The organism is Flavobacterium sp. FlaQc-48 (assembly GCF_044007335.1).
Classification (GTDB): domain Bacteria; phylum Bacteroidota; class Bacteroidia; order Flavobacteriales; family Flavobacteriaceae; genus Flavobacterium.
The window spans coordinates 1-57,671 of sequence record NZ_JBIPCR010000027.1 but is presented as its reverse complement, the minus strand read 5'-3'; the positions used below and the strand labels follow the sequence as shown (position 1 = coordinate 57,671).

Below are 57,671 nucleotides of genomic sequence, written 5' to 3'. Positions count from 1 at the left end.
CAATGCTAGTATGGCTATTATTATTTGTTTAAATTTCATAATTTCTTTTTTTAGAATGCAACTTTAATATTAAAACCATACGATCTTCTAAATGGTAATGAACCATATTCGAATCCTTGCCCGTTTCCGGAAGTATACATCGACTCCGGATCAACATTAGGAAGATCTTTATTAAAAGTCAATAGATTTCTGGCAAATGCCGAAACATAAATTGAATTTATTTTTGCGCCGCCAAAAACACTTTTGGGTATTGTATACCCTAAACTAACCTCTCTTAATTTTACGTAAGAAGCATCATAAATAAATGGTGCCGGTGAGTTATTGAATACCGTATTCCAATAATCCTGAGGATTAACAGGAGTTGTATTTTTTACATAAACCGGATTAGCAGTTGTTCCGGTATTTACAACACCTTCTGCGATGTAACCCGCTGTAGGTACCCAGGTAGCCTGGCTAAAATTAGGATCGTTGGCAACAGCCTGAGCCCTTGCATGGTTATAAGCATCTCTGCCTTCTGTGGTCACATCTAAAAGTCCTTTTGTTGCAGCAACTGAATTGGTCATAGAATAGACATCCATACCAAATTTCATATCAATTAAAAACTGAAGTGTAATACCTTTATAAGTAAATCTGTTTGTTAAACCTGCAGCCCAATCCGGAAGTCCTTTTCCTAATGCTACTTTTTCATCTGTAAACAAAGGCAGACCATTTGCAGCGACTACCTTTTCTCCTGCTTCATTTCTTAAGAAATCCCTGCCCATAATAGTTCCGTACTGACCGCCTACCTGTGCTACAATAGCGGCTCCGGCCCAACGTGCTTCAGAGATCGTATAAGTACTGATATCCGGATGCAATGAAATTATTGAGTTTTTGTTTTTTGAAAAGTTTAAATCAATTCCCCATTCAAAATTTTTGTTTTTGATAGGCGAACCGGATAAAAACACCTCAATACCTTCGTTTCTCAGTTCTCCTGCATTTACTGAAATATACTCGTATCCCGATGTTGCAGATGAAGGTAAATCAAGGGTCTGATCCGATGTGTCTTCGCGATAAACTGTAATATCTGCTTTTAATCTGTTTTTAAAGAAAGCTGTTTCAAAACCAAATTCTAATCCTGTTTTTGACTGGTAGGTCAAATTAGGGTTTGGTGCAGCACTATTTTTGATATTAACAACACTCTGACCATTATAAGAAGCAAAAGTGGTATAATTCAATGAATTTTTATAAGCTCCCGGCGCATTGGAAACTCGTGCCAGCGAGGCTCTGAATTTACCATAAGAAAATGCATCGCTTTGTAAACCAAATGCATCCGAAAATACAAAACCTAACGATGCTGCAGGATAAAAAGCATCTTTGTTGATCACACTAAACCAGTCATTTCTTCCTGTAAACTCTGCATATAAATAGCCTTTATAGTCGAACTTTGCAGAACCGTAAACTGAATTTGTTCTTGTTTTTGTTTCAATTGGAGCATTTTCTGTCTGATTTACAAAATTACTGATGTATTCTGTTCCCGGTTCAATAATTTTAGTCCCAAATCTTGAGTTTTGTTCTCTTCTAAAGTCTCTTCTGCTTGCTCCCAGAATTCCTGAAAAAGTAAAATCTGTTGCTAATTTTATTTCACTAAAAGTCGCTATTAAATCTGTGTTCATTTCTGACACGTTTATATTGTTTAAGCCCAGATATCCTTCATCTCTGCCTGGCCATGTACTTCCGGCTGCCATGAAATCTTTTGCACTAAAAGCATACGTATCTATACCTGTTCTAAAAGTTAAGGCTACCCATTTTTCTAATTGATAAGTTCCGGCAACATTTCCAATAAAACGATTTTTCTTAGATGAGTTATGATTGTCATTAACTACGAAATAAGGGTTTAGCTGATAAACATTATTATTCCACGGATAAATGGCACCGGTATCTGCATTTTTATAATTTTTTAACCACGCCTGATCTATATTTGGCGCTAAATTGCTTAATGAATATCCTATGTTATTTGGAGAATCTCCCAGTCCCGGTCTGTTGTTTGTAGTTTCTGCAATATAATTTACATTAGCATCCAAAGTAAATTTATCCGATTTTAAAGTCGCGTTTAAGCTGGCATCATTTCTTTCAAGACCTGTATTAGGAATTACATCATCATTTTTCAGGTTATTAAAACCAAAACGTACAAAAGCATTTTCTGCTCCTCCCGATACAGCTACTCCATTTGTAGTCGTAAATCCTGTTCTGAAAAAATCCTGAATATTATTTTCGACTCTGGCATAGGGTTTCGTTGATCCGTCAAATATCTTTATTTGTTGCCCTACCGTTTCAGAAAACTTAGGCCCCCAGGCATTTGTAGTATTGCTATAAATTTCTGTAGGTGATTTTGAAGGATCCGGTAACAAACCGTTTGATCCGGTTCCGTACTCCGTTTGAAAATCTTTGTATTTAGCATTCACACGATCAAAACTCACGCCGCTGGTTAATTCGACCTGAAGTTTTCCTTTGCTTCCTTTTTTAGTTGTAATTAAAATCACCCCATTTAATGCTCTTGAACCATATAGGGCTGCTGCTGCTGCTCCTTTTAGCACTGTTAAGCTTTCGATGTTATTGGGATTGATCCCGGAAATTCCGTCTCCGTTATCGCGTCCGTCAAACCATTTGCTTGTTGCAGCATTATCATTAGACAAACCACCGTTATCAATAGGAATACCATCTACAATATATAGCGGCTGGTTACTCTCGCCAATACTTGAAATACCTCTAATAACAACCCTTGTACTTCCTGCAACTCCTGTAGCTGGTATCGAAACATCTACTCCGGCCACTCTACCGGAAAGTGCAGTAGTAACATTGGTTGTGATTACTTTGTTTAACTGATCTCCTTTAACATCCTGAACCGCATAACCCAGTTCTTTCTTTTGTCTCTTAATCCCTAATGCCGTAACAACAACTTCATTCAGATTTTGAGCATCTTCTGTCAGCACAACATTTATAGTTGGCGAAGATCCCACAGTTACCGCTTTAGTTTTAATTCCGATATACGAAAAAACAAGTACATCCCCTGTCGATGCTTGTATCGTATAAATTCCGTCATAATCAGATTGAGTTGCAGTCTTTCCGCCTTGAATAATAACAGTTACTCCTGGCAACGGCAATCCGTTTTGATCGCTTACTAAACCTTTGACTGTTTTTACCTGGGCAAGCGAGACTTGCGCCGTAAAAACAATCATAAAGATTAACATAATTTGTTTCATTTTTATCATGGTTTTGTTGGTTAAGCGGTAAATTTATTGTTAAAATTAACATAAATAAAACTATTTATACAAACAACACAAAACCTTAAACGAACGACATAAAACATTCAATAATACGTTTTACGAAAACGATATACACCTTAAAAAATATAAAAATTATCTTTTTTTGTAAAATTTTATGCAAAAGAATTGTGTTTTAACAACTAATTGTTTAAAGTTGCACAATATTTAAAACCAACCCAAAACCCCCTTAAAACCCCTAAATTTAAGTTGAACGAAATTCAAAAATTAAAATTTGACATCAGGCTTCAAAATCATATTTGGTTCTGGGGAAGTTATTTTACCCTTAACTTTTTAAGATGGGGAGCGTACTTTAATGATTATCCGTATTCCTTTAAATCGAACTTAATTGAGTTCTCCTTACACATCCCTTTGGTCTATTTTAATCTTTTTGTGTTGGTACCCCGTTATGTGCTTAAGCAAAAATACATCACGTATACCATTTCGTTAATAATCAGTCTTTTTTGCATCTATTTGCTAAAAACTGCACTTACCTATTATATTATATCCGAGAACATTTGGCCGGAAGCCAATAGAGAATATCATCCTTTCGATATCAATCATATTGTAGCAGTCTGTATTGGTGAATTGTATGTTCTGGCCATGGCATCATCAGTTTATCTTACCTTAACCTGGCTGAGAGAACGGGAAAGAAACAGATCGCTAAGAGAAAACCAGTTCAAAATCAAATTAAAGTATCTTGAAAATCAAATCCAGCCCCATTTCTTTTTCAATACTTTAAACAATTTATATGCGTTGTCATTAGAATCTTCAGATAAGGTTCCGGATGTTATTATAAAACTGTCGAATTTGATGGAATATGTTTTATATGATGTAAAAGGAACCAAATTTGTTCCCTTAATAAAAGAAATTGATTACATTCAAAATTATATCGAAATTGAAAAATTACGCTTTGACAATGTAGAAGTTACGATCAATTTAGAATCAAATATAGAAGACATTGTTGTACCTCCGCTAATATTCATTTCTTTGGTTGAAAATGCTTTTAAACATGGTGGTTTAAACAATAATAACCTAAAAATTAAAATCAATTGTAAAGTTATTGACAATAAAATGTTAGACTTTGAAATCTTAAATAATTTTGTAATTTCACAAAATCTTAATGCAAAAGGCGGAATTGGTTTAGTCAATACCAAAAAAAGATTAAAATTAATTTACAAAAATAATTTCAGTCTAAAAGACACAACTAAATTAAATTACTATATAATCCGTTTGCAAATACCTATTGATAATGAAAATTAAATGCGTGTTGATTGACGATGAGCCATTAGCGATCAAAGTCCTGCAAAATTATTTTAACAATTTTTCAGACTTTGAAGTCATTGGCACATTCAATAATTCCTTAGAAGCACTTGATTTTATAAACAGTATAACAGTCGACGCCGTATTCTTAGACATCAATATGCCTATGATGACGGGCTTTGAGTTAATTAGCTTAATTGAGAACAAAACCAAAGTTATTATTACAACTGCTTTTAGGGAGTTTGCAGCAGAAAGCTATGATCTTGATGTTTTGGATTATCTGGTAAAACCTATCCCGTTACCCCGTTTTATAAAATGTATTAATAAAATCACTACCGAATACAATTTAAAAAACAATATTAAGGTTGAAACCACAAAAGGAGACTCTCATATTTTTATCAAAGTAGATAAAAAAATGATGAAAATTAATATTGAAGAAATATTATTTGTCGAAGGAATGAAAGAATATATTAAGGTTGTTACTCCTGACAAAACCTATATTACCCATAAATCGTTAACCTCATTATCTGAAGAGTTACCCGCAGACCGATTCCTGCGAATCCATAAATCGTATGTAATCGCACTGAATAAGGTAAAATCTATTGAAGGAAACCGTATTCAGATACAATCCTACACCATTCCTATTGGCCGAAATTACAGTAAAGACGTCAAAAATAAAATTCTGGAATAAAATCTTATCTGTAATTACATTTTATAAGTCGGTAAAAATTAACACTTTGTTGAAAAAATGACGTCGTTTGTCGAAATTTAACATTATTTGTGCCTTTTTATTTTTTTTTGATACGCTTAACAAATATATTTACGGTCTTCAAAAAACAATATAATAAAAAATTAACCTCTTAAATTATGAGTTCAGAAAATGTTCAAACCAAATGGGGACAGTTTATCTCGTTGATAATTGTTTTCTTCTTTTGGGGTTTTGTTGGTTCTGCCAATGACATCCTGATTCCAGTATTCAAAAAAGTATTTACTTTATCTCAGGTACAATCACAATTAGTTGCATGGGCATTTTACGCCGCGTACTTCGTAGGATCTGTGATTTTCTTTTTAGTATCCTTAAAAGTAGATGTTTTACAAAAATTCGGATATAAAAAAACCCTTTCTGCCGGTTTACTTCTTTCAGCAGTTGGATCATTCTTATTTATTCCTGCTGCAACAATGGAAAGCTTTCCATTTTTCTTAACAGCTTTATTTACTGTAGGTTTAGGATTTTCGATCCAGCAAATTGTAGCAAACCCACTGGCCATTAAAATGGGAAGCCCTGCAACAGGCGCTCACCGTCTGACTTTAGCCGGAGGTATCAACTCTTTCGGAACAACAATTGGAGCTATTTTATTAGGAATTGCTTTGTTTGGAATGGGAGACAACAAAAACACATCACTTTCATTAGAAGATATCAAACTACCTTTCATCATCCTTGGACTTGCTTTTATCGTAGTTGCCATTTTCATGAACTTCTCTAAAATCGAAGATCCTGCAAAAGAAGAGGAAGAAGTAGTTAAAGTAGCACATGAAAAATTCAACATACTGGATTATCCACAGCTCTACTTAGGAATGTTAGGAATCTTCATCTATGTAGGAACCGAGGTTACCATTATTAGTAATTTACCCGCCTTATTACATACTGCTGAATTTGGAAATGTTCTGGAAGATGCTATTGCCCCATTTATTGCCCTTTATTGGGGAAGTTTAATGATTGGTCGCTGGAATGGTGGTGTAAACGTTTTTAACACTTCAAACTTAGTAAACACAGCATTAAAATTCATTGTACCGGCTGTAGCATTTGGAGTAATTATTGGAGCAAATATTTTTGCTGCACATGATGTTTCTGCATTTTATATCTACCCAATCTGGATCTTATTATTTATCGCTGTAAGTTTTGTAGGAGGTAAAAATGCCGGAAAAACTTTAATGCTTTTCGGAATATCAGGTTTACTAATGATGCTGGCAGGATTAGTTTGTCCAAGCCCGGAAATTGCTAAATTCTTCTTTATCTCAGGAGGTTTATTCTTATCTATCATGTGGCCATCTATCTTCGATTTAGCGATTGCAGGTTTAGGCAAAAATACAGGAAAAGCATCTTCATTCTTGATTATGATGATTCTTGGAGGAGGAGTTATTCCTTTAGTTCAGGGAAGTATTTGCGATATTGATATTACAAGCCCGGGAGGAATCTTTGGAATCACATGGACGCACTTTTCTTATATCGTTCCTTTACTTGGTTTCGCATATTTAGGATTTTATGGTTTCTATTGTCCTAAAATCTTAAAAAGACAAGGTATCAATCACGTTGAAGGTGGTGGCGGAGGTCACTAATCACCAATAATAATTCATAAAAACTCCCGTTTTACAAGATAAAACGGGAGTTTTTTTTGAGCTCTAAACAATAAAAAAGTTTATTTAGCATTGATAATGTTACTCAGATTCTTTTTAAAAACCTCTTTGTTTTTCGCAGATAATGTATAAACAACATCTTTATCGGCATGAACAATCACTTTATCAATATTTGCCTCTAAAAGTGCTTTTGGATCTTTAATCTTTAATGTGCAGGCTCCATCAAAAAAACCGTCATCTTCTATTATTTTTTTAGCCTCTATAATAGTTCCGTCACTTAAAACTGCCGAAATAGTCATCGTCTTATTTAGTGTTTTCGAATAAAAACCATCCATTACCAACAATAAGCGATACGAATTTTTCAATTCCGGACCTTTAAATTCATGACGCGTAACATTATAACGCAGCCCTTTAGCCAAAGTCTGAAACTGTACAGAACAATCTAATTCAAAACTAGCCACATCGCCCGTTTCATTTACCTCTTTTACTATATTGGCAACCTGCGCATTTGCAGTTATGCTAATGACTGAAAACACTAAACCCAGGATAACTTTTTTCATATCTATTTTTTTTGAGACATCTAAAAGTAAAAAAAAATCGCCATCTTTTGATTCAAAGATGACGATTTTAAACTATAAAGATCTGATTCTTATTTATTTCCCTTTTCAAAATCAGCTACAAACTGCGCCAATCCAATGTCAGTCAATGGGTGTTTCAATAATCCGTAAATTGCAGAAAGAGGTCCTGTCATAACATCTGCACCAATTTTAGCACAGTTTACAATATGCATGGTATGACGTACAGAAGCCGCCAAAATTTGAGTTTCGTAACCATAGTTATCATAAATCAATCTAATTTCTTCGATCAAATTCAAACCATCAGTAGAAACATCATCTAAGCGACCAATAAAAGGCGAAACATAAGTTGCTCCGGCTTTTGCAGCTAATAAAGCCTGACCGGCAGAAAAAACAAGCGTTACGTTTGTTTTAATCCCTTTATCCGAAAAATATTTAGCAGCCATTACTCCTTCTTTTGTCATAGGTAATTTAACTACGATTTGCTCATGCAATTCAGCTAATTCCTCACCTTCTTTGATCATTCCGTCATAATCCAGCGCATTTACTTCAGCACTAACATCGCCTTCAACAAGATTACAAATGTCAACATAATGCTTTAAAATATTATTTTTTCCGGTAATGCCTTCTTTTGCCATCAAAGACGGATTAGTAGTTACACCATCCAAAACACCTAAAGCCTGTGCTTCTTTAATCTGAGCTAAATTAGCTGTGTCAATAAAAAATTTCATAATTATATCAATTTAATTGTGTTCATTCATTTGGGCGTGTTCGGTATCATCCTTCTTTGGTTTCACTCACAAAAGAATATGATCTTAAACCAAATTTAGTAAGCTTTGGTTCAATCCGGTAAATGAATCCGTCACGCAAATTTCCGTGCAAAATTACAATTTATAATTCCCATAAAATAAAAAACTAAAAAAATAATTACAAATACTTAGAATTAATCGCTATAAAAACTAGCGATCAAAAGCTGGTTTTATTTTTGTATTTTTAAAAAATTAAAATACTCCCATAAAAAGTGCTAGAAGATCATTTCAAACAAGATATCCTTAATATCGAAAAAATTTCCATTGTACCTACCCTGCTCAACGTAATTTGCCAGACTACAGGAATGGGTTTTGCAGCAGTGGCAAGGGTTACAGATGATCGATGGATTACATGCAGCGTTCAGGACAACGTTCTTTTCGGGCTAAAACCCGGAGATGAATTACAGATAAAAACAACCATTTGCGACGACATCAGAAAAAATTTAAGACCCGTCATTATCGATAATGTAAGCGAAGATCCGGATTATCATGATCATCATACTCCCGCAATGTACAAACTTCAGAGCTACATCTCGGTACCCATTATACGTAAGGACGGAACTTTTTTTGGTACATTATGTGCTATTGACCCAAAACCAAATAGCCTGAAGGAATTCAAAGTCCGTGAAATGTTTCATTTATTTGCTGATCTTATTTCATTTCATTTAGCGGTGATTGAGCAGGAAGCTAAAAACCAAATAGCTTTAGAAGAAAAAAACAACCTGTTAGAAAAAACAGTAGGCGAAAAAAAACAGATCGAGAAATTAAACTCAGACATTGAAAAAAAACTCCTGCAGAAGAACATTTCACTGGAAAGAATGAATAGCGAGTTAGAAGCTTTCAATTATATCTCAAGTCATGACCTTCAGGAACCTTTACGCAAGATTCAGCTTTTTACAGATACCATTGAACGTGAAGAAGTCCAGAACTTATCTGAAAAAGGAAAAGCCGCATTTCACAAAATTCGTACCTCAGCATTCCGAATGCAGAATTTAATAAATGATCTCCTTCTCTACTCCAAAACCAAATTTGACGAGCGAAAATTTGAAATAAAAGACTTAAACAATATCGTAAAAGACGTTATTGACGATGTAACAGGAGAATTAGAAATTAAGAATGTAACCTTTGACATACAAGTATTAGGCAAACTCTCTGTGATAGAATTTCAATTCCGACAATTGCTGTATAATCTTATCAGCAATTCATTGAAATTCGCAAGTCCTGAACGAAACTTAATCATATCAGTATCAGCAACAATCACAAATGGGGAGTTCGAAAAACTTTCTCCGCTTACCAAATATTACAAATTAACCATTGCCGACAATGGCATCGGATTCGACCCTTTATATAGCGAAAAAATATTTGGACTTTTTCAGGCTTTACATACCAAACATTCAAAAAGCACCGGAATCGGGCTTACAATAGTGAAACGAATTGTAGAAAACCACAAAGGATTTATTAGAGCGGAAGGGGCATTAAATCAAGGAGCAAAATTTGAAATTTTTATTCCTGTCGAATAATTTCAAATTTTGCTCTGTTTCATTTTTTTACAATTTGTAATGGTTCATTAGCATTTTTTCGTAGACTTTATCCGGAAGTGCACGTTTTAAAACAATCGAAAACTTCTGCATAAACACCCCAACTTTATAATGAACTTTTGGCTTTTTCTGTTGCATAATTTTATAAACTGCTTCTGCCATTTCATTCGGATTACTACCTGCATCAACATGCTCATTCATTGTTGATAATGTTTCTCCGTATACTTTTTCATAAGCAGAACCTTGTATCACAGGAGCATGATAACGACCGGAAGCAATATTAGTAGCAAAATCGCCCGGAGCAACATTTGTAATTTCAATTCCAAATGACTTCACTTCCATTCTCAATGCTTCCGTAATCAGCTCTAAAGCTCCTTTTGATGCTGAATAAACACTTCTGTAAGGCAATCCCATATAACCGGCAATTGAAGTAATATTAATGATCAAACCTGATTTTTGTTCACGCATTTGTGGCAAAACAGCTTTCATAACTTCAATTGGACCAAAAAAATTGGTTTCGAAATTATTTTTGATTTCCTCCATCGGAATCTCTTCTAAAGGTCCCGTGATTCCAACTCCGGCATTATTAATCACCACATCTAATCGTCCTGAATTGGCAATAATTTTTGCTACAGCCAACTTTATTGATTCGGCATTGCGAACATCCAAAGCGACCAACGGAAAAGCTGAATTTAAAACTTTTTCAGGATTTCTGCTTGTTCCGTACACTACGAAACCTTTTTTCTGCAAAAATTCTCCAATTGATTTTCCAATCCCTGAGGATCCTCCGGTAATTAAAACGACTTTATTCATTGTGAAGGTTATGAGTTATGAGTTTTAAGTTATAAGTTCGTTCATTAAGGAAAATTTCTAACCTCTAACAAATAACTTTTAACTTTACGAAGTTCCAAAAATAAAAAAATCCCCCCGAAGGAAGACTACTTTTATATAAATTCTAAAAAAATAAAAAATGGCAAGCGACCTACATCGCACCGCTCAACCACGTACCCTTGCTATGTTCCCATCCTGGGGGAGTCTGCAGGAGCTGGTCGTGTAGGACTTGCCGGTGCAAATATACAATCTTTTTATATTTTTGCAAGAGCTTTGTTGCTATAAAAATATCGTCGTATATTGGCTTATTCAAATTTTAAACTATGAAAAAATATAACTTCCTAACTGTCATTTTATTAGGAATCACATTAATTGGATGTGGAGATACAAAAAAAGGTGAAAATTCTTTATTTAATATCGATGATTCGGCTTTTCCTGCTCATTTTTTACCACAAGAGTCTATTTCGATCGCTATTTTGAACCCAAATTCGAAAGAAATCGACAGCGTTGCTTACTTCATAAACGATAAAAAAGTGGGAAGCACCAAAGGTACCGAAAAATTCAAATTTGAGTTAAAAGACCAAAAATTAGGATACCAGTATTTAAAAGCTACCGTTTATTTTGGATCTGATTCCTCTGATGCGACCAAAAGAGTTGAATTAGTTTCGAACATCGAACCAAAATTATTAAAATACAAAGTGGTTAATACCTATCCACACGATAAAAAATCTTTTACAGAAGGTTTAGAATTTCATAATGATACTTTATATGAAAGCACAGGACAAGAAGGTGCTTCGTATTTAAGAAAATACGATTATAAAACCGGTAAGATTTTCAAACAAATTGATCTTGATAAAAAATATTTCGGAGAAGGAATTACTTTTATCAATGGAAAATTATTTCAGTTAACCTGGCAAAATAAAACCGGATTTATCTACGATGCCAAAACATTAAAACTAGAAAAAACTTTTGCTTACGATAAAGATATTGAAGGATGGGGAATGACAAATGATGGAAAATACATTTACCAAACAGATAAAACAGAGAAAATATGGAAAATGGATCCTGCAACTCAAAAAATGGTAGATTACATCAACGTTTATTCCGGAACTTCAAAAATCAAAGCAATAAACGAATTAGAATGGATTAATGGTAAAATCTATACAAATGTCTGGTTTAAGGATGCTATCGCAGTGGTAAACCCAACATCAGGAGCAGTTGAAGGAATTTTGAACATGTCAGATTTACGCAAATCAATGACAGATGTTACTACTGAAGATGTTTTAAACGGAATAGCTTACAACCCTAAAACCAAAACTATTTTTGTTACCGGTAAAAACTGGACTAAAATGTTTGAGATAACAGTTTCAGAATAAAAAAACAGATTTAAACACGAATTTCACAGATTTCACGGATTGTAGTTCGTGAAATTTGTGTTTTTACAATACACTAAACATAAATGATTACATTAATTACAAACATACAAGAACTGCTTCAGGTTCGCAAAACCTCTGTGTCTAAAGTTTCAGGGAAAGAAATGGCAATTCTTCCCACTATTAAAAATGCCTTTTTGCTGATAACGGACGATCTCATCAGTGATTTTGGTTCGATGGAAAATCTTCCTGAAATTGATGCAGATCATATTATAGATGCAACCGGAAAGGTAGTGCTTCCGTCTTGGTGTGACAGTCATACGCATATTGTTTACGCAGGCAATCGGGAACAGGAATTTGTAGACAGAATCAATGGATTCTCGTACGAAGAAATTGCAAATCGCGGGGGCGGAATTTTAAATTCGGCTAAAAAACTCAATGAAACTTCTGAAGATGAAATTTACGAACAATCCAGAATACGTTTGGAAGAAGTAATGCATTTGGGAACCGGAGCTGTTGAAATCAAATCAGGTTACGGACTTACAGTTGAAGGTGAACTAAAAATGCTGCGGGTTATTAAAAAACTGGCAAATAATTACCCTGTTGCTATAAAAGCTACATTTCTGGGTGCGCATGCATTTCCGTTACATTACAAAGAAAACAAAGCAGGATATATCGAAGAAATCATAACCAAAATGATCCCTGAAATTACCCAAAATAAACTAGCTGATTATATTGATGTATTTTGCGAAACCGGCTATTTTTCTGTTGAAGAAACCGGGCAAATAATGGAAGCAGGAATTAAATTGGGTTTAAAACCGAAAATTCACGTGAATCAGTTTAATTCTATTGGAGGTTTGCAGGCTGCAGTTAAATTTAAAGCCCTTTCTGTTGATCATCTTGAAATTATGAATCCGGAAGACATCGAAGCTTTAAAAGATACAGAAACAATGCCTGTTGCATTACCCTCGTGTTCTTATTTTTTGAGTATCCCCTACACTCCTGCCCGCGAAATGATAAAAGCAGGCTTACCCCTGGCATTGGCTACCGATTTCAATCCCGGTTCTACTCCATCCGGAAATATGAATTTCGTAGTTGCAACCGCTTGTATCAAAATGAAAATGACTCCTGAAGAAGCGATCAATGCTGCAACCATAAATGGTGCTTACGCCATGGGAATTTCTGAAACGCACGGAAGTATTACTAAAGGTAAAAAGGCTAATCTAATCATCACAAAGCCAATTTCATCGTATTACCAAATTCCATATGCTTTTGGCAGTAACCTAATTGAAAGTGTTTTTATAAATGGTAAAATTTTATAGAAATTAATTATCAAATTACCATTAGACCCAAAAGTTAAAATAAATATAAAAATCTTACAAAACGAATAATTAGCCAAAAAAGATGTTATATTTACTACCACGATTTTTTAGAGATGGAAATTTTAAAACACATACAGGATTTTGATAAATTTGGCTTGAAATATACCATTTTCAATACCAATTTAATCTCGTATGCGGATAAAAACATTTCTCTATTCTCTTCTTCAATAATAAAATTAAAAATCTTCCCGACTTGTTAAGCACCAGCGAGTGTGCTTAATAAATCCTATAAAAACTTTTTCTAAATATGCCGTTCCAATCTTCATTGGATGTTGCTACTCGCTTTAAAGTTTTTTTTATTATCCAATAAATTATAGGATCCGTTTAATCTATTTTTTTAATAATTAAATAACAAGATCATGGCAAAAGGAAATAACTTAAAAGCTTCAAAAACTGATTTAAAAGCAAAAAAGCAGGAGAAAATTTTAAAGAAGCTGGAAGAACAACAAACCAGAAAAAGAAAATAATTCTAATCTGATTTCAATTTAAAAAAAGGTCTGTGATTTCATTCACAGACCTTTTAAATTAAGAGAGCATAAAAAAAGGCCTGTGAATGAAATCACAGACCTTTAATGTTTTAGTGGTATTTGTTTCCTAAACGACCAATATTATCTCAAGTTGAAACTTGTTTTAGAAACCAATTCGTCATTATCAAAAACATTGATAAAATAAGCTCCTTTAACAAAATCTTTACCTGGTAAATCTTCTGTAACGTTCACCGTTTTATTTTCGTACTTAACAGTAGTTTTAAAACTATAAGTTAAAGAATTATCTCCAAAACTTTCTGTTTTTTTGTCTCCTAAAACATTGTTTTTAGAGTCAATTACCTGCACATAATACGTTTTGTCACCAGATTTAGCAATTTGGTTTTCTGCAATTGTAAAACTAATTTTTAAAATATCGGCACGGCTTGCTTTATCAGTTTCAATTTGTTTTCCTGAACTTCTTAATTTATAAGCTGCAGTTTTTGTATTCAAAATTGATAGTTTAGCACCTTTTTCAACCGTTTTAGCCAATTCTTCGTTTTGACCAACTAATACCTCATTATATTTTTTTGATTCTCCTAAAACTACAATGGTACTGTCTCTCTGAACAGTTAAAGCACCATTTTGTTTTTTCAATTCATCATTTTCAGCAACTAAAGTTTTCATTTTACCTTGCATTGCCTGAACTTGTGATCTGTATTTAGATACATCACCTTTAGACTTGTTCAAATCGTCCATCAATGCTACTACTTTATCTCTTTCCTGAATTAATTCATCAGACATAGAAGTGTTTTCTGCGATTGCAGCATCATAAGTGGCTTTCAATTCCTGCAAATCTTTCATAACAGATTCTTTCTCTGTCATTGTTGTTGTAAGTTCAGTTTTAGTAACATCTGAATCAGACGACAATTTAAAAATATACACTAAGCTACCAATCAGTAGGACTGCTAAAACTGCGATTACCGCTTTTAGACTCGAGTTGTTGTTCTTTGGGTTTTCCATATTTAAAATAATTTTCTTTAAAACAAATTTAAGAATTAATATATGGTAATAACGTAAGTTGTTACAATTATATTATTTTTGGAAAATAAATTTTTTCAATGGAGAAACTAATTCCGTTTACTGTTAACGATCTGGCAAAAGTAACCAATCACCGTAGTGGTGAAATAAAGTTTGGAGAAAAGATGATTGTGATTCCCAAAGGAAGTAACATAATCGATTTTCTAAAAGAGAGTGAAGCCAAGTATGTACTTCTGGGAATCCCGGAGGATATTGGCGTGCGTGCTAATTACGGCAGACCCGGAGCAGCGTCAGCATGGGAAAGTGCTATAAAAAGTATTGCCAACATTCAGCACAATCGTTTTTCTAAGGGAAGCCAGATTATTGTATTAGGGCAGCTTAATGTTTCTGAAGAAATGCGCGATGTTGAAAACCTTGATTTCAACGATATTGATGACCGGTCAAAACTAAGTCAGTTGGTCGAAAGAATAGACAAAGAAGTTTCACATATTATTTTTACCATTATAAAAGCAGGAAAAACCCCAATAATAATTGGTGGCGGACATAACAATGCTTACGGAAATATAAAAGGTTCGGCTTTGGCCAAAGGAAAACCAATAAATGCCATTAATTTTGATGCTCATTCAGATTTTAGAATTCTGGAAGGCCGTCATAGCGGAAATGGCTTTTCATACGCTTACGAAGAAGGTTTTTTAAAAAAATACTTCATTTTTGGCTTACACGAAAACTACACATCAAAAAGCGTTCTGGATATTATCAAAAAATTAGAAGACAGGGTTCGTTACAATACTTATGATAGCGTAAATATTCGCAAAGAAAAAGATTTTGACCGCGAAATGGCTTTGGCTTTAGAATTTATAAAAACAGATTCTTTTGGTATCGAAATTGATCTGGACGCTATTCCTAACATTGCCAGTAGTGCTATGACAATAAGTGGCTTTTCTGTAGAAGAATTACGTCAGTTTATCTCATTTTTCGGACAACATAAAAATGCTGCTTATTTGCATATTTGTGAAGGAGCACCGGATTTGGCCGATTCACCAAACAACAATTTAATTGGAAAACTAATTGGTTATCTCATCACTGATTTTATAAAAGCAAACAACGAAAAAGAAAAGTTAAACTGAAGGTCAGCCGGCTTAAAACCACACATTTTCCAAATAATACAAGAATCAAATAAACGGTTGACCGAATAAACCTATCTTTGCACTGAATTTTAGTACTTAAAACTAGAATCTTAATACCTAAGATATGTTATTCGAAGATTTATCACTTTCAAAAAGTATACAAAAAGCCGTTTTTGAAGAAGGCTACCTAAACCCTACTCCTATTCAGGAGCAATCTATTCCAATTGTTTTGGCAGGAAGAGATTTAATTGGTTGTGCGCAAACCGGTACAGGAAAAACTGCAGCATTTGCCATTCCCATCATACATCAATTACACCGAATTGTAGGTTCATCAAAAAAAGCCAAAGTAATTCGTGCCCTTATAGTTACGCCAACTCGTGAATTAGCGGTTCAAATTGGACAAAGTTTTGATACTTATGCCAAATATACCAACCTCACTCAATTGACAATTTTTGGCGGAGTTTCGCAAAATCCACAAGTAGATGCCCTAAAAAACGGAGTTGATATTTTGGTAGCTACACCGGGAAGATTATTGGATTTGCAAAAACAGGGCTTTCTTGACCTGGATCATTTACACACCTTGGTTTTAGATGAAGCAGATCAAATGCTGGATATGGGATTTATAAACGATGTAAAAAAGATCGTAAAACTGACTCCTAAAAACAGACAAACTTTATTGTTTTCTGCTACTATGCCAATCGCCATTCGTGAATTGGCCGAAATGTTTTTGCAGGATCCTGCCAAAGTAGAAGTTTCTCCTGTTTCATCAACTGCAGAAAATGTAGAGCAACGTGTTTATTTTGTCGAGAAAACAGAAAAGAGAAATTTATTATACCATTTAATAAAAAACGAAAATTTATCAAACGTACTGGTTTTTTCAAGAACCAAACACGGAGCAGATAATGTGGTAAAAGCGTTACGCAAAAAAGATATTCCGGCTGAAGCAATTCATGGAGATAAATCGCAAAATGCAAGACAGCGTGTTCTGGATGCTTTTAAAAACAAAGAAGTTGGCGTTCTTGTAGCGACAGATATTGCAGCCAGAGGAATTGACATTGACCAATTACCGTTTGTAATTAATTTTGATTTACCTAATATCCCGGAAACGTATGTTCATAGAATTGGACGTACAGGTCGCGCAGGAAACGGCGGAATTGCCATTTCATTTTGCAGTAAAGACGAACAACCTTACTGGAAAGATATTCAGAAGCTAATTAAGGTTGACGTTACAACAGTAACAGATCATCCCTATCAATGGCATTCCGGAAGCCCGGAAGCAACGGAAGAGAAACCTAAAAACTCAAACCGAAGTGGCGGCGCTCACAAATCAAGAAAGTCAAATGCTTCTAAACAAAATAAAAAACGCTGGTATTAACCAGCGTTTTTTGCTTCTTGTATTAAGTAGTTTATAATTTTAAAAAGTTTCACAGGTTCAAAAGGCTTGATGATAATATCATTTATTCCTGAAGAAATTGCTTCATCTGTGATCTCATCTTTATCAAAAGCTGTTAAGGCAACTATGGGGGTCTTTATGTCTTTTAAACGAATTCTTTTAGTAGTTTCAAATCCATTCATCAAAGGCATATTGATATCCATTAAAATAAGATCAAAATCTTCTTTTTCTAAAATCGCCAAAGCCGCAAAACCATCATCGACTACTTTACAAACATAATTATGCTTTTCGATAATTTTCCTGGTAACCAGTTGGTTAATGAGATTGTCTTCGACAATTAAAATTTTATACGTTTCGTTTGAAGTTAAATCTACCTCAATTTCATCTATTATACTCTTAGTTCTTTTTGGATCATGCTCAAAAGGTATTGTAAAGGCAAATGAAGTTCCTTCGCCAATATTACTTTCTAAAGTAATGGTACTTCCAAAAAGCCCCAATAATTTTTTTACAATACTCAATCCTAAACCTGTTCCCTGATAATCTTCATCTTTCCTTCCAACCTGAACAAATTTTTCAAAAATTTTACTTTGGTCGACAATTGCAATTCCAACTCCATTATCCTTTATAAGAAAATCCAGAAAAAACATTTTATCTTCAACCTTAGTTAATTTAACAATGATTTCAACTTCACCGTCTTTTGTGAATTTTAAGGCATTACTAACTAAATTCATCAGGATCTGAGCCAGTCTTAACTTATCACCAATTAAATATTCCGGAATACACGGATCGATCGAAACCGAAATCTTGTTATTGTTTTTTTGTGATAAAAAAGACAGCGAATTTTTAATCATTGTAATTTCATCGGAAATATTGAAGGTCAAATTTTCCAGAACAACTTTATTTTCTTCAATTTTATTAATCTGCAGAATATCATTGACAAGAGAGAGCAAATATCTGGCTGAAAACTTCAAAGCACTTAAATGCTGGCTTCGGGATAATTCTTTATGCTCTTCAAGTAACATATTCGTTATTCCTACCACGCCATATAACGGAGTACGCAATTCGTGGCTTATAGTCGAAATAAATTGAGTTTTGAGTAATGAGGCTTCTTCAGCAACTTCTTTTGCTTTTAAAAGCTCTAAATTATGCTTTTTCTTGAATCTGATGTTTTTAACTAAAGTTATTATCAAGACCAAAAGAATTAAAGAAATCAGAACAAATAAGATTACAATAATTCTCGATTTTTTCAGACTCTGATATTGTGAATCTTTTTCACTCTCAATTTTATCAATTTGTCTTTTATATTCATCGAGTTCAAGATTAAAACCGGCTATCGATGCTTTTTTGAGTTTTTCCTGATTGTATAATTCTTGTGTAATTTTATTGTATAAAGTAAGCTCCTGATACGCTTCTTTGTATTTTTCATTCTTAGTTAAAAACTTCGAATATTCTAAATGGGCATAGGACAGATCTGATTTTTCTTCGCTGTTTTTTCCTGAATTAATAGCTTTTATAAAATACGCATTTGCTACTTCGTATTCATTTCGGTAACTTAAATACATACCGTTAAGCATATTTACAACCACTTCTGTTGATTGATCTCCGTATTTACCTTTATTATTGTTGACAAATTTTAAAAAGGGGTAACCATCATTAAACTTTTTAATATCAAAATAGGCCCATGCTATATTTACATTCGTAAAATAGATTTGGCTCATATCATTAATCTTTAAGCCATATGCAATTGATTTTTTATAATAGCGAATTCCTTTATTGAATTGTTTTTTTTCAAAACAATACACATTCCCCAGATTGTTATAGAGATTATACTTTATGGAGTCATTATCAGTCCTGTTTGCATAATACAAACTTTTATTATAAAAAAACAAGGCTTTATCGATCTCGGCCAACTCATTATAATTGGCTGCAATAATATTATAAGAGCGCGAAATTAAGCAATCATTTTTAGCGCTTGTAGCGGCGTTTAATGCAATTCTGGAGATTATGAGTGATTTCTCGAAGTTTGATTCCCTAAAATTAACTAAAGCATCTTTTACAAGGTTATTTATCTTTACATCTGATGAAGATTCAGATTGCGCAACTGCTGAACTGGCAAAACAATTCAGAAATAGGAAGAACAGTAAAACAATCCGTATTTGGGGCATAAATCGGCTAATTTTATCAAATATACACTTAAAAATAAAAAAAAGCTGTATTTCCTATAAAAATACAGCTTTTCTTCATCTATTTAAATGTCATTTAATTTCTGATTTTAATTCTTACAAAAAAACCAGATAAATATTAGTCCTCAGCAACAATTTCTGCCTCTTTATCATCTTCCCATTGTCCTACAACCGAAGTTGCCAATGCATTTCCTAAAACATTTGTAGCACTTCTGAACATATCACAAAAGTGATCAATTGGTAAAATTAAAGCAATTCCCTCAACAGGAATTTTAAACATACCACAGGTAGCTGCCACCACGACCAAACTTGCTCTTGGCACACCTGCAATACCTTTACTGGTCAGCATTAAAACCAAAAGCATTGCCATTTGTGTCCCCAGATCTAAATGTACACCGTAAAACTGAGCAATAAAGATACTGGCAAAAGTCATGTACATCATACTTCCGTCAAGATTAAATGAATAACCCAGCGGTAACATAAAGGCTACAATTTTGTTCTTAACTCCAAATTCTTCCAGTTCTTCTGTTAATTTTGGAAAAACGGCTTCACTACTAGTAGTTCCAAAAGCAATAGCTACAGGTCCAATAATTCGTCTTAACAATTCGGTCATTCTTCCTTTTAAGAAAATATAGCCTACAGCAACCAGAACAACCCATAATGTACTAATTCCGACTAAGAAGGACCCGAAAAATTTAAAGTATGTGATGATTAATTCTTCTGCATCTCTTATAGCAAAAACTCCTGCAATAGCCCCAAAAACTCCAATTGGAGCAAAGTTCATTACGTAATTCACCATTTTCAGAACAATGTGAGAAGCTTTATCAAACGCATTTATAACCGGTTTTACCGTACTTCCAAGCGAAGCAGCTGCTAATCCAAAAAAGATAGAAAATATTACAATTTGCAAGATCTCATTGGTTGCCATTGCCTCAAAAATACTTTTAGGAACGATATGCTCTACAAAATTCTCTACAGATAATATTTTAGTTTTTGCCGTAACCTCACCGGCTGCAGCCATATCAACATGATCTAATTTCAAACCTACTCCGGGCTCAAGTATATTAACATAAAACAAACCTATTAATAAGGATATAAAAGAAGCCGTAAAAAACCAGCCAAGTGCCTTTCCTCCAACTCTTCCAACTGTTTTTATATCTCCCAATTTTGCAATTCCAACTACCAGCGTAGTAAAAACTAAAGGAGCAATAATCATTTGCACCAATCTGATAAAGATCGTGGCCAGCATTTTTATTTTATTACTGAATGATAGCGCTGCCTCTTGTGAAACCGAGTTGTGCAATATAATTCCTAAAGTTGCTCCAAGGACCATGGCAATTATAATTTGCCCTGTTAATCCTGAAAGAAATGATTTTTTTTTAGTTTCTTTAACTTGTTGCATTAATTTGTTGTTTTAGATTAAAATATTAAGACCCTCACTGCCTTAACTTTAATTAATATGTTTTGTTGATTAAATAAAAATCAGCCAAAACAATCGCAGCCATTGCTTCAACAATGGGTACTGCTCGAGGTACTACACACGGATCATGACGTCCTTTTCCGGTCATCGGTGTAATATTTCCTTTATTATCTAATGAATCCTGTGTTTGCATAATCGTAGCAACAGGTTTAAATGCTACTCTAAAATAGATGTCCATTCCGTTGCTGATCCCTCCCTGGATTCCTCCTGAAAGATTTGTTTTCGTAGTTCCGTCTGCATTGTACAAATCGTTATGTTCACTTCCCTTCATTTCAGAACCTGAAAATCCGCTTCCATATTCAAAACCTTTTACAGCATTTATAGAAAGCATTGCTTTTCCTAATTCGGCATGTAATTTATCAAAAACAGGTTCGCCTAAACCAACCGGAACATTTTGAATCACACATGAAACAACTCCGCCAACAGTATCTCCCTGTTTGCGGATATCACGAATGTATTCTTCCATAATTGCTGCTGATTTTTCATCGGGACAACGAACAGGGTTACTTTCTATTTTCGAAAAATCTAAATCCTGATAAGGTGTATCTAAATGAATTGGACCCACCGATGAAACGTAAGCATTAATTTTAATTTGTGGTAACATTTGTTTTGCAATTGCACCGGCCACCACTCTGCTGGCTGTTTCTCTTGCAGAACTTCTTCCGCCACCGCGATAGTCACGAAAACCATATTTTTGGTCGTATACATAATCAGCGTGGCTGGGTCTGTAATTATCTTTTATATGAGAGTAATCATCTGATTTTTGATTGGTATTTGGAATAATAAAACCTATTGGGGTTCCGGTAGTTTTACCTTCAAAAATTCCCGATAAAAACTGAACCGCATCCGGTTCTTTACGTTGTGTTACGATTGCCGATTGCCCGGGTTTTCTTCGGGACATTTCAACTTCAATTGCATCAAGATCAAGTTCTATTCCTGATGGACAACCATCTATAATTCCGCCTAAAGCTTCACCATGAGATTCTCCAAATGTTGTAACTTTATATAGGGTGCCGTAGCTATTTCCTGCCATTGTAATTTGTTTTGAGCAAATGTAAGTTTTATGAATTAAATTAAAAAATTTAAAATTAGTATTATTAAGTAAAGGTTGCAGCCATTAAAAATCACAATTTATTAAAATTGTGGTCAAATTGATAACCTTTTGATAAAATAAATCCCACTAAAGATTCTTTTATTTGTTAAACTTCAAAAAAAGAAAAATTGAAAAAAAGAAATGTCGAACTGGTCATTCTTTCAGATGTCCATTTGGGAACTTACGGAAGTCATGCAAAAGAACTAAATAATTATTTATCAAGCATTAAACCCAAAACACTTGTTTTAAACGGGGATATTATTGATGCCTGGCAATTTAGAAAATCTTACTTTCCAAAAGCCCATTTAAGAGTCATTCAAAGAATAATAGGAATGGCTTCTAAAGGCACAAAGGTGTATTATATCACTGGAAATCACGATGAAATTCTGAGAAAGTTTAGTGATATGAACATGGGGAATTTTTCTTTGGTAGATAAATTGGTCCTGGAATTAGACGATAAAAAAGCATGGATTTTTCACGGAGATGTTTTTGACGCTTCTGTTCAACACTCAAAATGGATTGCAAAACTGGGAGGGCTAGGTTACGATTACCTAATTTTAAGCAATCGGTTTGCTAACTGGTGTCTGGCAAAATTAGGACGTGAGCCCTACTCTTTTTCCAAAAAAATAAAAGCAAGCGTTAAAAAAGCTGTCAAATTCATATCTGATTTTGAAACTACAGCTACAGATTTAGCCATCGAAAAAAAATATGATTATGTTATTTGTGGTCATATTCACGAACCTAAAATCATTACCAAAGAAAACAAACACGGATCGACTTTATATCTAAATTCCGGTGATTGGGTAGAGAACTTAACAGCATTGGAATACCATAAAAAACGCTGGAAATTATATTCTTATGCCGAAAGTAATTTCACAGAAGAAGAAAATCTTTTTGAAATGGAAGACATTCTAAGCTCTCAGTTAATTTCTTCCATCATTCTGAAAAAATAAACGTTTACTAAAACTAAAGAACTTTATCGGATAAAATTTTACTCAAAATTGGGCCTTAAATATTTTTAAAATGTGAATTATATAACAATTTTCAAAAATAATATACGTTTGAAGATTATACGCAACAGTACATTTGAAAAAAATTAATAACCTTTTTTATGAAAAAAATCATTTTATCTGCCATTATGCTATTAGGATTAGTATTTACGGCTCAATCACAAGACATTGCTAAAAATGCACTAGGTATACGCTTAGGTGACAATAACGGTTTTGGTGGAGAAGTATCTTACCAAAGAGGATTAAGTCAAAAAAACAGACTTGAATTTGATTTAGGATGGAGAAACAGCAGTGATGTAGATGCCATAAAAGCAGTTGGACTTTATCAATGGGTTTGGAACATTGATGGTGGTTTTAACTGGTATGCCGGTGTTGGTGCTGGTATTGCTGCCTGGGATCACGATTATTATGCAAACAACAACAAATTTAATGATAGCGGAACTTACGTTTTTGCAGCAGGAGATATTGGTATAGAATACACTTTTGACAAAGCACCTATTACACTTTCATTAGATGCAAGACCAGAAATTGGTTCCGGATATTATGACGATGACAATTTTGGATTTGATGTAGGATTGGGAGTGAAATTTAGATTCTAAATAAAAATTAAAATAATTGTAAAAAGAAATCCTGCCGTTTAAAAGCGACAGGATTTTTTTTATTATTAGACACCCCTTTTAACCGCAAAGTACGCAAGGTTTTTTTTATACATGACGGGCTTTTATAAAAACACAAAGTTCGCAAAGCTTTGTGATGATTTAGCTTTGCGAACTTTGCATTTTCTAAGCATAACCCTTGCGTACTTTGCGGTTAAATTCAGCCTGATAGCCAACTTAGACTCCGCTCAACCAGACAAAATATTTATTTAATGATAATCTCTTTTTTCGAATGCACCTTTACCACTGTATACGGATAAGTAATAACCTGCATTACCATGGCATCCGCAGCAGGATTATTTTCTTTTACCGTAATGATGATATTTTTATCCGTTTCTTCCACTTTTTCAACTCCGATAGAATAACCACCAGTGTTTTTCTCGCCCATATTCAAAATGACATAATTTGAATTATTAATATCATCATGTTTCATTTTATTGGCTAAAAGCGGGTCATTTTCCAGCATTTTGATTTCATTTGGTTCTGTCAGAATTTCAAAAAATTTAATATTGCCTCCACCATCCGATTGTTCGGTTAAAACTTCGTATAAAACTTTCGAACCAGAATCTGCTGTTTTTTTTGCTCCACATGAAATCAAAACAAACACTATTAAAACCGAAATTACTTTTTTCATTTACGCTTATCTTTAAAAATTGCTGTTTTTTAATCTTTGTAATCGTCTATTGCTCTTTGATATAAAGCTTCATATTTAGGCAGGATATTTTTAATATCAAATTTTTTCGCTACTTCCAACGCATTGGCTTTAAATTCATTTAAAGTTTTATCATCTTTCAGAATTTTAATAGCATTGGCAGCCATTTCATCTACATTTCCAACATTACTCAAATATCCGGAAACCCCATCAAAATTAACCTCTGGCAAACCACCTGAATTACTTGAAATTACCGGAACCCCACAGGCCATTGCTTCTAAAGCTGCTAAACCAAAACTCTCCGTTTCCGACGGAAGTAAAAACAAATCGGTCATACATAAAATCTTGTCGATCTCATTACTGTTTCCAAAGAAAATTACTTTATCATAAATCCCCAGCTCCATGCATAAAGCTTCGGCTTTTTCTTTTTCAGGACCATCACCTACCATCATTAATTTGGCCGGAATTTCTTTCTGGATAATATAAAAAATCTTAATAATATCCGGAATACGTTTCACCTTTCTAAAGTTACTGATGTGGGTAATGATTCGCTCATTTTCTTTTGCCATAACGTAACGATGACAAGGGGCTTGCGGGTCTTTTACGACTTTATCCAATTCAATAAAATTGGGAATCACCCTAATTTTATTCTTGATCTTGAACAACTTCAAGGTATCATCTTTCAGACTCTGCGAAACCGAGGTCACATAATCTGATTTATTGATGCTAAAAGTAACCGCAGGCTTGTAAAAAGGATGATTTCCAACCAGCGTAATATCAGTTCCGTGAAGTGTTGTAATCATCGGAAGATTAATTCCTTCATTCTTCAGCATTTGTTTTGCCATATAACCCGCGTACGCGTGTGGAATTGCATAATGCACGTGCAAAACTTCAATTTTATATAGTTTTACCATATCAACCAATTTACTTGACAAAGCCAACTCATAAGGCTGATAATGAAAAAGAGGATATTCAGGAACGTTTACTTCGTGATAATGAACATTAGGATTCAAAAGTGCCAACCGAACCGGCTGACTATAAGTAATAAAATGTATTTCGTGTCCGCGTCTGGCTAATTCAAGGCCTAATTCCGTAGCAACTACGCCACTACCGCCAAATGTCGGATAACAAACTATAGCTATTTTCATGTATTAAATTTAATACTACGAAAGTACTCAAAAATAGCGTTTATTCGAAGATTTAGATTGTTAGATTTTTGTGAAGATTGGATTTATCAGATTACTAGATTGTTAGATCTCACAACTATTCGATATGTCATTCTGAGTAAATTAAAAGTTTTTATATCCAAAAATTCCGCAAATCATATTTCAACCTGTAACTCCTGTTTTTTTTTGGGGGAGCAGAAGATTCTTTTTTCAAAAGAACCACTTGTCCCGCTGTCCGCTATATCTTTTACCGGCTAAAGAAGCCGGCAAAAGGATATCACTCCCATCGGGGCTATATTAAAGATTTCAGTTTCTAAAAGAATTACTGAGCGAAACCCGAAAGATTTTAAAAACCTGCCGGGTTTGTGGTGATTTATCTTTGTTACAGTTTTCCGTAATCTTGTCATTTCGAAGTAAGGACAAAATAAACCGCATAAAACAAAAACCTAACAGGTTTGTTCGCGTCTAAAAACAAAAAAAGTCATAAAACCTAAATTTTATGACTTCCCAAATATTATATAAATTCTTTCTTAGAAGAATCGGCTATGCCAGCTATCGGCAGCAGGAACTTCCCAGGATTCGTTGTATTCTTCAATATTATTCACCAAATTATTAAAAACAATCGTATTCTCAGATACTGATTTATCTTTAACCATCTTTTTGAAATCAATTAATGGTTTGTGCGCGATGTGTTCACCAAGTTTAAAAGTAACGTTCATTTTATCTAACAGATCAACATTGTACTTTTTCTCTAAACCCTGGATAAATTCCACCGAACTATCTATAGAACATCCGGTCGCAGCCTGCACATCCTGATTTACAGCCAAAATAATAAATCGGTTGTATTTTAATTGATATGAAGCCTCTAAACTTGTTCCGTGTGCTGCCCAACCTTCTATAAAAGATTTTAGGTCAGCTTCTATTTCAGAAAATTCTTCCTCAGAAAACTTTCTGTTTGATTGATAAATCCAGATTCTGGATTCACCGGGTAAATCTTCAAAAGGTATATACATTTTACTTTTTTTTGTTTGTTTTGTTTCAGGTTTCAGATTTCAACCTTTATGCCTGTGAACCTTTGCCACTTTGAACCTTAGATTCAAAGATCCTGTGCATTAGCAATCAACTCTGCAATGTCCATTACTTTAACCTGACCTTCTTTCTCCTGATGTTTGATACCGTCTGTTAACATCGTATTACAAAACGGACAACCCGCTGCAATAATATCCGGTTTAACTTCAAGAGCATCTTCTGTACGCAATACGTTTACTTCTTTGTTTCCGGGTTCAGCATCTTTAAACATTTGTGCCCCACCCGCTCCACAACATAATCCATTAGCTTTTGAGCGTTTCATTTCGACCAATTCAACATCTAACTTCTGAATTAAATCTCTTGGCGCTTCATAAACTTTATTAGCTCTTCCTAAATAGCAAGGATCATGAAAAGTAATTTTCTTTCCTTTAAACTGTCCGCCTTCGACAGTTAATCTGCCATCATCAATTAATGATTTTAAAAACTCCGTATGATGAATAACATCATATTGACCTCCTAATTCCGGATACTCATTTTTTAAAGTATTAAAACAATGCGGACAGGCCGTAACTATTTTTTTAGCTTCATAAGCGTTCAATACCTCGATATTCATCATGGCCTGCATTTGAAATAAAAATTCATTTCCGGCACGTTTTGCAGGATCTCCGGTACAACTTTCTTCTGTACCCAGAACTGCAAAAGAAACATTGGTACGATTTAAAATTCGTACAAATGCTTTTGTTATTTTTTTTGCTCTATCATCAAAACTTCCTGCGCAACCTACCCAAAATAAAACTTCTGGCTGTGTTCCCTGGGCCAGCATTTCAGCCATTGTTGGCACTACTAAACTTTCTGACATCTTTTCTTTTTGTTAAATCGGTTAATCGTTAATTTGATTAATCGGAATAAAAAATATTTTATTTGACAACCTTACAAAAAACCTCTATTTTTAATTGGTTAAACGGTAAAATAAATAACCGCTTAAACCAGCAAAACAATTAAACCTTTTTTAATTCTCGTTTTTCCAGTTCAACCTGTCTTGTTGACTGTATTGCCAAGGCGCCCCGTTGTTTTCAATATTAGTCATCATCGCATTTAGTGACATTGGAGCAGCACTTTGTTCCATAACTAAATAACGACGCATATCCATAATAATAGACAATGGACTGATATTTACAGGACATTCTTCTACACAGGCATTACAAGACGTACAGGCCCATAATTCTTCAGGAGTAATATAATCGTTTAATAATGTTTTGTTATCCGGAACAAAAACACCCTTATTCGCATCGATATTTTTACCAACTTCCTGCAAGCGATCTCTGGTGTCCATCATAATCTTACGGGGAGATAATTTTTTTCCTGTTTGATTTGCCGGACATGCTGATGTACAGCGACCACACTCTGTACAAGTATAAGCGTTTAACAATTGTACCCAGTTTAAATCCTGAACATCACTTGCTCCAAATTTAGCCGGTGCAGCATTCTCCTCAACAGGAGCTGCAGCAAAAGGATCTGCATTTGGGTCCATCATCAACTTCACCTCTTTTGTAACGGATTCTAAATTATCAAATTGTCCTTCCGGCTTCAAATTGGCAAAATAGGTATTCGGGAAAGCTAAAAGGATATGTAAATGTTTGGAGAAGTATAAATAGTTCATAAAAACTAAAATACCTGCAATATGCAACCACCAAAAAGCCTCAAACAATAGTCCAACTAATTCGTTTGACATTCCGTTAAAGACTGGTGCAATAAACTGACTTATAGGGAAACTTCCTGCTTTATGAAAATGTGAAAATCCTCCCGGAACATTTTGCAAATGCAAATCAGAAGCATTCATTAACAAAAACAAAATCATTAAAACAGTCTCGAAGTACAAAATATAATTGGCATCACTTCTTGGAAATCCATTTAAATCCGGATTTATAAAACGCTTTAACCTAATTACATTTCTTCTGATCCAGAATATAATAACGGCAACCAACACTAAAAATGCCAGTATTTCAAATGAAGCAATTAAAACATCATAAACTACACCTAAATAGGGTGCGAAAATTCTATGAGTCCCAAATAAGCCATCAATAATAATTTCCAGTAATTCTATATTAATAATAATAAAACCTACATATACAAAAATATGAAGTATTCCGGCTACAGGGCGTCTCACCATTTTTGATTGTCCAAGAGCAATCAATGCCATGTTTTTCCAGCGTGCTTTAGAATTATCTTTTCGATTTACATCTACTCCTAAATTAATATTTCGGATGATTTTTTTTACACTCGTCGCAAAAAAACCGAAACCAACTATAAGAAGTATAGCGAATAAAATATTATCTAAATAACTCATCTAATTAATTTTTAGTCGTTGAATTAGCATCTTCTGTAGGCGCTACATAAGGTTTATTTTTCTTTCCAAAAAGAGAAACGTTTACATAACGTGTTGGATAAAGACGAACATCCTGCAATAATAACTCTAACTCTTTTGAGGTTTTTGCTAAATTATTATACAAAGCATCATCATTTAACAATTTACCTGCTGTACCTTTTCCTGAATTTAAATTACTCATTATACCATCAACTTTAGCCAGTGTCTGATTTAGGTTCCGAACTGTTTTCCCTAAATCGGCTTTGTTTAATGAATCAGATATTTTATTAAAGTTACTTGACATTTTATTAAAGTTAGTCACAACTCCGTTAATCTGACCTTTGTTGGTATCCAGAATTGAATTAAGACTTCCTGAAGCTCTGTGAAATTGCTCCATTGTCTGACTTAATTCTGATAATGATTTTTTTAGATCCTCTTGTCCTTTTTTGTCTAAAACATTATTTAATCCGGAAACCAGGGTATTAATATTAGCAAGCATTAAATTTAATTTTTGCTGAATAGGTTCAATTTTACCCCCTAAAGATTCTGTTAATCCCAATTCTACGGCAGATTCTAAGGTTTGCCCTTCAACAGCGGGATCTTTATCTACTAAGTTAGGCAAGATCTTAATTTGCTTTCCTCCAATTAAACTTGGAGAATATAAAGATGCTTTACTCGTTTTAGAAATCGGGAAGTCTGTTTTTAGCTGAAGTTCAACCAATAATTTCCCCGTTACTTCATTAATTGTAATTTTACTTACTTTACCTATTACAAGTCCGTTTATCGTAACAGGTGCTGATGCTGCCAAATCCTCAACATTATCATATTCTACATATAACGTTTTGTAATTGGTAAAAAGGTCTTTGCCTTTTAGGAAGCTGTAGCCCCAAATAAATAATAAGATTGACGCGATGACTAATATAGCCGTTTTAATTTCTCTTGTTAGTTTCAAAATTCTAAGTGTTTCTACAAAATTAATATAAATATTCGAACTAGAGGCTATTATTTAATGGCGTCTTGAATACTGATTTTTTCTCCATCTTTAGTTGCAATCAAAAAAGCAGCTCCATATCCTTTATCCTTAGCTTCTTCCAAATATTTCTTAGCCGTATCATAATTGGAAGTTTCCTGATAGAAATATTTGTAAATATTGTTTTCATACAACATAGTTACATTTTTCAGGCCTTTGAAGTTTTTAGGCTCCAATGGTGTTTTTTTAATGCTGGCAATAAGCTGCACTTTAAAGAAAATTCCTTTTGGCGTATTCTTAGCAACTGCTGCAGTTTCGACTACTTTAGCCTTTTTTGGTGTTGAAGTATCTCTTGCTGGTCTTGCTTCTGCTATTTCAGGATTTCCTGAACCAAAATATTCATTCTTATAACTCAAAATAGCTTCTGCAATGGCTTTTGCAATATCATTTTGTCCTTCTTCTGAATTTAAAATATTTCCTTCAGTAGGGTTCGAAACAAATCCTGTCTCTACCAAAACTCTTGGCATATACGCTTTATGAAGTACCATAAAAGGTGCTTGTTTTACGCCCCCGTGTCGAAGTTTCTTGCCCAGTTTATCAAAATTATCCTCTATTTTACTCGCCAAAGAAATACTGTTGTCCAAATATTCTTCCTGCATTAAGGTCATTCCAACCATAGATTCAGGCGAATTAGGATCGAAACCTTCATATTTACGTTTATAGTCTTTCTCTAACGTAATAACCGAGTTTTCTTTCTTCGCAGCTTCAAGATTCGATGCTACCTTACTTAAACCCATTACATACGTTTCTGTTCCGTCAGCAGCTGTATTTTTGTTTGCATTACAATGTATCGATACGAAAATATTCGAATTTGCTCTGTTTGCGATATTGGCTCTTTCTACTAAATCAATAAAAACATCTGTTTTACGGGTATAAATAACATTGACATTGGGGCTACTTTCTAAAATTTTACCAACTTTTAAAACAATAGCCAAAGCAATATTTTTCTCAATCCGCCCACTATAGACAGCTCCAAAGTCATGATCCCCATGTCCTGCATCAAGTGTTACCTTAAAAACATTTGCCTGACTATAAGCACAAAATGACAATATCGTTAGAAAAAAAGTAAATATTACTTTAATTTTGTTAAATCTATTCATAAATCTAAAAGTTAATTTTAATAAAACGTAACAGCTATAATTTTTACAATTGATTATTTTTGACAAAAAATTATATGTAAGTTTGACATGTCAAAAAACAAGCCATAATTTTACAAAAATAGCATTTAAACCTTTGCATACAAACTTATTTAATATCGTTTTATTATCATTTTTCCTAACTTTAGGATGTGGTAATTTATATTCGCAAGAGATAAAAAACAAAAAAAAGCCCTTACCAACTGTAAAACAAACAGATAAACCTAAAACGGCTCTACCCGATAAAGCCGCCGCTCCTGTTACAGATACTATAAAATTGGACACGGTTAAGGCTAAAAAGAATTTTCTGGATGCCGTAACGAAATACAAAGCCAAAGATTATGCTAAATATGATAAGAAAGCCAAAACACTTACTTTGTATAATGAAGCCGAATTATATTATAAAGATGTTGAGCTAAAATCAGGAATTATCGTTTTAAATCTTGAAAAAGAAGAAGTCTATGCCGGAAGAATAAAAGATTCTGCAGGAGTTTTAACACAATATCCAAACTTTAAACAAGGAGCAAGTGAAGTTCAGCCCGATTCTATCCGATTTAATTTTAAAACTAAAAAAGCCTTAATTTATAATTCCAGAACTGAACAGGGAGAATTTAAAATTAAAGCAGCTGTTACAAAAAAAGAGAATGATTCCGTTTACTTTTTAAAGGGCGCACGTTTTACAACCGCAAAAGACATAGATGATCCTGAATACTATTTCCGAACGAACAAGGTAAAATTTGTTCCTAACAAAAAAGTTGTTGTTGGGATTACCCAAATGGTAATTGCAGACGTACCTACCCCATTAGCATTGCCTTTTGCTTTTTTTCCAATGAGTCAGGAAAAAAGCGTTTCCGGAATTATCATACCTAGTTATAATGACTCTAACACCAGAGGGTTTTCTCTACAAAACGGAGGTTACTATTTTGCCTTAAGCGACAATTATGACCTGACTGTTTTAGGGGATTATTATACTAATGGTAGTTATGCCATGCGTTTCGAATCTGCTTATGCGACAAAATATAAATATAGGGGAAATGTGAATATTCGTTTCGAAAACCTGATTAGCAGTGAAAGAGGCTACCCTGACTATTCTCAACAAAATATTTACAATATTCAGTGGTCACATGCAAAAGACACTAAATCAAATCCAAATTCGACTTTTTCTGCCTCTGTGAATATGGGTAGCAGTAAATATTTTAAGCGATCAATCAACCAGGCCAACGTGGGGTCAAACCTGAACAATACTTTAAGTTCATCAATCTCTTATAACAAAACCTTTAATACGATTCCGCAGGCACGTATTTCCTTAACAGCCACACATCAACAAAACACGCAGACCGAAGAAATACAAATGACATTACCTGCTTTACAGGGAAGTATTGACCGTATTTATCCTTTTGTTGGAAAAGATGGCCTTAAAAAAGGGTTTATAAAAAACATCAACTTACAATATAATGTAAGCGGTAAAAATAATTTCGTTACTACTGATTCACTATTTTTCAAACCACAAATGTTTAGAGATGCTCAGATCGGTATGCAACACAGTATTCCGATTAGTACAAACTTTAAAATATTTAAATATTTTAGTGCAGGTGCTTCTACAAATTATCAGGAAACCTGGGTAACCAAAACGATCGATAAAAATTACAGCGCAGACAAAGGCGAAGTGGTAAACACAACTGTAAACGGTTTTGATGCCTACCGAACTTATAATTTCAGTACAAATTTAGGAACGACAATTTACGGTACTTTCAATTTTGGTGATGACAAAAGAATCCAATCGATTCGTCACGTCATGAGGCCAACTGTTACGTACTCGTACACGCCAAGTTTTGATCAATACTACAATAATTATACTGTAGATGCCTCCGGAAGAATCTCTACCTACTCAAGATTTGAAGGTGGTATTTTTGGAGCTCCCGGAAAAAGTAATTCGAATATCGTATCATTTGCCTTAAGTAATACTTTTGAAGCAAAAGTAAGAGACCGTGACAGTACAAAAACAGAGCCTAAAAAAATCATGTTATTAAATAACTTAAACTTTAGTACGAGTTATAACTTTGATGCTGACGGAAAAGAAACCCTGGCCTGGCAACCTGTACTTGTAAGTGGTGGAACCCAGCTTTTTGACAACAAAATGAACGTCAATTTTGGTGCTACATTAGATCCGTATGCGATTGACAATGGTGGAAACAAAATCAATATGTTCAATATTGACAATGGTGGAAGTTTATTCAGGATGACCAGTGCGAATGTTACTTTAAACTATTCCTTTTCGAATAAAGGAACCGGCAAAGATGAGAAGAACACCCAAAGTCAGCGGAACGGAGGTCGAAATGATGATTTATTCGGAACCAATACAGACTTAAATGACAGCCGAAATAGTCAGTTTGCCAATGAAAAAGACGATGATAAAGATGTTATAACTGAATTCTTCAATTCTAAGATTCCATGGGACATGACACTGGCGTATTCATTAACATATTCAAACATAAAACGCGAAAATAAAATTAGCGGAAACTCTATTATGATTTCTGCCAATATGGACATTACGCCTAAGTGGAAAGGCGGTGTTTCTACAGGTTATGATTTTGTACAAAAAGGAGTAACTTTTACGCAGTTTCGTTTCGAAAGGGACTTATTAAGCTGGAGAATGGCATTTAACTGGACACCACTAGGTCTAAATTCTAACTGGAATTTCTTTATCGGAATCAAATCAGGGATGCTTAGTGATATCAAATGGAACAAACGAAGTACTTCAAACCGATAATCTGCCAGATATACAATATCCATACAAAATCGCCAGGACTTAAAATCATCGAATACCCAACAAAATATATTCGACGAAACCAACAGAACTAAAGAACGGCAATATCATATTCAGTAAACAAATATTATCTATATATGAAAAAGATCATTTTTACAGAAAAGGCTCCTGCACCAATTGGACCTTACAATCAGGCTGTATTATCAGGAAATACTCTTTATGCTTCTGGTCAGATTGCAATTAATCCAGCGTCGGGAGAAATCATTACTGATAACATTGACAATGAAACAACTCAGGTAATGCAAAACATTGCAGCAATTTTAGAGGCTGCCAACATGACTTTTGAGAATGTCGTTAAAGCCACTATCTTTATCATGGACATGAATAACTTTGCCGCAATAAACGCTATTTATGGCTCTTATTTTGACGAAAAAACAGCTCCGGCACGCGAGACAGTTCAGGTAGCGTGTTTGCCTAAAAATGTGAATGTTGAAATTTCTATAATTGCAGTGCAATAGCATCTAATAATAATTGTGCCGTTGCTTCATTTGTACCCAACGGCACATTATGTACATCACAAACCCTAAGCAACATATTGATATCGACTTCATGTGCGTGGCTTGCAAGTGGATCTTTAAAAAAGAAAACAATTTTAATTTTCCCTTCGGCAACCCTCGAAGCAATCTGAGCATCTCCACCCATCGAACAAGGAAGCATTTTGGTTATCTTAAAACCTGAATTTTCTGCATTCCGTCCTAATATTCCTGTCGCTATAAGCTTCACTCTTTCTTTTTGCAAAACGGCCCGGTTTTTAATCAAAAACTGGAGCATATCTGCTTTTTTATTATCATGAGCAATAATTGCGATATCAATAATCTTTTTCATGAAATTATACTAAAATTAGTACCAAATTTACATAAAAAAAGATAATTCTCACATTAAAACAATCAAAATGAGGCATTTACAAATAAAATATCAATAAATTAATTAAAGCCATTAATTTTGAATATTTCATAAAAAAAAACCGCTACATATCATTGTAACGGTTTTCTATAGTGTCAAATATGAATTTCTATAATTGCAAAGCAATGGCATTTAACAATAATTGCGCTGAAGCTTCATTTGTTGCTAATGGTACATTATGCACATCACAAACCCTGATTAACATATTAATATCAACTTCGTGCGCATGACTTGCAAGAGGGTCTTTAAAGAAAAAAACCATTTGTGTTTTTCCTTCAGCTACCCTTGCTGCAATTTGCGCATCACCACCAAGAGGACCGGAAAGCATTTTTCTCACCTTAAAACCAGCGTTTACTGCTTTACTACCTGTTGTTCCAGTGGCAATTAATTTAATGTTTTCCTGAAGCAGTAGAGTTTTGTTTTTATTCAAAAACTGAACCATATCTGCCTTTTTTCCATCATGAGCTATAATAGCAATTTCCATATTTTAATTTTATTTATTGATTAGCCACGTGATAAGCAATTAATCCATCAATAGGTCTTCTTAAAACGTTTCCTAATTGAAGTTCATACTTATTAAATGTCTCTTGTAATTCATCTTTTAAATAAAAAGCAATAGAACCCACAAAATGTACCGGAACTTCTTTACAGTTATCAAATTGCTTAATGTAATTTTTTACAAAAGATTTCATTCCTTTAAAGATGATTTTTCTACAAAACTCCGTGTCTTTATGTTTGATAAGGAATTTTGCAAATGTCGCCAGATAAGCATTTGGATTTGGCTCTTTGTATAATTTATTTTTGATAAAATCAGGATCAACATCGTATTCTTTTTCGAATTCAACCGCCAGTTCCTTAGGCATTTTATTAAAATAATACTTTCTGATTAATTCTTTTCCAAAAACATTCCCACTACAGTCATCCATAACGATATATCCTAATGACTGAACTTTTTGATGCAATATTTTTCCATCAAAAAAACTACAATTAGAACCTGTTCCCAGGATTGATACAATTGCTTCCTGACCTTTTGGGGTTGTCGCATAAACAGCTGCATAAGTATCTTCCTGAACATCAACAATGGCATTAGAAAAGTACTCCTGGAAGATTCGTTTCAACTCTTCTTTCATTCTGTCAGTTCCACAACCTGCTCCGTAAAAGAACAAATGTGTCGCATTTTTTTTATTTTGTAAAATATCAAAACGATCGTTTAATCGTATCACGATTTCCGGTTCGTCAAGAATTTCAGGATTTAATCCTAAAGTTTGTGTGGTGAATAATACTTTTCCATTATCATCAATTGCAATCCAATCGGCTTTAGTAGATCCACTATCAACTATTAATTTCATTTTATTTAGTTTTTGGATTAGTTTTTCTTTAGCTAAATAAAAAGTGTGTTTTTTACATTAATTAAAGAAGTAACAAAATAAGAAAATCCCGTTACTTTAAGATAACGGGATTTTGCAAAAATATATAATATTATTTTAAACCTGCGATATGTACTGACAAATCAATTAATTTACTAGAGTATCCATACTCATTATCGTACCATGATACAAATTTGAAGAATGTTGAATTTAAACCAATTCCTGCAGTTGCATCAACGATAGAAGTTCTTTTATCAGAAATAAAATCCTGAGAAACAACTGCATCTTCAGTATATCCTAAGATACCTTTCATTGTAGTTTCAGATGCTGTTTTTAAAACAGCTAATATTTCTTCGTATGAAGTTTCTTTAGAAACTTTTACAGTTAAATCTACTACAGAAACGTCAGCAGTAGGAACACGGAAAGACATTCCTGTTAATTTTCCATTCAAAGAAGGAATTACTTTTCCAACCGCTTTTGCAGCTCCTGTAGAAGAAGGGATAATATTGATTGAAGCAGCACGTCCACCTCTCCAGTCTTTTCTGGAAGGTCCGTCAGCTGTCATTTGAGTTGAAGTTGTAGCGTGAACAGTTGTCATTAAAGCTTCTTCAATTCCAAAGTTATCGTGAATAACTTTAGCTAAAGGAGCTAAACAGTTTGTAGTACAAGAAGCATTAGAAACTACCAGGTCGGAAGCTTTTGCAGTTTCGTGATTTACTCCCATTACAAACATTGGAGCATCTGCAGACGGAGCAGAAATGATTACTTTTTTAGCACCACCTTTAATGTGCTCATTTGCAGTTTCGATAGTTGTGAAGATACCAGTACATTCTGCAACTACATCAACATCAACTTCGTTCCATTTTAAGTCAGCTGGATTTCTTTCTGCAGTGATACGGATATTTCTTCCGTTTACATAAAGTTTTCCTTCTTTTACTTCTACAGTTCCGTTGAAACGACCGTGAACTGAATCATATTTTAATAAGTAAGCTAAGTGATCTACATCTAATAAATCATTGATTGCTACTACTTCTACATTATCTCTATTGAAAGACTCTCTAAAAACGATTCTTCCGATACGTCCAAATCCGTTTATTCCTAATTTTACTTTTGACATTTTACTTAATTTTTGCTTTTGTTTTTATTACACTATTTTAAAGTCTAATTTCCTCACAATAAACTTCATTTCTTTTTTAAACTTTATCTTATGTTGACATGATGTCAGATACTCTCAACAATTCTCTATCGATTTCAGATTTTCCTTTAATTGCCTGTTCAAGTGGGGTCAATGCTACTTTATCGGCCTGCAAACCTACCATGTAGTTTGATTTTCCTTCGATTAATGACTCTACTGCTTTCACACCCAGACGGCTTGCTAAAACACGGTCAAAACAAGATGGCGAACCACCACGCTGCATGTGTCCTAAGACAGATACTCTTACGTCATACTCCGGTAAATTAGCTTCAACATAATCTTTTAATTCGAATACGTTTTTACCAATTTTATCACCTTCGGCAATAACTACGATACTTGATGATTTTCCCGATGCTTTGCTTTTTTGAAGAGAATCCAGCAATCGGTCTAAACCTAAGTCTTCTTCAGGAATAAGGATTTCTTCGGCACCGGCTCCAATTCCGGCATTAAGGGCGATATGACCTGCATCTCTACCCATAACCTCTACAAAAAACAATCGGTTATGTGAACTTGCAGTATCTCTGATTTTATCAATACAATCTACAACAGTATTTAATGCCGTATCATATCCTAAGGTATGGCTGGTTCCGTAAATATCGTTATCAATTGTACCCGGAATTCCCATTACAGGAAAATTATATTCTGAATTAAAAATCAATCCTCCGGTAAAACTTCCGTCTCCTCCAATAACTACAAGAGCATCAACTCCTGCTTTTAAAAGATTCTCGTGCGCTTTTTTTCTACCTTCCGGGGTTCTAAACTCAACTGAACGAGCTGATTTCAGGATCGTTCCACCTTTGTTTACAATATTATTTACGCTTCGGGGTCCCATTTCTTTGAAGTCTCCTTCAATCATTCCCTGATACCCTCTATAAATTCCGATACATTCTATATTATGATAAGCGCATGTTCGAACAACTGATCGTATTGCGGCATTCATTCCTGGTGAGTCTCCTCCCGATGTCAGAACACCAACTTTTTTTATTGTTTTTGGCATTATTTAAGTATTAAAGTGTAAAATTAGCAAACATTCACCACTTTTCAGGTTATGTTTATAATAAATTAATAAAATATGTTAAATTCAAACGTTTTCGTTAATAAGTTTTTCGATAGTAAAAAATTCATTTAAAATAATAAAAGCCACTTATTTTAATTAAATATTTAAAATTAACAATACATAAATGAAGTGTTATAAAATTTTATAGCTTTTAAGATTCCTCAAAAACGATCAAGCCTTTAAAATTAGCACAAAAAAAACCATTCGCCGCAACGAATGGTTTTTATAAGCATATTTTTAACAATTCACTAAAAATCATTATCCGGAATTACGCCTTCATTGTTTTGTGGTTGTGGTGTTTTTTTCTCTTCTTCTTTTTTATCTTCCTTCTTTTTATTCTTTTCAGCATCTTTTTTATTAGAAAACTTCACCAGACTTGGATCTAGATATGAATCCTGTAAATCATCTGAAGAACTCTTTATCACTCTTTCAAGTTTATGATTTTTAAACAGTTTACTGACCAACTCGCTAAAGGTATCAAAATCGACTTCATACGAAATACCAACACCCTGCGTATAACCAATTCCTTGTCCGATATAATTAATATCATTTTCTTTATTAAACAAACGAAGGTTCATTGATCCGTCTTCGTTTACTCTGTAAAGTATTTCAATATCACCAACAATAGCTGATTCATTTACCCCGCCAATTGGAACCCCCAATTTTCCGTTAATTGAAATCTTTTCATTAATCTGAGAGGATATATTAGCCACAAACTGACCATCAGCTTCCTGCCCAATTCGTTTATCTGCCGATATGAAGTTCAAATCTATATTAATAAGATCATTATCTGATTTGATAATCCCACCTAGTAAACTGGCTGCAGTTTCAGCAAAAGTACCTGATAAATCACTTTGGTTAAATCCATCCGGACTCATAAACGAACCTGTAGATAACAGATACAAAGCTTGTGTCTGGCGAACATCTTTATCATCTAATTTATACTGTATCTCTGATTTTAAAACATTACTTACAGATGGAAACTGAATATCGAAATTAGGTTCCGGGCTCGTTAAATCTCCCCTTAGTCCAATTACAACTTCTACCGGTACTTTTTTATTAAATGATGAATTATCCAATAACACAGCAGGATTTGCAGATGTTCTGTAAACCGCTTCCAGATTTAACTGCGCTTTCATGGGGTTACCTTCCCAAATGATAGACCCTCCTTTTTTTACTGCGAATTTTTTATCAATTAAACCACCATATTTAAAATTATAGGTTCCTTCATACGCCTGAAAATCTCCCCACATATTAAATTTCCCCAGTGTATTAATTTTAAACAATAACGATCCGTATCCTTTTCCTTTCATTCCATGTCCGGAATTTCGATCCAATATTACCTCTACTTCGGCATCCGGAGTAATATCAAAATCAAATTCTAATTCAAGACCATTATAGTTTCTCGTTTTTTCGACAATTCCATTTGCTAAATTGTATTTTTCTTTTGGCGTTACAAAATGAATCCAGCTGCTCTCCCCTACACTTTGTGCATTATTAATAGGGATTTTAACTTCTGTTCCTTTTTCAGATTTCGCATCTACTTTTATAAATAAACTTTGCGTTGGTCCTTTAATACTTGCAGTTCCATTAATAAAAGCAGTACCAAAATAGGCAGCATCTTCACTATCTTTTGTATCAAGTGCCAGCAGGCGTTTAGAGGTTATAGTCAAATCTAACTTCCAGTCTCCAAAATTATGATGCTCAATACTTCCGTTCAGTAAACCTTTTGTTCCGTATTTTGTATCTGTAAGCTGGTTATTTCTAAACAAAAACTTTTCATCTGTTAAATCAATTACGGTACGATCGCTCAATTCGTAATCTGTATTAAGGTACGGAATGGTCATTCCGGCCTTCTCAACATATAATCGCCCGTTGATTTCGGGCTTTTTAAGATTCCCAACCACAGCAGCGTTTCCAGAAACGGAGCCTCGAATGTTAGACAGAACATCTCCTCCTACCGTACCTAAAATAGCCAGATTAAATCCTTCCAGCTTTAAATTCAGGTCTAAAAATGTTTCTTTATTTTCAATGGCAAAAGTACCATTTGCCCTAAACGATTCTGTAAATCCATTTTGAATAGAGGAGTTGATCGTAAACTTTTTAAAGCTTTCATCACCGGAAATATCAAAATTAAGCGTTCCTAAATCGATCTTATTTAAATTAAGATGATCAATAACAATGGATGCCGTAGGCTGATAGACGTTTTTATTCTGCTTATAATTAATCTGCCCATTCAAATTACCATTAAAAACAAATTTGGAATTTAAGGGGGTGATTTTGTTTATGTCAACATCTTCAAAATTGAGGACGAGATCTTTATAATCGTTTCCTTTAATTACTCCGTTTAAATCAATTTTTTGATTCTCATGGGATAAAACAATGTTGTTAATGCTGAAATTTTTAAAGTATTGGTCAAAAACAATCTGATTATCTTTTTCTGCATCTTCGTTCAAATACCACAAATAGTCCTTAAACTTCATTTCAGACTTTTTGATCCCCACAATGTTATTCTTATTTTTATCAATGGTATGATACAAATCCAGATTATAATAATCTTCGCCTTTTTCCCCTCCTTTAAACTCTGAACGTACAAACAGGGTGTCTTTTGAAGTAACGTTAATTAAATTAAAATCGCGTATTTTATAGTAAGGCGTTTTAATACTGTCCAACTCTACGTAAGCATTGTACAGTGCATTCTTATTATCAATATTAATTCTGATATTATCAAAGGTATTTTTTGCCGCTGTAATTTTTTGAGATTTGAATCTGAATTTAAATTCCTGCAAATCAGAATCAATTTTTCCGCGAACAACAGTACTGGAATCAATGTTAATCTCCGGATACAACATTTCAACTACTTTATCATATACATGAAAATTGAAACGTAAAAACTGTCCTTTTTTAACTTTATAAGGTTTATAATTTGTATAAAGACTTCCAACCGAATTCATTACCAGTTTGTCTAACTGGGCAAATTGAAATTTTCCCACAATTTCCCCATTGACAACATCGTTCGAACTAATTGTTATGGTACGTAATTTATCCGCATCAAAATTCGAATTAACAGTTAATTCGTCAAAATTATAAGTCGATTTAGGGTTTTGATACACTGCATCTCTTATCGTAACAGTTCCCTGAAGGTTTTCTATCGAATTTCCTGAAACTTCGACAACAGCATCTCCTCTAAATTGCGAGATCGAATCGTTTACAAATTTCAGTTTTCGCAAATCGGCATTTTCTACATTAATATGAAAATCGTAGCGGCTTTCGCGTTTACTCAAATCAACCAAACCATCAAAAGTTAAATTCAAATTGGGATCGTTTACAGAAATCTGTCCTTTATAATAAGGCAACTTAAAATTCCCGTTTACAACAATATTATTATAGGTATATTTATTATAGTCTAATTTTGCAATATCACCTTTTATAATGGTATTTAAATATTTCTCTGTAAAACCAACTCCTTCAACATCTAAGTTTAAAGTTGTTCTGCCCAGGTCTTTTCGTTTCAATAAGGCACCAATATTAAAATTATCCAAAACTATATTTCCTGAATAGGATGCTTTGTCAATAAAATCAATATTATTCATGTGCAAATCGGCCTGACCATTTCCTAAGTCAGTAATCATTTTAAAATCAGTTTCTAATGCTGTTGTTGAAACTTTGGCTTTACCTACAATATTAAATTTACCAATTCGCTGAAGTTCTTTAGGAAGCTTTTTACCTAAAATATTCGGTAATAAAACCACCAAATTATCATAGCTTGACACCAGCTTATCAAATTTTCCATCCATTGAAAATTTCTGGGTTTTACTGCCCAGTAAATTTTTAAAATTAATCGTTCCAAAAATTTTAGAACCATTTGTGTCACTCAGTTTAAGATGTTTTAAATTAAGGTTATTCAGCGTTCCGTTTATTTTGGTCTTAATTTTAAAATGCTGGTTTTTACCTAATCCATCGTAAAAATATCGAATATCATTTGAAGCAATTGAAGCAGAGTCCAGTGCAACATCAAATTTTACTTTATCTGTAAAATGAAGAAAATCTTCTACGCTGTAATTTAAGACCGCTTTTCCGTAAATAGAAGACCTTTTTGTTTTGATCGCTAAATTTTCGACCTTTATTTGCTTTTTAGTATAACTGAATTTTCCGGCAAAATTTGAAACATACAATCCGCGATGATCTAAAAATGAAAACCGGTGAATTATTGTATTTACCTCCGGGCCATATAATTTAAAATCACTTATATAAGCGTTAAGTTTTTTAAAATCCAGAAAACGCGGGGTATTTTTATTTTCGTCAACCACCGAAAAAGCGCCCTGCGAAATATAAGCGTTTCTGGCTGTTAATAAAAAGTGTTTGTTTGATTTGGGTGTTTTTTTGCCTGTTTCAAACAATTTGATAAATTTATTGATATTGTTTTCGTCTTCGTTTTTATACGTTTTCAAATTAAAGATCAGACCCGTTAGCCGGATATCCCCAAAAAGCAAATCGCCATCCAGTAATCTTTTAACACTTAAAATATCGGTCGTAATAATATCAGAATAGATCAGGGTTTTCTTGTGATGATCTAAAATCAAAACCTTCTTAAGTTTTACACCACCAAATATGTTAATAGCCACTTTGTCTACACTTATATTGGTTTTAAAATCGGTATTTAAAGTTTCTGTGATGTACTTTGCGATTTTTGTCTGAACGACAGGCAAAGCCAGTATGATTGCGAGTGCTAACAAAAGTAAAATTAACCCAATGAGGGTTCTGGATATTATTTTCTTTACTTTTTTGATAGCTGCTTTTATTTTAGTTTTCTTTTAAATTTATTTTGAACAGGCAAAGAACGACTGTTTTTGATAAAAATTCTTTAATTTTGGCTTCTCCTTATACTAAAAAGAAAATCAAATATTTGATTTGTCAAATATAATCCAAAATTCGTGCCTTTATATGCAAAATTCAGAGGTTTTTATTCTTGCCATCGAAAGTTCATGCGATGATACTGCTGCCGCGGTTTTACATAACGACAAAGTACTCTCAAATGTTGTGGCCAATCAGTTAATTCACAATCAATATGGTGGTGTTGTTCCGGAATTAGCTTCGAGAGCACATCAGCAAAATATTGTACCGGTAATTGATGCGGCGCTACGTAAAGCAAATGTACAAAAAGATCAATTAACTGCTATTGCTTTTACACAAGGTCCCGGTTTAATGGGCTCTTTGCTGGTAGGAAGTTCCTTTAGCAAATCGTTGTCACTCGCATTAAAAATTCCGTTAATTGCTGTAAATCACATGCATGCCCATATTTTGGCTCATTTTATAGACGAAGAAGGTTTTGAAAAACCTGAATTTCCTTTTTTAGCTTTAACTATTAGCGGCGGGCATACCCAGATCGTGAAAGTAAAGGGCTTTTTTGATATGGAAATTATAGGAGAAACTACAGATGACGCGGTTGGTGAAGCTTTTGACAAAAGTGCCAAAATCCTTGGATTGCCTTATCCGGGCGGACCATTGATTGACAAATATGCACAATTAGGAAACCCGAAAGCATTTGCTTTTACCAAACCAAAAGTTCCGGGATTAGACTTTAGTTTCTCCGGATTAAAAACGGCAATTCTATATTTTATTCAAAAGAAAAAACTGGAGAACCCAAATTTTATCGAAGAAAACCTGAATGACATTTGTGCTTCTATTCAATATACGATTATCGAGATTTTGATGGATAAACTAAAATTAGCCGTTAAGGAAACCGGAATAAACCAAATCGCTATTGGCGGAGGAGTTTCTGCAAATTCAGGTATTAGAACCCGATTAAAGGAAACAGAAGCAAAATACGGCTGGAAAACTTTTATCCCAAAATTCGAATACACTACCGATAACGCTGCAATGATAGGAATTGTAGGATATCAAAAATATTTATCAAGTCGTTTCGAAACTTCAGCAGTAGTTTCGAAAGCGCGAATTCAATTTTAATTATGCAATTATTTTACAATCCTGATATTGATGAATCAACTGAAAGTTTTTCTTTTGATAAAGAAGAAAGCCGACATATCATAAAGGTTTTACGCAAAAAAGATTCCGATATTTTACATGTTACAAACGGTTTGGGTTTATTGTTCGAAACCGAAATAACATTGGCTTCTGACAACAAATGTATTGTCCAGGTGCTTTCTATAAAAAAAACTGATCAGCCAAAATTTCGTTTGCATTTAGCTGTTGCACCAACGAAAATGAACGATCGTTTTGAATGGTTTCTGGAAAAGGCCACCGAAATTGGAATTCAGGAAATCACACCTGTTATTTGTGATCGCTCTGAGCGAAAAGTGGTTAATTTGGAGCGTTTTGAAAAAATTATTCTTTCGGCAATGAAACAATCTAACGAAACATATTTGCCTAAATTAAACGAAGCGATTTCATTTAAGGAATTCATCAAACAAAAAAATGAAGGCCTGCAATTGATTGCGCATTGCGAAGAAACAGATAAAAAATCGTTGAAGGATGTTTTGAAACCAAATGAAAGTGTTACGATGCTTATTGGTCCTGAAGGTGATTTTTCTGAAAAAGAAATTGCATTGGCTTTAGAAAATAATTATGAGCCTGTTACTTTAGGAAATACGCGTTTACGAACTGAAACGGCTGCAATTGTAGCCTGTCACAGTGTTGTGTTTTTTAATGAAGATTCCAATTAATTGATGCTTAAATAGCTATGAAAAAAATATTTCTTTTGTTTTTACTGGTTTCTGTTTCTTCATTTTCACAAGAAATTGCTTTACTAAAATACAGCGGTGGCGGTGACTGGTATGCAAATCCAACATCATTGCCTAACTTAATTAAGTTTTGCAATGCGAATATCAATACCAGAATAAAAGCAAAACCTTCGACTGTTGAACCGGGCAATCCAGATTTACTTTCGTATCCTTTTGTACACATGACAGGACACGGAAATGTAGTTTTTAGTGATGCTGATGTGAGCAATCTCAGAAATTATTTAAATGGTGGCGGATTTTTGCACATTGATGATAATTATGGTATGGATCAGTATATTCGAAAAGAAATTAAAAAAATATTCCCAAATAACAATTTAGTTGAAATTCCGGCAAATCATCCCATATTTCAAAAACCATATCCTTTTCCTAACGGATTACCAAAAATTCACGAACATGACGGAACACGTGCGCAGGCATTTGGCATTTTTGTAGAAAATAAATTAGTATTGTTATATACTTATGAATGTGATTTAGGGGATGGCTGGGAAGATGCCGAAGTACATAACGATCCTCTCGCTGTTAGGGAAAAAGCCTTAAAAATGGGCGCAAACATTATCAATTATATTTTTACCAACTAAAATCTAAATAGTGCAGCTTACTCACGAAGAAAATCAATTTGAACGAAAAACATTTCCGATAACATTGGTTTGTGATCATATTTATTTCCAACAAAATATTGGCTCCTTATTTAGAATAAGTGAAGCTTTTGGTGTAGAAAACATTATCTTTTTAGGTAAAGATATCCCGTTAACACCCAGAAAAATCAATAAAACTTCCCGAAGTACACATCTTCACGTACCTCATACCATAATCGAAGAGACAACTGACTTAGTTGATTATTTAATTCAAAATAACTTTGAAATTATTGCTTTAGAAATTGCAAGCAATAGTAAACCACTAAAAGAAGTTATCATTCCTGAAAATCAAAAAATTGCACTTTTAATTGGAAGTGAAATTGATGGAATTTCAGATCCGCTTTTAAAAATTTCGAATCAAATTGTGCACATAAATATGTTCGGAAAGAACTCAAGTATGAATGTTGTACAAGCTGCCAGTATAGCTTTGTACGAATTTACATCATAATAATTTTTATCTAATTTTTGTAAGAACTAGACTATACAAGGGGTTTGCATTTTTCTCACAAAATATATATTGTAAATATTTTGCCACAATACAATTTTGTTATAAAATTGCGTTATGAATAACTAATTTAAAATTTTTATAACAAAAAACCCAAATTATTATGAAAAAAGTTCTTATTTCCGCATTTACAGCGCTAGTGCTGTTTTCTTGTCAAAATGACCAAACTGAATCATCAGATTCAAATGTTAGCGCTGTTGCCCGTCGCGGATGTGCAACTCAGGAAGTTTTAGAAGCTCAATTAAAAGCTGATCCTACATTAGCAATCAGAATGAATGAAATTGAAGCTTTTACAAACAAAGCTCTCCTTACAGGTAAACTTGTAAATGGCAAAGTTCAAATTCCAGTTGTGGTTAATGTTTTGTACAGAACCACTGCAGAAAACATTTCTGATGCACAAATTCAAACCCAAATCGATGTTCTAAACAAAGATTTCAATGCGTTAAACTCAGATTACAATAGTGTTCCTGCATTGTTTTCTGGTGTAAAAGCAAATGTTGGAATTTCGTTTGTTTTAGATCAGGTAATCAGAAAATCTACTACTAAAACTTCATGGGGTACTAATGATGCCATGAAAAAAACGGCTCAGGGTGGTTTAGCGCCAACTTCGCCAACAACCAAACTTAACTTATGGGCCTGCACAATTGGTGGCGGAATTTTAGGTTATGCACAATTCCCAGGAGGTGCTTCTGCTACTGACGGTGTTGTAATCGACTCTAAATATTTTGGTTTATCAGGTTCTGCAAATGCACCTTACAACTTAGGAAGAACAGCAACTCACGAAGTAGGACACTGGATGAATCTACGTCATATTTGGGGAGATGCTACTTGCGGAAGCGATTTAGTATCCGATACGCCTACTCATAATACAGCAAATTACGGAGTACCGGCTTATCCTCATTATAGCACTTGTTCAGGAACTCCTGTAGAAATGACTATGAACTATATGGATTATGTTGATGACAATGCAATGTATATGTTTTCTAACGGGCAAAAAAGCAGAATGGCTGCGATATTTGTTACCGGAGGTGCAAGAGCTGCTTTTGGAATCTAAAACAAAGCCAAATAATAAAAATGAAAAGCGAGATGATATCATCTCGCTTTTTTTGGTTTAGCCCTAAATTTTAAAAGCTTTTTCCTATATTTATCCTCTAAAATTTAATTATGATCACATCTAAAATTATATCTAACGGAATCTTAAGAGCTTTAACTACTATTTTAGTTGTTGCCGCCATTTTATACTTTTTATACGAAATACAAACTGTCATCGTTTACTTATGTATCTCTTTGCTATTGTGTTTAATTGCAAATCCGCTGGTACAATTTTTAAAAAACAAACTAAAATTCAGTAACTCACTGGCTGCCACAACGGCATTAGTCATTTTTATACTTTCACTGGTGGGTTTTATATTATTATTTGTGCCTTTAATTATTACACAGGCAAATAATCTCTCTTTGCTGGACACTCATAATCTGCAGCAACAATTTATTGAAACAGAACATAGTATAGAAACTTATTTTAATATCCAGCATTTAGATTTAAATAAAGTATTAAAAGATTCTAAGATTACATCTATTATCGATTTTAGTTATTTCACAGGTTTTCTAAACTCCATTTTAGGTTTTATGGCAAATATGGGAATGGGATTCGTTTCTGTATTCTTTATCACTTTTTTCTTTATTAAAGATCAGGAAGCTTTTAAAGTAAGCGCCCGAAAAATTCTTCCGGACACCAATGAGGATAAAATATTAAATTCAATTACAAAAATAAATCATTTTCTAACCCGCTATTTTATTGGTTTACTGCTTCAACTAACGGTAGTATTTATATTGTACTTAATCGTTTTAATGATTTTTGGAAATAAAAATGCTTTTGTTATTGCTTTTTTATGTGCCATTTTAAATGTGATTCCTTATATAGGACCAATAATTGGAACTATACTGGCTGGAATTTTAACGATGATCAGTATGATTGGCAGCGATTTTCAGACTGAAATTTTGCCAAGAACGATTTATGTCATTATAGGATTTTTATTGGTTCAGGCGATTGATAATAATATCAGCCAGCCTATAATTTCATCAAAAAGTGTAAATTCGCACCCGTTAGAAATATTCTTAATTACTTTAATTAGCGGAATTACGTTTGGAATTGTTGGAATGATCATTGCCATTCCTGTTTTTACAATGGTGAAAGTAATTTTAAAAGAATTTTTTCCTCAAAACAAAATTGTCTCTGTATTAACCGAAAGAATTTAACATTGAACGCTTCTATTTTAAGCCCCAATATCCAGGAATTTATAACTCAAAATAGCAGTGCCTCGATTACCAAATTAGCGCTTCAGAAAAATCCGTTTCCTGAAATCGACTGGATTTTAATCTTAAATCAGATTGAAGCCAAATCTAAAGCAAAAGATAAATTACCAACCTGGTACAAAACCGGAAGTATCCTTTATCCCAGCAAGATCTCTGTGGAACAAACTTCATCTGAAAAAACAGCTTCTTATAAAGCTTCTTTAATTTCAGGCGAGACTCTAATTGATCTTACGGGAGGTTTTGGAGTTGATGATTATTACTTTTCTAAAAAATTCAAAAGCATCGCCCATTGTGAAATAAATGAAGATTTATCGGCAATTGTGCAACATAATTTCGAACAATTACAGGTGAAAAATTGTGCGTTTTATCCAGATGATTCTACTCATGTTTTAAATCAGACAGATCAAAAATGGGATTGGATTTATATTGATCCTTCCCGTAGAAATGATGCCAAAGGCAAAGTTTTTATGCTGAAAGACTGTTTACCAAATGTTCCTGATTTATTAGGTTTTTATTTTGAAAAAGCCGATTCTATTTTAATAAAAACAGCTCCTTTATTAGATATTTCGGCTGGTTTATCTGAATTAAAATTTGTCAAAAATATTCATATCATTGCTCTTGAAAATGAGGTTAAAGAATTACTTTTTGAAATTCATAACCATTACGCAGGACAAATCACGATTAAAACTGCCAATATATTAAAAGATAAAACAGAAACTTTTGAATTTGTTTTAGGTGATGAAACGGTATTCCCATCATTTCATTTGCCTCAAAAGTACCTTTATGAGGCCAATTCTGCTATTATGAAATCTGGTGGTTTTGATGAAGTTAGTGTAATTTTCAATGTCAATAAATTGCATAAGCACTCGCATTTGTATACTTCAGAAGATTTAATTGATTTTCCGGGGCGACGTTTTGAAATCGAAAAAGTGATTCCCTACAGTAAAAATGATATGAAAAATGAACTTGCCGGTCAACAGGCCAATATCACAACAAGGAACTTTCCGGACACGGTAGAAAACATTCGGAAAAAGTGGAAAATAAAAAATGGGGGGAATTTATATTGTTTTTTTACAACTGATAAAAATGATACCAAAATAGTTTTAATTTGCAGAAAAATAACTTAAAAATGAAACCACTAATTACACTAACTCTTTTTTTATTAACCTTTACCGCTTTTGCACAAAAACCATGTGAATACAGTACAAATGTCAATGATTCTATAGGTACTTATAAAGTGACCAATGAATACATGGTCAGCGAAAAATATTTTGGAGGAACTTTTAATTATATCTTCTTCTCGCTGGCACAAACAGATGGTTTGCCTACCTTAAATTTACAATTGATTCAAAAAAGTAAAGATTTTATGAAAGCCAGTTGCTTTGATAAAAACTCAAAAATATTTTTACAATTGGAAAATGGAAAAATAGTAACCTTAATGCACATTAATCAGGAAAGCTGCGGAACCCTTATACGTGATGATAAAGGTTTTGATAATCGTGTCAATACAGGAATTTTTATGTTTATGAAGGACAATTACGAAGAACTTAAAAAATCCCCTATTTCGATTATGAGAATAAAATACCTGACCAGTACGGAAGATTTTATTGTAAAAAGCGATTTAACTTCTGAATTAAACGGCAAGGTTTACCATCCAAATACTTACTTTATAGAAAACATCAGGTGTGTTGAATAATTAATTGCATTTCCATTTTTGATTGGAAACGTTATCTTTTAAACCTGCTTTTAAATTATAATGCCACCATTCAGAATCAAATGAATTAAAGCCATTGTTTATCATTATTTTCTTCAGGTACTTTCTATTTGATTTTACTTCATTAGAAAGCATCTTATAATTATGACTGGCCCTGATTCCAAAGAAATCAAAAGGAGTTCCCATGTCTACTTCTTTTCCATTTATATCAACCAGCGAAATATCAACGGCTCCTCCTCTATTGTGGATGGAGCCTTTTTTGGGGTCAGCCACATATTGAGGATTGGATACTATTTCCCACATTTTTTTCTGAATTGATAATGGCCGGTAACAGTCGTATAATTTGATTTTATATCCTTTTTTGTTGAAATCATTGTTAGCGGCAATCAAAGCTTTTACCGTTTTAAGACGCAATAAACATTCGGCACAATCATATACTTTGGCTTTCAAGAAATTATCTTCGGTAGCATATTTCATGTCGTAGATAAAATTATTGCTGTAATCCCGTAAGTTTACAAAAGTGGTATCGCTAATTTCCTGTGCTCCTTCGCTTGAATATGCTTCGTTCTGAGCATTAGAAGAAATGATCCAAAAAAGAGAAACCAGAAAAAACAACAGTTTATTGAGTCTTGACATAAGTATTGAAATTTAAAAAATGAAATTAGTCAAAAAATGGTCAAACTCCTACTTAATGTAGTATAAGTGCTGAAAGATTTAGTCTTTCAGGATCATTAATTTACTTTTTCATCGACAGAAAATCTTTCTTCAAAAGCTTCTAAAACCTCTGATTTGCTTTAAATCGTGACCGAAATTTAATATTTTTTCTTTACATTAGCTTACAAAGAGTACTATAAATCAATCACTTAATTCAAAAATTAGATACTATGAACAAAAGAACACAACATTTTTTTATAGTTATATTAAGTTTTTCTGTGTTGATTTCTTGTAAAAAGGAAACGATTAAAGATGTCCCTGCAACTGATTCAACTTCAGTAAAGATCGACGCATTACAATCAGATTCTACTATAATTAATCCCTTAGATACTTTACAAAATTTGGTCGATAAAAGTGTAATCGGAACCCATTTATTAACCAAAAGCAGTCTTGCCCCGAGATTAAAAACGTTATTGGGTAAAGATTACGATGAAATGGTTAAAAACTGGAATACAGAAACCCCTTTTACAAAAGAAGGTGATGTTTTGCATGCCAGCGGCTGCAAACAATACGATTGCACCAATTATTCCTATGATTTATATATTGACTCAAAAGCAAATAAAATCAATGTATATAAATTTAGTGCGTCCAAGCTGGATGTTTTTACCGAAGATAATTTTAGAATTGAACTGAAGGATTCGTTATTACAGGAATTAAACACCAAAAAAATCAATGCCAATATTCCTAAAGCCAAATAATTATGGATTGGTATTTTAAACAAATCAATTAAATTTTCAAACGACAGAATAGTTAAGAGTATTAGCACTTTTACAACCGCTAAAATGAATAAACTAAATATTAAAAACACAATAAACACCCCATTAAATAAAACAAAAAAGCGATTATAAATTCATACAATCGCTTTTTTCAACATTTTTTTTAACCTGACAAAAGAAAAATTTTACTGCATGGAAACAATTATAAATTCACTTCTTCTGTTTAACTGATGTTCTTCTTCTGTACAAGTTACATGATCTGAACATTTATTTACCAATTGGCTTTCGCCATATCCTTTGCCCGAAATTCGGTTTGTTTCAATTCCTCTTTTTACAAACCATTCGATGGTTGCTTTTGCTCTTTTATTAGACAAAACCATATTGTATTTTTCGGTTTGTCTGCTATCAGTATGGGAACGAACCTCTATTTTCATTTTCGGATATTGTTTCATGACAGCCAGCACTTTCTCTAATTCAAAAGCTGCTTCTTTACGAATAAACGACTGGTCTAAATCAAAATAGATAATCGGAATGTTTAACGTTTTTGCCAAATCTGTTCCAACAGCAATTTCTTTAATTTGCTTTTCAAGCTTAACATTTAGTTCTGATTTGTTATCTTCAGGCTGAATTGTAACCGGACTTTCGCTCGTTTCATAATCTTGTTTGACTGCTCTTATATGATAGGTTTTATTGCATTTTACATCAAAACTGTACGTTCCGTCTGCAAGTGAATTTACTTCGGAAACTTGTTGAAACTTATCGTCAAGCAAAATCACTTTTGCACCGGTTAAAGCTTCACTGGTCTGAGAATCGGCTATAACTCCCGATAATTTTTTTTCACAATCCAGTTTTCTGGTTTCTGTGAATTTATAAATATCATCATTCCCTTTTCCACCGTCTTTATTAGACGAGAAAAAACCTTTTCTTGTATTGCTGTCAATTATAAAAGCAAAATCATCAAACTTGGTATTGACCGGTTCTCCGATATTTTGTACGGGACCAAAACCGGAATCGTCTTTAATTTTTGCCACAAATACATCTAAACCTCCCAATCCCGGACGTCCGTCGCTGGCAAAATAAAGTTCATTTTCTGCTGATATAAAAGGGAATGTTTCTCGTCCTTCGGTATTAATTGCAGAACCCAGATTCTCCGGTTTTCCAAATGTACCATCGGCATTAATTGCGACACTGTACAAATCTGATTGTCCAAAACTTCCTGGCATGTCTGAAGCAAAATACAATTTCTTTTCATCAATACTTAGCGCCGGATGAGCAATACTATACTGATCGCTATTAAAAGGTAATGCTACAACATTTGTCCATTTATCCTTTACAAAATCTGCTTTGTACAATTTTAATAATGTAATCCTCTTATTGTCTTTTCCTTTTTTTCCGCGCAGAAAGTTGTTTCTTGTAAAATACATGGTCTTCCCGTCCCGGGTAAAAACAGGCGTAGATTCATTGAATTTAGAGTTAATCTTTTTCTCTAACCGAATTGGTTCTTCTAAACTTCCATCTGATTTTAATACTGAAGCATATAAATTGGTAAAGGATTTATTTGTCCATTTAAACGTTTTTCTTGCTGCATTTCCGGTATCACGTGCTGAAGCAAATACTAATTTGTTGTTTAAAATAGTGCTTCCGTAATCTGATTGGGTAGAATTAATACCTGCATTCGTTATTTCGAATCTTCCGGAATTGGCCTTAATCTGCTCCAGATAGTTTTTATTGTTTTCGAATAAAACCCCTCTTGTATCTGTTTTTACTTTTTCATTAAAAGCTTCAAGCATTTTATCTGATTTCGCATAATCACCAATAGATTTAAGTGCTAGTGCATACCTGTAATAATATTCAGATTCCTGCTGATTGTTTAAAGAGAATAGGGCATCGTACCATTTTACGGCCTTTGTCAATTCTGCATTAAAATAATAAGCATTACCCAATCTCTGAAACATTTTTTCATCCTTATAGCCGCTTTCGGCTACTTTTTCATAAATCGAAATGGCATCTATGTAAGCATATTGATTGTATTCTTTCTCGGCTTTGTTTAAAACTGTCTTTTGAGCCATTCCATTAAAAAAGACAGAAGACAAAAAAGCAGTATAAAGTAATTTTTTAATTTTCATCATTAGAAAAATCTTGGTGAAGTTATTCTGCTATAGTTTTTCAAGAATTCAAAACGCAGGAAGATCTCATGCGACCCTGAATTATAATTGACCAATTTGGTTGTTTCACGATCGTAGGCATACCCCAGATAAAGGCCGTCCGTTATCTGAAATCCGGCCAATGCGCTTACAGAAGCACTCCATCTGTAAGCAAGACCAAGCACAAATTTGTCGTTAAACATAAAGTTTGCTGATGCATCGACCTGCAATGGTGAGCCTTCTACCATTTTGGTTAAGATTGCCGGTTTGAATTTTACTCTTTCATATCGGTCTAAATCGAATACATAACCCGCAATAAAATAATAATTAATACGGTCTTTGTATATCGAAACTTCATTATCGTCATAACGATTGGTCTGAATGAAATTAGGGATCGATAAACCTACATACGCCTTGTCTGTATGCCAGTAAACACCTGCTCCTACATTGGGCGAAAATTTATTTTTAAAATCCTGAAATTGCGGATCTCCCTGATCTTCGGGTGTTAATTTTGTTGGATCCAGTTTGAATAAATTGGCTGATCCTTTAATACCAAAAGATAATTTAGCCGTTGCAGATGTTGGTATAGAGTACGAAAAATCAGCCGACAGGTTGTTCTCGTTTGTGGGACCAATTTTATCATTTACTAACGAAACTCCAAGTCCTACATTTTTACTTACCGGTGTGTTCAATGAAAAGCTGCTGGTTTCGGGTGCGCCATCTAATCCGACCCATTGTGTACGATACAATCCAAAAACACTCATAACGCCTCTTGAGCCGGCATAAGCTGGATTTATACTAATGGTGTTATACATGTATTGTGTAAACTGCGCATCTTGCTGAGCAAAACCTGCAACCGAACAAAACAATAAAACTAAAACTAATTTTCTCATTTATTTTATTTTTAAATAATGGCTTAGCGGTTCACTAAGCCATTTAATTGGTATAGATATTACTTGGTTAGGTATAGATAGCCTGCTTCCTGATGTGCGTTCGACTGTTTATCTTTATATCTGATGATATAGTAGTAAGTTCCTTCAGGTAATCCGTCTGATTCTTTAATTGTAACACGACCTTCTGAAATACCTCTAAAAGCAATATCGTTATTATTATAATGATCTCTTTCGAATACTAAAACTCCCCAACGGTTGTAAATCTGTACGGTATTATCCGGATAACATTCTAAACCTTGTACATAGAATCTTTCGTTTTTACCATCTCCATTTGAAGAAACAGCATTAAAGATTTTAATAACACAACCACTTAATTCTAAAATAGTTGGTTTATCTCCGTTAAGATCACCGGAATCTGATTTATCTGAAACCGATATTCCACTCTTTGTCGCTCCTGATACTGTTGCCTGATTACTGATGCTTCCGGTATTTACATCTGCCTGAGATAAGGAGTAAGTTCCGCTAATTGAATAGCTATCACTTTGACCTGCAGCTAAACTAATTGGACCTCCGTTCATCACAATTCCCGGCAAAGGATCAGCAACTACTATATTTTGAAGATCAACATTCCCCGTATTGGTTATCGTAAAACTATATGTTAAGGTTTCACCGGCTTCTGCGTAACCATTTGCATTATGATCGTTCAGTGCAACTGTTTTTACAATAGCAATTGCAGGGACTTCAACAAAAATCTTAACCGTTGCAGTAGTACAGTTAGAAGAATTTGCTACTTCACATATCTGGTATGTTAAGGTATGACTTCCTCCTTTTGTACCTGGCGCTACATCGATAGTACCATCAGCATTCAGTGTAATTCCTTTTGGTAAGTCTAAGCCTTTTAGAATAACATCAGCAGGCTTAACAGGAACACCGTTTAATTTATCATTGGCTAAAACATTAATAACTTCTAATGAACCATTAAGTCCATCTGCAAGTGTTACATCATCTTCATTTCCTGCCTTAATTCCAAATGTTGGCATTGCATTACAACCAGATGTCACAGATGGATAATTTACCACGATCGATTTAGTAGGATTTAATGTAAACTGCATGGTTACAGCAGGTTTTGTTAATTCAAAACCATCGTTTCCTTGTATCCATTGTCCGTTTACCAATACCCATCCCGGCCAATCTGTTGGGTTATTATTTCCATCAACAGTTGCTCCCGGCCATAATACATTTCCGCTTAATGGCATATTGGCTTGAGTGGCTACAATGTTGTTCGCACTGTCTATCCAGTTGATTGTTAACAATCCTGCCGGAGTAAAATTATCTGCTACAACATTATAAGAGACATAAGGTGTATTATTAGAGCAATAACTACTTGCAGTTATGGTCATGGTTGGCGCTACAACCGTAACAGAAACTGTAGCAGAACTACAATTTGATGCATTGGCTTTCTCGCAAATTTCGTATGTCAGTGAATATGTTCCTGCTGGTGCACTTGGTGCTAATTCTATTGTACCATCAGGTTTTAATATTAATACTCCTTTTGGATCTGGTACTAATACACCTAAATTAACATCTGAAATTACTAACGGATTATTATTTAATGTATCGTTTTCCAATATGTTTACCACTTTGACAATCTTATCAACTCCTACAACTGAAGTGATTGGATCTGGTACTGCATTCAATATTGTTTTTTCTACTTCAATTGTTATTACTGCCGGAATTGCACTAGCTCCATTATTGTCTGTTGCTGTAAAAGTAAATGTATCATTTCCTGAAAACGCTCCACTTGGATCATAAGTTAGGGCTGCTGCCTGAGCTGGTGTCAAGACCTGGTTTACCGTTACTGCAACTCCGCCTAAAGCTAAAGTTCCGTGAGCTGGTAAACTTAAAACAGTATAACTTACAATAGTTCCATCAGTATCAGTCGCTGTTAAAGGATTGATCACAGTTACTCCTGCTCTTGATGGGATACTTGCATTAGTATTATCATCGTGAGCAACTGGCGTATTATTGCCAACCAGAATGGTAAATGCTCCAACTCCTGATACAGCATTTAAATTATCTTTTGCTGTAAAAGTAAAAGTATCATTTCCAGTGAATGCTCCGTTTGGCGCATAGGTAAGACTTCCTGCTTCTGCCGGGGTCAACACCTGACCTGCTGTTACCGCAACTCCGCCTAAAGCTAAAGTTCCGTGAGAAGGTAAACTCACAACAGTATAACTCACAATTGTTCCGTCTGTATCGCTTCCGCTTAAAGCGCTGATTGCTTTTGCCGGATCTGTCGATACAATTGCTGTTGCATTGGTAACATTATTGGCTGTTGGCGGGTTATTGCCAACTGGTATATTAAATGTTGCACTTGTTGATGATGCTGCATTATTATCGGTAGCCGTAAAGGTAAAACTATCGTTTCCTGTAAATGTCCCACTTGGCGCATAGGTAAGGTTTCCTGCTTGTATTGGTGTTAATACCTGACCTGCTGTTACCGCAACTCCGCCTAAGGCTAAAGTTCCGTGAGCCGGTAAAGTAGAAACCGTATAACTTACTACTGTTCCGTCAGTATCGGTAGCTGTTAAAGCTTTGATAGCCGTAGCTCCCGCTGTAGATGCTATAACTGAATTTGTATTTTCATCCTGAGCAACCGGCGCGTTATTCCCTACCG

At 33.9% G+C, this 57,671-nt stretch carries 47 protein-coding genes and 1 other RNA gene (1 of these 48 running past the window's edge); 21 read left to right on the top strand and 27 right to left on the bottom strand.

What is annotated here, in order from left to right; all coding sequences use genetic code 11:
• Positions 1–39, bottom strand: the 5' portion of a protein-coding gene (locus ACHRWY_RS26375) for a SusD/RagB family nutrient-binding outer membrane lipoprotein (RefSeq protein ID WP_395358796.1). The gene continues 1,488 nt to the left of window position 1, outside the view; 39 of the gene's 1,527 nt are visible here — the first part of the coding sequence; the start codon lies at positions 37–39; the stop codon falls past the left edge of the window.
• 11 nt (positions 40–50) lie between these two features.
• Positions 51–3,239: a SusC/RagA family TonB-linked outer membrane protein gene (locus ACHRWY_RS26370; protein ID WP_395358794.1), complete on the bottom strand. Its 3,189-nt coding sequence runs from the start codon at positions 3,237–3,239 to the stop codon at positions 51–53.
• A 270-nt stretch (positions 3,240–3,509) separates the two neighbouring features.
• Between ACHRWY_RS26370 and ACHRWY_RS26365 the strand changes: the two genes are divergently transcribed.
• From ACHRWY_RS26365 to ACHRWY_RS26355, 3 genes are all read left to right on the top strand, one after another.
• On the top strand, positions 3,510–4,562 hold the full coding sequence (locus tag ACHRWY_RS26365) for a sensor histidine kinase (protein ID WP_395358792.1): 1,053 nt from the start codon (positions 3,510–3,512) through the stop codon (positions 4,560–4,562).
• Positions 4,552–5,253 (top strand): LytR/AlgR family response regulator transcription factor, encoded by a 702-nt coding sequence (locus ACHRWY_RS26360; RefSeq protein WP_395358790.1) that lies wholly within the window; start codon positions 4,552–4,554, stop codon positions 5,251–5,253. Before ACHRWY_RS26365 ends, ACHRWY_RS26360 begins: the two co-directional genes overlap by 11 nt.
• A gap of 176 nt (positions 5,254–5,429) precedes the next feature.
• Positions 5,430–6,899, top strand: a complete 1,470-nt coding sequence (locus tag ACHRWY_RS26355) for an MFS transporter (protein WP_395358788.1) — start codon at positions 5,430–5,432, stop codon at positions 6,897–6,899.
• Between the two features lie 80 nt (positions 6,900–6,979).
• Here ACHRWY_RS26355 and ACHRWY_RS26350 read toward each other — a convergent pair whose 3' ends face one another.
• The gene (locus ACHRWY_RS26350) at positions 6,980–7,477 is read right to left on the bottom strand and encodes a hypothetical protein (RefSeq protein WP_395358786.1); all 498 of its coding nucleotides are present in this window, start codon (positions 7,475–7,477) and stop codon (positions 6,980–6,982) included.
• A gap of 89 nt (positions 7,478–7,566) precedes the next feature.
• A complete protein-coding gene (gene fsa / locus ACHRWY_RS26345) occupies positions 7,567–8,223 on the bottom strand; it encodes a fructose-6-phosphate aldolase (protein ID WP_395358784.1) in 657 nt (218 codons plus the stop codon).
• A gap of 290 nt (positions 8,224–8,513) precedes the next feature.
• On the opposite strand from fsa, the gene ACHRWY_RS26340 reads away from it, so the two are divergent.
• Positions 8,514–9,821 carry an ATP-binding protein gene (locus tag ACHRWY_RS26340; RefSeq protein ID WP_395358782.1) on the top strand — a complete coding sequence of 436 codons (1,308 nt, stop codon included), beginning with the start codon at positions 8,514–8,516 and terminating at the stop codon, positions 9,819–9,821.
• 27 nt (positions 9,822–9,848) lie between these two features.
• On the opposite strand, the gene ACHRWY_RS26335 is transcribed toward ACHRWY_RS26340, so the two are convergent.
• A complete protein-coding gene (locus ACHRWY_RS26335; protein ID WP_395358780.1) occupies positions 9,849–10,652 on the bottom strand; it encodes an SDR family oxidoreductase in 804 nt (267 codons plus the stop codon).
• 155 nt (positions 10,653–10,807) lie between these two features.
• Positions 10,808–10,905: signal recognition particle sRNA small type (ffs, locus tag ACHRWY_RS26330), an RNA gene on the bottom strand.
• 88 nt (positions 10,906–10,993) lie between these two features.
• On the opposite strand from ffs, the gene ACHRWY_RS26325 reads away from it, so the two are divergent.
• Complete coding sequence (locus tag ACHRWY_RS26325; protein ID WP_395358778.1) at positions 10,994–12,046, top strand: glutaminyl-peptide cyclotransferase; 1,053 nt, start codon at positions 10,994–10,996, stop codon at positions 12,044–12,046.
• 83 nt (positions 12,047–12,129) lie between these two features.
• Positions 12,130–13,365 (top strand): imidazolonepropionase, encoded by a 1,236-nt coding sequence (gene hutI / locus ACHRWY_RS26320; protein WP_395358776.1) that lies wholly within the window; start codon positions 12,130–12,132, stop codon positions 13,363–13,365.
• Between the two features lie 668 nt (positions 13,366–14,033).
• On the opposite strand, the gene ACHRWY_RS26315 is transcribed toward hutI, so the two are convergent.
• Entirely contained in the window at positions 14,034–14,912 is an 879-nt protein-coding gene (locus ACHRWY_RS26315; protein ID WP_395358774.1) for a hypothetical protein, read from the bottom strand.
• A gap of 98 nt (positions 14,913–15,010) precedes the next feature.
• Here ACHRWY_RS26315 and ACHRWY_RS26310 point away from each other — a divergent pair, with 98 nt between their 5' ends.
• Together ACHRWY_RS26310 and ACHRWY_RS26305 are read left to right on the top strand one after the other, a co-directional pair.
• Complete coding sequence (locus ACHRWY_RS26310; protein ID WP_395358772.1) at positions 15,011–16,057, top strand: formimidoylglutamase; 1,047 nt, start codon at positions 15,011–15,013, stop codon at positions 16,055–16,057.
• A 124-nt stretch (positions 16,058–16,181) separates the two neighbouring features.
• Positions 16,182–17,432, top strand: coding sequence for a DEAD/DEAH box helicase (locus tag ACHRWY_RS26305; RefSeq protein ID WP_395358770.1), 1,251 nt, complete (start codon positions 16,182–16,184; stop codon positions 17,430–17,432).
• Here the strand turns inward: ACHRWY_RS26305 and ACHRWY_RS26300 are convergent.
• From ACHRWY_RS26300 to aroC, 3 genes are all read right to left on the bottom strand, one after another.
• The gene (locus tag ACHRWY_RS26300; RefSeq protein ID WP_395358768.1) at positions 17,429–19,615 is read right to left on the bottom strand and encodes a response regulator; all 2,187 of its coding nucleotides are present in this window, start codon (positions 19,613–19,615) and stop codon (positions 17,429–17,431) included. The two genes, ACHRWY_RS26305 and ACHRWY_RS26300, sit on opposite strands and share 4 nt — an antisense overlap.
• A gap of 136 nt (positions 19,616–19,751) precedes the next feature.
• On the bottom strand, positions 19,752–21,035 hold the full coding sequence (locus ACHRWY_RS26295; protein WP_395358766.1) for a dicarboxylate/amino acid:cation symporter: 1,284 nt from the start codon (positions 21,033–21,035) through the stop codon (positions 19,752–19,754).
• A 52-nt stretch (positions 21,036–21,087) separates the two neighbouring features.
• Positions 21,088–22,146: a chorismate synthase gene (gene aroC, locus ACHRWY_RS26290; protein ID WP_395358764.1), complete on the bottom strand. Its 1,059-nt coding sequence runs from the start codon at positions 22,144–22,146 to the stop codon at positions 21,088–21,090.
• A gap of 188 nt (positions 22,147–22,334) precedes the next feature.
• On the opposite strand from aroC, the gene ACHRWY_RS26285 reads away from it, so the two are divergent.
• Positions 22,335–23,159: a UDP-2,3-diacylglucosamine diphosphatase gene (locus tag ACHRWY_RS26285; protein ID WP_395358762.1), complete on the top strand. Its 825-nt coding sequence runs from the start codon at positions 22,335–22,337 to the stop codon at positions 23,157–23,159.
• A 158-nt stretch (positions 23,160–23,317) separates the two neighbouring features.
• A complete protein-coding gene (locus ACHRWY_RS26280) occupies positions 23,318–23,815 on the top strand; it encodes a hypothetical protein (protein ID WP_395358760.1) in 498 nt (165 codons plus the stop codon).
• A 262-nt stretch (positions 23,816–24,077) separates the two neighbouring features.
• Here the strand turns inward: ACHRWY_RS26280 and ACHRWY_RS26275 are convergent, their stop codons facing one another.
• From ACHRWY_RS26275 to ACHRWY_RS26245, 7 genes are all read right to left on the bottom strand, one after another.
• Positions 24,078–24,506, bottom strand: a complete 429-nt coding sequence (locus tag ACHRWY_RS26275) for a protease complex subunit PrcB family protein (RefSeq protein WP_395358758.1) — start codon at positions 24,504–24,506, stop codon at positions 24,078–24,080.
• A gap of 29 nt (positions 24,507–24,535) precedes the next feature.
• Complete coding sequence (gene bshA / locus ACHRWY_RS26270) at positions 24,536–25,672, bottom strand: N-acetyl-alpha-D-glucosaminyl L-malate synthase BshA (RefSeq protein WP_395358756.1); 1,137 nt, start codon at positions 25,670–25,672, stop codon at positions 24,536–24,538.
• A gap of 548 nt (positions 25,673–26,220) precedes the next feature.
• The gene (locus tag ACHRWY_RS26265) at positions 26,221–26,703 is read right to left on the bottom strand and encodes an ABC transporter ATPase (RefSeq protein WP_395358754.1); all 483 of its coding nucleotides are present in this window, start codon (positions 26,701–26,703) and stop codon (positions 26,221–26,223) included.
• Positions 26,704–26,786: 83 nt separating this feature from the next.
• Positions 26,787–27,578 carry a (Fe-S)-binding protein gene (locus tag ACHRWY_RS26260; RefSeq protein WP_264524593.1) on the bottom strand — a complete coding sequence of 264 codons (792 nt, stop codon included), beginning with the start codon at positions 27,576–27,578 and terminating at the stop codon, positions 26,787–26,789.
• Between the two features lie 150 nt (positions 27,579–27,728).
• Entirely contained in the window at positions 27,729–29,066 is a 1,338-nt protein-coding gene (locus tag ACHRWY_RS26255; RefSeq protein WP_395358752.1) for a 4Fe-4S dicluster domain-containing protein, read from the bottom strand.
• A gap of 4 nt (positions 29,067–29,070) precedes the next feature.
• Positions 29,071–30,036: an MlaD family protein gene (locus ACHRWY_RS26250; RefSeq protein ID WP_395358750.1), complete on the bottom strand. Its 966-nt coding sequence runs from the start codon at positions 30,034–30,036 to the stop codon at positions 29,071–29,073.
• A 50-nt stretch (positions 30,037–30,086) separates the two neighbouring features.
• Positions 30,087–31,214, bottom strand: a complete 1,128-nt coding sequence (locus tag ACHRWY_RS26245; RefSeq protein WP_395358748.1) for an N-acetylmuramoyl-L-alanine amidase — start codon at positions 31,212–31,214, stop codon at positions 30,087–30,089.
• A gap of 82 nt (positions 31,215–31,296) precedes the next feature.
• Here ACHRWY_RS26245 and ACHRWY_RS26240 point away from each other — a divergent pair, with 82 nt between their 5' ends.
• Positions 31,297–34,020: a putative LPS assembly protein LptD gene (locus tag ACHRWY_RS26240; protein WP_395358747.1), complete on the top strand. Its 2,724-nt coding sequence runs from the start codon at positions 31,297–31,299 to the stop codon at positions 34,018–34,020.
• A gap of 134 nt (positions 34,021–34,154) precedes the next feature.
• Positions 34,155–34,535, top strand: a complete 381-nt coding sequence (locus ACHRWY_RS26235; RefSeq protein WP_395358745.1) for a RidA family protein — start codon at positions 34,155–34,157, stop codon at positions 34,533–34,535.
• Here ACHRWY_RS26235 and ACHRWY_RS26230 read toward each other — a convergent pair.
• From ACHRWY_RS26230 to ACHRWY_RS26205, 6 genes are all read right to left on the bottom strand, one after another.
• Positions 34,516–34,890 (bottom strand): methylglyoxal synthase, encoded by a 375-nt coding sequence (locus tag ACHRWY_RS26230; protein ID WP_395358808.1) that lies wholly within the window; start codon positions 34,888–34,890, stop codon positions 34,516–34,518. The two genes, ACHRWY_RS26235 and ACHRWY_RS26230, sit on opposite strands and share 20 nt — an antisense overlap.
• A 199-nt stretch (positions 34,891–35,089) precedes the next feature.
• Positions 35,090–35,464, bottom strand: coding sequence for a methylglyoxal synthase (locus ACHRWY_RS26225; RefSeq protein WP_395358743.1), 375 nt, complete (start codon positions 35,462–35,464; stop codon positions 35,090–35,092).
• Positions 35,465–35,477: 13 nt separating this feature from the next.
• A complete protein-coding gene (locus ACHRWY_RS26220) occupies positions 35,478–36,329 on the bottom strand; it encodes an N-acetylglucosamine kinase (RefSeq protein ID WP_395358741.1) in 852 nt (283 codons plus the stop codon).
• A gap of 130 nt (positions 36,330–36,459) precedes the next feature.
• Positions 36,460–37,464 carry a type I glyceraldehyde-3-phosphate dehydrogenase gene (gene gap / locus ACHRWY_RS26215; RefSeq protein ID WP_029273106.1) on the bottom strand — a complete coding sequence of 335 codons (1,005 nt, stop codon included), beginning with the start codon at positions 37,462–37,464 and terminating at the stop codon, positions 36,460–36,462.
• Between the two features lie 88 nt (positions 37,465–37,552).
• Positions 37,553–38,539, bottom strand: coding sequence for a 6-phosphofructokinase (gene pfkA, locus ACHRWY_RS26210; RefSeq protein WP_395358738.1), 987 nt, complete (start codon positions 38,537–38,539; stop codon positions 37,553–37,555).
• A gap of 308 nt (positions 38,540–38,847) precedes the next feature.
• Complete coding sequence (locus tag ACHRWY_RS26205) at positions 38,848–43,335, bottom strand: translocation/assembly module TamB domain-containing protein (RefSeq protein WP_395358736.1); 4,488 nt, start codon at positions 43,333–43,335, stop codon at positions 38,848–38,850.
• Positions 43,336–43,543: 208 nt separating this feature from the next.
• On the opposite strand from ACHRWY_RS26205, the gene tsaD reads away from it, so the two are divergent.
• The 8 genes from tsaD (at position 43,544) to ACHRWY_RS26165 (ending at position 50,509) form a co-directional block, all read left to right on the top strand.
• Positions 43,544–44,566: a tRNA (adenosine(37)-N6)-threonylcarbamoyltransferase complex transferase subunit TsaD gene (gene tsaD / locus ACHRWY_RS26200; RefSeq protein ID WP_395358734.1), complete on the top strand. Its 1,023-nt coding sequence runs from the start codon at positions 43,544–43,546 to the stop codon at positions 44,564–44,566.
• A 2-nt stretch (positions 44,567–44,568) separates the two neighbouring features.
• The gene (locus tag ACHRWY_RS26195; RefSeq protein ID WP_395358732.1) at positions 44,569–45,282 is read left to right on the top strand and encodes a 16S rRNA (uracil(1498)-N(3))-methyltransferase; all 714 of its coding nucleotides are present in this window, start codon (positions 44,569–44,571) and stop codon (positions 45,280–45,282) included.
• Between the two features lie 17 nt (positions 45,283–45,299).
• Entirely contained in the window at positions 45,300–45,938 is a 639-nt protein-coding gene (locus ACHRWY_RS26190) for a DUF4159 domain-containing protein (RefSeq protein WP_395358730.1), read from the top strand.
• Positions 45,939–45,948: 10 nt separating this feature from the next.
• A complete protein-coding gene (locus ACHRWY_RS26185; protein ID WP_395358728.1) occupies positions 45,949–46,443 on the top strand; it encodes a TrmH family RNA methyltransferase in 495 nt (164 codons plus the stop codon).
• A gap of 160 nt (positions 46,444–46,603) precedes the next feature.
• Positions 46,604–47,554: a zinc metalloprotease gene (locus tag ACHRWY_RS26180; RefSeq protein ID WP_395358726.1), complete on the top strand. Its 951-nt coding sequence runs from the start codon at positions 46,604–46,606 to the stop codon at positions 47,552–47,554.
• Positions 47,555–47,664: 110 nt separating this feature from the next.
• Positions 47,665–48,756: an AI-2E family transporter gene (locus tag ACHRWY_RS26175; protein WP_395358724.1), complete on the top strand. Its 1,092-nt coding sequence runs from the start codon at positions 47,665–47,667 to the stop codon at positions 48,754–48,756.
• A gap of 2 nt (positions 48,757–48,758) precedes the next feature.
• Positions 48,759–49,940, top strand: coding sequence for a class I SAM-dependent methyltransferase (locus tag ACHRWY_RS26170; protein WP_395358722.1), 1,182 nt, complete (start codon positions 48,759–48,761; stop codon positions 49,938–49,940).
• Between the two features lie 2 nt (positions 49,941–49,942).
• The gene (locus tag ACHRWY_RS26165; protein WP_395358720.1) at positions 49,943–50,509 is read left to right on the top strand and encodes a hypothetical protein; all 567 of its coding nucleotides are present in this window, start codon (positions 49,943–49,945) and stop codon (positions 50,507–50,509) included.
• Here the strand turns inward: ACHRWY_RS26165 and ACHRWY_RS26160 are convergent, their stop codons facing one another.
• A complete protein-coding gene (locus tag ACHRWY_RS26160) occupies positions 50,510–51,163 on the bottom strand; it encodes a M15 family metallopeptidase (protein ID WP_395358718.1) in 654 nt (217 codons plus the stop codon).
• A gap of 248 nt (positions 51,164–51,411) precedes the next feature.
• Here ACHRWY_RS26160 and ACHRWY_RS26155 point away from each other — a divergent pair, with 248 nt between their 5' ends.
• Positions 51,412–51,939, top strand: coding sequence for a hypothetical protein (locus tag ACHRWY_RS26155; RefSeq protein WP_395358716.1), 528 nt, complete (start codon positions 51,412–51,414; stop codon positions 51,937–51,939).
• 203 nt (positions 51,940–52,142) lie between these two features.
• On the opposite strand, the gene ACHRWY_RS26150 is transcribed toward ACHRWY_RS26155, so the two are convergent.
• The 3 genes from ACHRWY_RS26150 to ACHRWY_RS26140 all read right to left on the bottom strand — a co-directional run.
• Positions 52,143–54,083, bottom strand: coding sequence for an OmpA family protein (locus ACHRWY_RS26150; RefSeq protein ID WP_395358806.1), 1,941 nt, complete (start codon positions 54,081–54,083; stop codon positions 52,143–52,145).
• 2 nt (positions 54,084–54,085) lie between these two features.
• A complete protein-coding gene (locus ACHRWY_RS26145) occupies positions 54,086–54,994 on the bottom strand; it encodes a type IX secretion system membrane protein PorP/SprF (RefSeq protein WP_395358714.1) in 909 nt (302 codons plus the stop codon).
• Between the two features lie 59 nt (positions 54,995–55,053).
• On the bottom strand, positions 55,054–57,671 hold a 2,618-nt coding region (locus ACHRWY_RS26140), incomplete at its 5' end, for an Ig-like domain-containing protein (RefSeq protein ID WP_395358712.1).

Bases quoted from the DNA above. Each gene is read 5' to 3' on its own strand.
- ACHRWY_RS26370 (WP_395358794.1), bottom strand. From the start codon at position 3,239: ATGAAACAAATTATGTTAATCTTTATGATTGTTTTTACGGCGCAAGTC.
- ACHRWY_RS26360 (WP_395358790.1), top strand. From the start codon at position 4,552: ATGAAAATTAAATGCGTGTTGATTGACGATGAGCCATTAGCGATCAAA.
- ACHRWY_RS26355 (WP_395358788.1), top strand. From the start codon at position 5,430: ATGAGTTCAGAAAATGTTCAAACCAAATGGGGACAGTTTATCTCGTTG.
- ACHRWY_RS26350 (WP_395358786.1), bottom strand. From the start codon at position 7,477: ATGAAAAAAGTTATCCTGGGTTTAGTGTTTTCAGTCATTAGCATAACT.
- fsa (WP_395358784.1), bottom strand. From the start codon at position 8,223: ATGAAATTTTTTATTGACACAGCTAATTTAGCTCAGATTAAAGAAGCA.
- ACHRWY_RS26335 (WP_395358780.1), bottom strand. From the start codon at position 10,652: ATGAATAAAGTCGTTTTAATTACCGGAGGATCCTCAGGGATTGGAAAA.
- ACHRWY_RS26325 (WP_395358778.1), top strand. From the start codon at position 10,994: ATGAAAAAATATAACTTCCTAACTGTCATTTTATTAGGAATCACATTA.
- hutI (WP_395358776.1), top strand. From the start codon at position 12,130: ATGATTACATTAATTACAAACATACAAGAACTGCTTCAGGTTCGCAAA.
- ACHRWY_RS26315 (WP_395358774.1), bottom strand. From the start codon at position 14,912: ATGGAAAACCCAAAGAACAACAACTCGAGTCTAAAAGCGGTAATCGCA.
- ACHRWY_RS26310 (WP_395358772.1), top strand. From the start codon at position 15,011: ATGGAGAAACTAATTCCGTTTACTGTTAACGATCTGGCAAAAGTAACC.
- ACHRWY_RS26305 (WP_395358770.1), top strand. From the start codon at position 16,182: ATGTTATTCGAAGATTTATCACTTTCAAAAAGTATACAAAAAGCCGTT.
- ACHRWY_RS26300 (WP_395358768.1), bottom strand. From the start codon at position 19,615: ATGCCCCAAATACGGATTGTTTTACTGTTCTTCCTATTTCTGAATTGT.
- ACHRWY_RS26295 (WP_395358766.1), bottom strand. From the start codon at position 21,035: ATGCAACAAGTTAAAGAAACTAAAAAAAAATCATTTCTTTCAGGATTA.
- aroC (WP_395358764.1), bottom strand. From the start codon at position 22,146: ATGGCAGGAAATAGCTACGGCACCCTATATAAAGTTACAACATTTGGA.
- ACHRWY_RS26280 (WP_395358760.1), top strand. From the start codon at position 23,318: ATGAAAAAAATCATTTTATCTGCCATTATGCTATTAGGATTAGTATTT.
- ACHRWY_RS26275 (WP_395358758.1), bottom strand. From the start codon at position 24,506: ATGAAAAAAGTAATTTCGGTTTTAATAGTGTTTGTTTTGATTTCATGT.
- bshA (WP_395358756.1), bottom strand. From the start codon at position 25,672: ATGAAAATAGCTATAGTTTGTTATCCGACATTTGGCGGTAGTGGCGTA.
- ACHRWY_RS26265 (WP_395358754.1), bottom strand. From the start codon at position 26,703: ATGTATATACCTTTTGAAGATTTACCCGGTGAATCCAGAATCTGGATT.
- ACHRWY_RS26260 (WP_264524593.1), bottom strand. From the start codon at position 27,578: ATGTCAGAAAGTTTAGTAGTGCCAACAATGGCTGAAATGCTGGCCCAG.
- ACHRWY_RS26255 (WP_395358752.1), bottom strand. From the start codon at position 29,066: ATGAGTTATTTAGATAATATTTTATTCGCTATACTTCTTATAGTTGGT.
- ACHRWY_RS26245 (WP_395358748.1), bottom strand. From the start codon at position 31,214: ATGAATAGATTTAACAAAATTAAAGTAATATTTACTTTTTTTCTAACG.
- ACHRWY_RS26235 (WP_395358745.1), top strand. From the start codon at position 34,155: ATGAAAAAGATCATTTTTACAGAAAAGGCTCCTGCACCAATTGGACCT.
- ACHRWY_RS26225 (WP_395358743.1), bottom strand. From the start codon at position 35,464: ATGGAAATTGCTATTATAGCTCATGATGGAAAAAAGGCAGATATGGTT.
- ACHRWY_RS26220 (WP_395358741.1), bottom strand. From the start codon at position 36,329: ATGAAATTAATAGTTGATAGTGGATCTACTAAAGCCGATTGGATTGCA.
- gap (WP_029273106.1), bottom strand. From the start codon at position 37,464: ATGTCAAAAGTAAAATTAGGAATAAACGGATTTGGACGTATCGGAAGA.
- pfkA (WP_395358738.1), bottom strand. From the start codon at position 38,539: ATGCCAAAAACAATAAAAAAAGTTGGTGTTCTGACATCGGGAGGAGAC.
- tsaD (WP_395358734.1), top strand. From the start codon at position 43,544: ATGCAAAATTCAGAGGTTTTTATTCTTGCCATCGAAAGTTCATGCGAT.
- ACHRWY_RS26195 (WP_395358732.1), top strand. From the start codon at position 44,569: ATGCAATTATTTTACAATCCTGATATTGATGAATCAACTGAAAGTTTT.
- ACHRWY_RS26190 (WP_395358730.1), top strand. From the start codon at position 45,300: ATGAAAAAAATATTTCTTTTGTTTTTACTGGTTTCTGTTTCTTCATTT.
- ACHRWY_RS26180 (WP_395358726.1), top strand. From the start codon at position 46,604: ATGAAAAAAGTTCTTATTTCCGCATTTACAGCGCTAGTGCTGTTTTCT.
- ACHRWY_RS26175 (WP_395358724.1), top strand. From the start codon at position 47,665: ATGATCACATCTAAAATTATATCTAACGGAATCTTAAGAGCTTTAACT.
- ACHRWY_RS26165 (WP_395358720.1), top strand. From the start codon at position 49,943: ATGAAACCACTAATTACACTAACTCTTTTTTTATTAACCTTTACCGCT.
- ACHRWY_RS26160 (WP_395358718.1), bottom strand. From the start codon at position 51,163: ATGTCAAGACTCAATAAACTGTTGTTTTTTCTGGTTTCTCTTTTTTGG.
- ACHRWY_RS26155 (WP_395358716.1), top strand. From the start codon at position 51,412: ATGAACAAAAGAACACAACATTTTTTTATAGTTATATTAAGTTTTTCT.
- ACHRWY_RS26150 (WP_395358806.1), bottom strand. From the start codon at position 54,083: ATGAAAATTAAAAAATTACTTTATACTGCTTTTTTGTCTTCTGTCTTT.
- ACHRWY_RS26145 (WP_395358714.1), bottom strand. From the start codon at position 54,994: ATGAGAAAATTAGTTTTAGTTTTATTGTTTTGTTCGGTTGCAGGTTTT.